We start from the raw sequence: 48,328 nt of genomic DNA on the forward strand, positions 1-48,328 counted from the left end.
GAGAGCCCGGACGACTACGGGCGGATCGGCAACCAGGCGGGCTCGGAGGAGTCCTCCGTCGTCCTGGGCGACTACAAGACGGACCCGGAGGCCGAACTGGAGCGCCCGGAGCAGGTCTCGCTGGTCGACACCGAGACGGGCAGGATGAAGCTCGTCGATCTCGGTACCAGCTACAGCTTCCAGTCCCTCGCGCGCGGGCCGCAGGGCGAGGCCCTGGTACTGGGGACCGACGGCGACATCCACGTCCTCGACCCCGAGAGCGGCAAGGAGACCGACACCATCCCGGCCGTCGGGGACTGGCGCGAGCCGATGGACTGGCAGCAGTCGCGCCCCGAGTTGTGGGTCCGCGAGGACACGGCCTACGTGACGGACCCCGAGAAGAAGAAGATCCACGCGATCGATCTCGCGACGGGGAAGAAGAAGGCGACCGGCACTTTCGACAAGAAGCCCAACGAGGTCAGCGGCGTGACCGCCGGCTGAGCGGCGCCGTACGTGCCGGCCCGGCGTCCACGGCCGCCGGGCCGGCACGCGGCCGAGCGCTCGAGGCCGTCCGAAGCTCCCGCGGCGCACGGCACGTTGGACGCCGTCCCCCGGAGGCGAGGCGCGCGCCGTACGAGCGCCGCACGGCCGCGCGGCGGAAGCCGTCCGACCCGTTGACACGGCCCACCCCCCTCCCTACGGTCTCCGCGCATCCACCGCCGGGTGCGCTGTCGAAACGATTCGACACCGCGGGTACGGCACGGAGGAGAGGGCGATGGTCAAGATCACGGATGTGGCGCGGCGCGCAGGGGTGTCGCCCAGCACCGTCTCCTACGTGCTGAGCGGGAAGCGCACGATCTCGGCGGAAACGCGTCAGCGAGTCGAGGAGAGTATTCGCGAGTTGGGCTACCGCCCGCACGCGGGAGCCCGCGCCCTCGCCAGCAGCCGGTCCAACGTGCTGGCGCTCGTGATGCCGCTCCGCCCCGGCGTCCACGTCCCCGTCCAGATGCAGTTCGCCGCCGCCGTGGCCACGAAGGCGCGCGCCCACGACCACGATGTCCTCCTCGTCACCCAGGAGGAGGGCGAGGAAGGGTTGCGGCGGGTGGCGAACAGCGCACTCGTCGACGGACTCATCGTGATGGACGTCCAGATGCAGGACGCGCGCATTCCGCTGCTGCGTGCGCTCGGGCTGCCCTCCGTGCTCATCGGCTTCCCCGCTCGCGCGGACGAACTCACCTGCATAGACCTCGACTTCACGGCGACAGGCGAGCGCTGCGTCGACCACCTCGCCGAACTCGGGCACCGCTGCGTCGCGTTGCTCGGATCGCCGCCCGAAGTGTACGCACGCGGCACGGGTTTCGCGCAGCGGACAGCGGCCGGCTTCACCTCGGCTGCCCGGCGGCGCGGCATGGCCTCGACGGTGGTGCCCGTCGAGCCCGGCCGGGACGCCGCGCGCCGCACCGTGGAGCGGCTGCTGCGCGAACAGCCGGCGCTGAGCGCGCTGGTCGTGCACAACGAGCCCGCCCTCGGCGCACTTGTGGAGGCGTTCCAGCGCGCGGGGATGGCCGTCCCCGAGGAGCTTTCCGTCGTCGCGGTCTGCCCCGACGAGGTGGCCGAGAACGCTGCCGTGCCGGTGTCGTCCGTCTCGATCCCGGCCGTCGAGGTGGGGGAGGGGGCCGTGGAGCTGCTCATGGCCAAGCTCGCGGACCGGGACGTCCCCGACGCCACGCTGCTGCCGCCCCGTCTCACCCTCCGCGCCAGTACCGCCCCGCACCGGGCGCCCGCGAAACCGCGGTACGCGCCGGCGCACGCACGCGACGGGAGCGAGTGCCTGACGGCTCCCTGACCCCGGCGCGACGACCGCCGGCCCGCTGCTCCCCCGCCCGTGCGTCGAGGGGCTCCGACCCCAACGAGCCCCTGCGGGAGACGTGCGCCGCGTCTCCCCGCACCCGACCGCCCTCGGCCCGTCCACCACCGTCGACGGCCGAGCCGCCGCCCTCCCCGCCCACGGGCTCCCCGCCGAAACGGAGACCCTCCATGCCCCCTCGTCCCTTACTGCCGCTGCTCGCCGCGGTCACGGCGGGAGCGACCTTCGCCCTCGGCCTCGCCGGGTGCGCTCCCGCGCCGGAGTCCGGCACCGTCACCGTGCTGAACTCCGCGACCGACACCGCCGAACACACCAAGAACCAGCGGTTCTTCGACCGCTGCGCACGCCGCCTCGGCCTGCGCGTGGAGCAGCACAGCGTCCCGGCCGACCAGGTCTCCTCCCAGGCCCTGCGGATGGCGTCCGCCAAGTCGCTGCCGGACATCCTCGAACTCGACGGCTCCGAGCTGCCCCAGTTCGCCGAGACCAGCGGCCTGCGGCCGCTCGACCAACTCGGCGTGCACACCGCCGGATTCTCCCGCAGCGCCGTCGCCCTCGGCTCGTTCCGCGGCACTCGGTACGGCATCGCCCGCTCCGTCAACTCGCTGGCGCTCTACTACGATCCTGACCTGCTGCGGGAGGAGCACGTCGAGCCGCCCCGCACCTGGGAAGAACTGCGCGCGACCGCCCGCCGGCTCACCGGAAAGGGCACCTACGGCCTCGCCTTCAGCGCCAGCCCCGACGCCGACGGCGTCTACCAGTTCCTGCCCTTCTTCTGGTCGAACGGCGGCGACGAGGCACGCCTCGACGGCCGCAAGGGCGCCGACGCGCTCCGGCTGTGGAGGCGCATGGTCGACGACGGGTCCGTCTCCAGGTCCGTCGTCAACTGGAACCAGCAGGACGTCAACGACCAGTTCGTCGCCGGCCGTGCCGCCATGATGATCAACGGGCCCTGGCAGGTGCCCGTCCTCGACGGGCAGGAGAAGGTGGACTGGGCCGTCGCCCCGATCCCCGTGCCGCGCGCAGGCGACGAGGCGGTCTCCCCGATCGGCGGCACGGTGATGACGGTGCCCAAGAGCGACGACGCCGACCGGGAGGAGAACGCCGCCAAGATCCTCAACTGCCTCAACACCGCCCGCAACCAGCTCGAATGGGGCGAGGCCGTCAACAACGTCCCCACGCGCACGGCCGTCGCGCGCGACTACGCCGAGCGGCGCCCCAAGCTCGCCGCCTTCGCCGAGCTGGTCTCCACGGCCCGTTCGCGTACCGGCCGGGTCGGTACCCGGTGGCCCGTGGTGAGCGACGCGCTCGCCGGGGCGTTCCAGTCCGTGCTCGCCGACGGCGCCGGCCCCGAGGCTGCGCTGTCGCGCGCGCAGCGCCGGGCGACGGCGGGGGAGTGAGGCTTCCATGAGCACCCTGCCCACGACCGCCGCCGCCCCCGCGGCGACGGCCCCCGGTTCCGGCACCGCGGGCGGGCGCAACCGGCGGACCGCGCTGCTGCGTTGGGCCTTCCTCGCGCCGGCCCTGCTCTACATGGCCGCCTTCTTCGGCTACCCGCTCGTGCGCAACGTGCTGATGAGCTTCGAGCGCTACACGCCCACCACCTACTTCACCGGCGAGGCTCCCTTCACGGGACTCGCCAACTGGCGGGCGGTCCTTGCTGATCCGCTCTTCACCGACGCGCTGTGGCACACGGCCGTCTTCACCGTCGGGTCGCTGCTCGGGCAGTTCACGATCGGGCTCGCGCTCGCGGTCTTCTTCTCCCGCCGCTTCCGGCTCTCCGCGCTGGCGAGGGCCGTGCTGCTGCTGCCGTGGCTCGTCCCGATGGTGGTGGCGGCCGTCGTGTGGCGCCGCATCCTCGACCAGGAACACGGCATCCTCAACGCCGCGTTGCAGGCCGTGGGGCTCACCGACGGCGGTGTCCCGTGGCTCAACAGCCCCGGCGTCGCGCTCTTCTCGGCCGTCCTCGTCAACATCTGGATCGGCATCCCGTTCAACATGGTGATCCTCTACGGCGGTCTCCAGGAGATCCCGAGAGAGCTCTACGAAGCCGGCGCGCTGGACGGCGCAGGGCCCTGGCGGACGTTCCGCTCGCTCACCCTTCCCATGCTGCGCCCCGTGGTCACCGTCGTCCTCGTCCTCGGGTTCATGTCGACGGTCAAGATCCTCGACCTCATCCTCGCCCTCACCTCGGGCGGCCCCGCCGACGCGACCCAGACGCTCGGCACCGTGACGTACGAGATGTCCTTCATGCGCCTCGACTTCGGCCAGGGCGCCGTCGTCGGCACCGTCCTCATGCTGATCAGCGCCGTCTTCGCCGTGCTCTACCTGCGCGCCAACCGAGCCGACACCGGGACCGGGAAGTGACCATGCCCTCGACCACCGGGCGCACCGCCGCCGGACCCCGACCGCCGCGCAGCCGACTGCGCGGCGCGTGGAACACCGCGGCCGCGCTGCTGATCCTCGCCGTCCTGCTCTTCCCGCTGTACTGGATGGTCGCGACGGCGCTGCAACCCGACGCCGGGCTCGACGTCGACTTCCTCCCCACCTCCCCGAGCCTCGACAGCTTCCGCGCCGCGCTGGACAGCCAGGGCGGCTCGCTGCTCACCAGCCTCGCCGTCGCGCTCGGCGCCGTCGTGGTGTGCCTCGCGCTCGCCGCACCCGCCGCCTACGCGCTGGCCCGGTTCGCGCTGCGCGGCGAACGCGTCCTCGTCTTCACGACGCTCATCACGCAGCTGGTGCCGGGCATCGTGATCGCCAACGCCCTCTACAGCGCGTACGCCGAACTGCGGCTGGTCAACTCGTACTTGGGGCTCATCCTCGCCGACGCCTCGCTCGGGCTGCCGTTCTCGATCGTGCTGCTGCGCGCGTTCATGGTCTCGCTGCCCGGCGAGGTGGTGGAGGCGGCGCTCGTCGACGGGGCCAACCGGTTCACCGCGTTCGTGCGGATCGTGCTGCCGATGAGCCGCAACGCCCTGATCACGGCCGGATTGTTCACGTTCCTCTTCGCCTGGTCGGACTTCATCTTCGCGCTGACGCTCAACACGGACGACCACGTGCGCCCCATCACCCTCGGCATCTACCGGTTCGTCGGGGCCCACGTCAGCGACTGGGGCGCCGTCATGGCCACCGCCGTGCTCTCCGCCGTGCCGGCGGCGGTCCTCCTCGTCGTCGCGCAGAAGTACATCGCCGCAGGGGTCACCGGCGGGTCCGTCAAGTGACCGCGGCGCGAGCGGAGTTGGCCGACCCACGCGCGACGGAGCGCGCCCACCGCGAGCAGCCGACCATACCGAGCAACGGAGGGCAGGAGACCCGATGAAGTTCACCGACGGCTACTGGATGATGCGCGAGGGGGTCAGCGCGGCCCACGCCGCCGAAGTCGCCGACACCCGAGTGGAAGCCGACCGCTTCACCCTCTACGCCCCGGTCCGCCACCTCCGGCACCGGGGCGACACCCTCAACGGGCCGCTGCTCACCGTCGAGTGCTTCGCGCCCGCCGAGGGCGTCATCGGCGTCCGCGTCACGCACCTCGCGGGAGGCGTCGACCGCGGCCCGCACTTCGCTCTGGAGACCCCGGCCGGTACGGCCACGGGCGAGGTGACGCACGAGGGCGATCAACTCCGCCTCGTCAGCGGCGGCTTGACGCTGAGCGTCGACACCGCCGCGCCCTACGGGCTGGAGTTCTCCGCCGGCGGCCGCACCCTGACCACGGTCGGGCCGCGGGGCACCGGATACGCCACGACCCCGGACGGCGCCCACCATTCGGTTGCTCAACTCTCCCTGGGGGTAGGCGAGTTGGTCTACGGCCTCGGCGAGCGGTTCACGCCGTTCGTGCGCAACGGGCAGCGCGTCGACCTGTGGCAGGCGGACGGCGGCACCGCGAGCGAACAGGCGTACAAGAACGTGCCGTTCCACCTCACCAACCGCGGCTACGGCGTCTTCGTCAACCATCCGGGGCCCGTCTCCTACGAGGTGGGCTCGGAGGCCGTCGGGCGGCTGCAGTTCAGCGTCGAGGACCAGACGCTTGAGTACTACGTCGTCCACGGCCCCACCCCCAAGGAGGTACTCGACCGCTACACCGCCCTCACCGGCCGCCCCGCCCTGCCGCCCGCCTGGTCGTTCGGCCTGTGGCTCTCCACCTCCTTCACCACCTCCTACGACGAGGAGACCGTCGGCCGCTTCGTCCGCGGCATGGCCGAGCGCGACATCCCGCTCGGCGTCTTCCACTTCGACTGCTTCTGGATGCGCGCCTACCAGTGGTGCGACTTCACCTGGGACCCCGACGTCTTCCCCGACCCGCCGGGCATGCTGCAACGCCTCAAGGAGGAGCACGGGCTGCGCATCTGCGTGTGGATCAACCCGTACATCGCGCAGAAGTCCCCGCTCTTCGACGAGGCGGCCCGGCTGGGGCACCTGGTGCGCCGGCCGGACGGCAGCGTGTGGCAGTGGGACATGTGGCAGGCCGGCATGGGGCTGGTCGACTTCACCAGCCCGCAGGCGCGCGCCTGGTACGCGGGGAAACTCCGTGGGCTGCTCGGCCAGGGCGTCGACTGCTTCAAGACCGACTTCGGGGAACGGATCCCCACCGACGTCGTCTGGCACGACGGTTCCGACCCGGTGCGGATGCACAACTACTACAGCCAGCTCTACAACCGCACCGTCTTCGAGACGCTCACCGAGGAGCGCGGGGCGGGGGAGGCCGTCGTCTTCGCGCGTTCCGCGACCGCCGGCGGCCAGCGCTTCCCCGCGCACTGGGGCGGCGACTGCGAGTCCACCTTCGGTGCGATGGCCGAATCCCTGCGCGGCGGGCTCTCGTTGGGCCTCTCCGGGTTCGGCTTCTGGAGCCACGACATCGGCGGCTTCGAGGGCACCCCCAGCCCTGCGGTCTTCAAGCGCTGGGTCCCCTTCGGCCTCCTCTCCTCCCACAGCCGCCTCCACGGCAGCTCCTCGTACCGCGTCCCGTGGGAGTTCGACGACGAAGCCGTCGCCGTCACACGGGAGTTCACGCGCCTCAAGAACCGGCTCATGCCCTACCTCTTCCAAGCGGCACGCCAAGCCGCCGACGAGGGCACCCCGGTGATGCGGGCGATGCTGCTCGACTTCCCCGACGATCCCGCGTGCCACACGCTCGACCGGCAGTACATGCTGGGCGACGACCTCCTCGTCGCCCCGGTGTTCACCGAGGACGGCGACGTGGAGTACTACCTGCCCCACGGCGTGTGGACCCACCTGCTCACCGGCGAGCGGCTGCAGGGACCCGGCTGGCGACGAGAGCGCCACGGCTTCCGCAGCCTGCCGCTGCTCGCCCGCCCCGGCTCGGTGCTCCCTTTCGGCGCGTACGACGGCGCCGCGGTCTACCCGTGGGCGCACGACGTGACCCTCCGCGTCCACGAGCCGGTCGACGGCGCCACCGTCACCACCAGGGTGCCCGCCCCCGACGGAGCGGGCGAGACCGTCTTCCGCACCCGTCGGGACGGGGACCGCGTCGAGGTCGAGGCGACGGACGCCCCGGGCCCGTGGCACGTCCGGCTCGACGGCGCGGAGCGGCTCACGGCGCCTCCCGGCAGCGGCCGTCTGGTGGGGGTGCTTCCTTCGGAGGGGAGCTAGATGATCAATTCCAAGGGGTCAGTGATCGTATGAGGTGAGCGAGCGGAGGGTGGCTCGTTCGGTGTGCTGATGGCCAGCCGCCGGGTGACCCGGTGGAGCAGCTCGGCGGCCTTGCGCAGCCGCTTGTTGTAGCCGGGCTGCCGCGGCAGATACGGGAAGAGGTGCCGCAGGTGGGTTCGTGCGTGCCGGAGCCACCTGGCCTCGGAGGTGAATCCGAGCACGGCCTGCGCGAGGGTGACCAGCTCGGCTTCCGTGAGCTGCGGCGCGATCCCTACAGCCGGCCGCCCGGGAGCCAACTCCGGTCGCTCCTTCAGTAGATCGTCGGTCGTCGCCTAAAGTGCTGTCGCGAAGGTGTCCAGGTTGTTCGTCATACAACGATCTTGGGCGCCCTCGTCCACGTCTCTGCCGACACCCCTTGATCGTCCGAGAGTGCGCCGCGGGGCGACCGGGGCGGGGGCGAATGTCGCCTTGCCCGAGAGAGAAGTGGTGCGCGATGAGGTTGGTACTGCAGGAGTTCCTGTCGCTGGACGGCGTCTCCCAGGGGCCCGGTTCCCCGGACGAGGACACCAGTGACGGGTTCACCCAGGGCGGCTGGTTCGTGCCGCACTTGGACGAGGCATTCGACCGGGTGGCCACCACCTGGCTCGGTCAGGCGGACGCGTTCCTGTTCGGCCGCCGTACGTACGAGAACTTCGCTCGAGACTGGCCGGAGATGACCGACCACCCGAACGCCCGCATTCTGAACGGCTTGCCGAAATACGTCGCCTCCCGGAGCCTGAGCAAGGCTGGGTGGGAGCCGACCACGATCCTGTCCGGCGACATCCCCGCCCAGGTCGCCGAACTGAAGCGGCAGCCCGGCCGTGAGCTTCAGATCCACGGCAGCGCCCGGCTCGGCCAGTCCCTGCTGGCCGCCGGCCTGATCGACGAGCTGCGGCTCGCGATCGCCCCGGTGGTCGTGGGCAGCGGACGACACCTGTTCCCGGACGGCGGCACCCCGGCCGGCCTGCGCCTGCTGCACAACGAGACGACGCCGAGCGGGATTGTGGTGCACGTCTACGAGTCGACGGGCCTTCCGAAGTACAGGACGTACGGGGCCGACGCGTAGCCGCCGGACCGGACTGATCGAAACGGGTCGCCGGACGCAGCATCTCCCGAGCATCCGCTGACCCCTTGGAATTGATCATCTGGGGGGGTGCCGTGCTGGTCACGGCACCTACCCACCGACCGCTGCCGGCACGATCACCAACTGCTCACCGTGGAGGGGCCGTTCGGCCGTACCGTGCGGAAAACCGGTACGGCCGAACGGCGTCGAGCCGGGGCGTGCGGCGGATCGGCGGCGCACGGCCCCGCGTCATGCCGCGGTGGTGTCCGCGGGCGTCCGCCCGTGCTTGCCGGCCCGATCGACCGTGTGCCGGAGGACGTTGCACGTGTGCTGCGCCTCGTCCATCAGGCGCACGCCCTCGGCGAGGAGGATGCCGTACGGGCGGGAGGGGTCGCCGAGGGCGAGGTCCGTGCTCTCGGCGCGGTCGACGAGGCGGCGGCGCTTCTCCTGCGCGGCGTCGGCCGCTCGGCACAACTCCCGCGACTGGTGGGGGAGTTGTTGTTCGTCGAGTCGGCTGAGCTGCTCGGCGATCGTGCCGAGAGCCGCCAGCAGCTCCGCGTAGTCGTGGAGGAAGGCGTCGCACTCCTGGCCGACCTCGCTCCCGGGCCACTGCTCCAACGTACGGGTGAGCGAGGCGACCTGGTGTGTCACCCGCTCCAGTGCGTCGAGCACCTGCCGGTACCCGGAGAACTCCGGATGGCGGTAACTCGGCAGCATGCGCAGGGGGTTGAGGTGCCGGGCCTCCACGGCGGTGCGCAGCGCGGAGCGTGCCTGGTCCACGAGCCCCTGCAACTGCGCGACTCGGGACCGCCAGTGACGGGTGCGCTCCTCGCTCAGGTCGTGCTCGTGCAGGGCGGGCCGAACGTCGTCCAGCAAGTGGCACAGTGCGTGGGCGAGGGCGCGGACGCCGTGTTCCACGCCTCTGTACCGCATCGGCGGCAGGAGCACCACGTTCACCGCGACGCCGATCGTGCAGCCGATCGCCACGAGCAGGACGATCTCGCCGAGTTGGGCGAGCCGCTCGGTGCTCTCGCCGGCGGCGGCGTACGTGGCGAAGGCGAAGAACGCCCCGGTCACGACCTGGCTCCCCTGCTCGGCCAGGCGCCGCCACCGGCCGATCGCCATCGTGATCAGCGCGACGAGCACGAAGGTGACGAGGTCGGGCCCGGTGAGGAGGGCGAGCACCGCCTGCACGGCGACACCGGAACAGACGGCGCCGACGTACCGCAGGGACTGCAACAACGACTGGTAGACGGTGACCTGGATGACCAGGACGGCCGAGAACGGTGCGAAGGCCGGGGACTCCCCGTCCAGCACGTCGTGCCCCACGAACCAGGAGAGGGTGGCGGCGAGGGAGCTCTTGCCGATCAACTCCAGCGTGTTCCGCTCGTGACCGGGGCTCCGGGCCCGGGCCCACCACTGCCTGAAGCGCGTGCCGCGGGCGGGCTTCGCGGGGGTTCGCCGGTCGCTGCTCAATTCCCTGGCTTTCGCTGCTCGTTCACGGAACGGTCGTCGGTGCGCAGCCCGACGCTCCTCGGACGCGCGGCGTACGGACGGGCCGTGCCCCGCGGCTCGGGACGTACCGGGCCCGGCGGGTGCCCCGCGGACGGCTGTCCATGCACCGCGCTTCGGCACGGCGTCCGCGAACCGGGAAACCGGCCGCGCCGATGTTTGTATACCGGGCGGCACGGTGAGGCGGACGGGCACGTGCTTAGACGGTCAGGCACGCCGCGGAAGCCCGCGTGGCGTCCTGGCGTGTCCTGACCGGAACTTCCGCACTCTCTCGACGAGAAGGACGGAGAAGAGTCGTGGCCAAGACAACCTTTCCCCAGCGTGCCCAGCGCTACCGGCACGACCACGCCGACGCCCCCGACACGTCAGAGGACCTGGCCCGCCTGCCCCACGTCCCCGAGGGGCCCGAGCACACGGAGCTGGCCGGCAGCGTCGTCGAGGAGTGGCTCCCGATGGCCCACCGACTCGCCGGCAAGTACCGCGGAAGGGGCGAGAGCATGGACGACCTCCACCAGGCGGCCGCCCTGGGCCTGGTCAAGGCCGTCGAGCGGTACGACCCCGAACGCGGCACCGCGTTCGCCACGTTCGCGGTGCCCACCATCGTGGGGGAGATACGCCGGCACTTCCGCGACTACAGCTGGCACCTGCACGTGCCGCGCAGGGTCCAGGAACTGCGCAACACGGTGCGTGTCGCGTTGCTGAGCATGGACACCGGAAGCGGGGAGTCCCCCTCGGTGCAGGAGATCGCCGACCGTACCCGGCTGGACGTCGAGGACGTCGTCGCGGGACTGAAGGCGATGGAAGGCTACCGCGCGCTCTCCTTGGACGTGCCGCTGGAGAGCGACGAGGGCGACGGCTTCGCGCTCGCCGACACCCTCGGCGAGCGCGAGCCCGCCTACGAGACGGTCGTGGCGAAGGAGGCCGTCAGGTCGAGCATCGGGGCGCTGCCCGAACGGGAGCGGCGCGCCCTGTACTTGCGGTACTTCCACGACATGTCCCAGTCCCGCATAGCCGAGGACCTGGGGGTCTCGCAGATGCACGTCTCCCGGCTGCTCTCCCGTAGCTGCGACCGGGTGCGCCGGGAGGTCGACGGCGAGCCGTGCGCGGCGGCGAGCCAGGCGGCCTGAGCGCCCGGCGCTGCCGGGCAGGCAGCACGAGCCGGCTACCGCGCTCCGGGGACCCGTCCCGTCCGTGCGAGTTCCCCGACGATCTCCCGGAACGGGACGTGCCCGTCCTGGGGCGCTGGACGCCGCCCGCGCGGAGCTGGTGCGGGGGACAGGGACCGGGCCGGTATCGCGCGGCCGCGACAGCAGCCCGGCCCTCTGTCACCCTTGCCGTGCGACGAAGGCGACGAACTCCGCCCAGACGTCGGGGGAGTGGTTGAGTACAGGCTCCGTTGCGGACTTCGAGTCACGCACATGGATCGCCTCACGGCAGGCTGCGATCTCGACGCACTGACCGCCTTCCCCGCTGCTGTGGCTGCTCTTGATCCATTCCAAGCGGTGTGCGTGTGCATTGCCTACTGCGTTCATCTTTCTCCCAGCAGCTTTTCCGTGAAGTCCAGCGATTCGGTTGGGGTCAGCGCTTGCGCCCGCAGGAGGCCGTACTGCTCCTCAAGCTCTCGCACCGACTTCCGCTCCGTGTAGAGACGACTGTGCCGCTGCACCTCTACGTAGGCGATCCTGCGTCCTTCCTCCGTCTCGATCAAGGTGAAGGGACCGGCCAGGCTGGGGTGTTCGGTACGTTCGTTGGGCATGACCTGGATCTCCACGTTGCGGCGCTGGCCGAACAGAAGGATGTGTTCAAGCTGACCGCGCCACACGTCCCAGCCGCCCGTCGGTCGCCGCAGGACCGCCTCTTCGATCACGAAGCTGATCGTCGGCATGGGCACCCGATCGAAGATTGCTTGACGCTCCAGGCGAGCCGCTACGCGTTGGGCCACGGTGTCGGCATCCAGTAGCGGACGTCGGACCTGGAAGACAGCCTCTGCGTACTCGGGAGTTTGCAGCAGCCCGTTGATCAGCAATGTGTCGTACACATGCAGTTCGACAGCCTTGGCCTCCAGCTTTGCCGCGTCCCGGAAGAACGCCGGGTACTGAGCCCTCGCCACCTCCTCCTTCCCTGCCCTCAACGCCCCGCCCGCATCGAGCAGTTCGTCGGCCAGGTCGATGAATCGAGGCGGCGGGATCCGTTTGCCCTGTTCGAAGGCGGCGATGCTCGACGGCGAGTAGCCCATCCGTGCGCCGAAGTCCGGCCGCTCCACCCCGGCCCTCTCGCGCAGCGCCTTGAGCTGCCGCCCGAAGACGACGAGGAAGCCGCCGCCGACCTCCGGCTCCGGGCCGTGCCGCGGTTCCCCGTCTCCGTACTGTTCCGGTTCGTCCATCCGGTCACCTCCGCCCCTGTCCAACTCGCGCACGCCGCCGCCCGGTTACGGCCGCCCCGCATACAGCCACGGCCACCGCGCGTACAACCGCTGCCGGTCCGCCCGTCGCTCCTGGTCGACGCTACCTGTGCGCGGCCACCATCTCCCCGTGAACGGAACAAACCGCCCTCCCGAATCCGCCGCGCAACACCCCGCCCATGCCGGGGAGTTCGTCATGCGCTTCACCTCCACCCCGCGCGGCGCACGGCTCGCCCGACGCCTCGTCTCCCACCGGCTCAACGCTTGGGGCCATCCCCATACCTCGCGCGTCAACGAGACGCTCACCGCGATCGCCGCCGAGCTGACCGCGAACGCCGTCCGCCACGGCCACGTGCCGGGCCGCTGCTTCCACCTCCGCCTCACCGAGGCGGCCGCCCCCGAGCGTGTCCTCCGCATCGAGGTCACCGATACCCGCTCCGAGGCACTGCCGCGACCGGTGCCCGCACCGGACGGCGAGCACGGCCGCGGCCTGCTCCTCGTCGCCGCTCTCGCCCGCGACTGGGGGACGGTCGCCCTCCCCGCGGGGCTGGGCAAGACGGTCTGGGCCGAAGTGAGTGCTGTTGTGCGCACGCACTGATACCGCGTCGGGACGCAGTGTTGCGCTCACGCGCGGCGCCTCGGCCCGCCAGGCCGGACAGAAGCAGCCGCCGCACCAAGCTCGTTCGCCCGGAGGTATTGACACCTGAGGCCACGTGTCAAATAGTTCTCGCCTCTCAGCGCAACGACGTTGCGTTGAGCGCACCATCCGGTGAACGCGTGCCGGGCACAGCGAGGAGCAGGGGCATGGCCGAGACCGAAGCGCCGAAAGGCGTGCTGCAGAGCGTCGATCGGGCGCTGAGCGTTCTCCTCTCCTTCACCGAGGTACGGCCCGAGTGGGGCGTGAGCGAGCTGGCGAGGGAGCACGGCTGGGACAAGGCCGTCGTCCAGCGCCTGCTCACGACCCTCGCCGCCCGCGGCTTCCTGCTGTGCGACGAGACCACGCGCCGCTACCGGCTCGGCCCTTCGGTCTCCCGCCTGGCGCGCGTCGGCGAGCACAGCGGCGTCCTGCCCTCGCTCGTCCGCCCCGTCCTCGCGCGGCTGCTGCGGGAGACCGGCGAGAGCGTCGTGCTCAACGTCCCCAACGGCAGCGGCTACCGCTGCGCCGCCGCCGTCGACGGCGCGGGGCCCGTGCGCTACACCGCGATCGTCGGCGCGCTGATGCCGGGGCACGCAGGAGCCTCCGGTCACGCGATCTTCGCGCACTATCCGGAGGCCGAACTCGGGCAGCTCTTCGGCGCCAGCCCTCTCCAGCGCTTCAACGAGCAGACGATCACCGATTTCGACGCCCTCATGGAATGTTACGCACAGGTCCGCGAGGACGGCGTCAGCCTCAGCCACGGGGAGTACGACGAGGCGGTGACGGCCGTCGCCTCCCCGGTCTTCCAAGCGGGGACCGTCGCCGCCTCGTTGACCGTCATCGGCCCGGCGCACCGCGTCTCGCGCGCCGCCGGAGACCTCGGAGAACTGGTCAGGGACGCGGCAGCCGAGGCCACCGCCGCCTTCGGAGACTGACCCGGACCGCCTTCCACACCGCACAGCACAGCCGCGCGACGAGCGACGCGTCGGCCGAACCGCCGTACTCCGGCCCGTCCTTGCCGAAAGGGGTGCCCCGTGTCACCTCACTCCCCGTCCGCCGCCGGCCCCGATCCCGCCGCTCCCCAGGAGACCCCGCCGGAATCGGGGGCGGAGGGCACCGCGCACCCGAAGGTGCGCGAGCCGATGCTGTTCGTCCTGCTCGCCGTCCTCTCGGTGGTGGGCGCGGTGATCGGCGTCGACCTCGTCACCAAGCTCGGCATCTCGGCGAACACCTCCGTCGTCGGTGCGCTCGTCGCCATGCTCGTCGGGCGCATCCCGCTCGCCGGGCTGCGGCGGATGCGCTCGGTCCACCGGCAGAACCTCGCCCAGAGCGCCATCTCCGCCGCCACGTTCGCCGCCGCGAACGTGCTGCTGACCTCCATCGCGATCCCGTACGCCTTCGGCCGCAGCGACCTGGTCTGGCCGATGCTGGCCGGCGCGACCGTCGGGCTGCTCATCGACGTCTGGGTGCTCTACCGGTCCTTCGGCTCCCGCCTGCTGCCCGCCGACGCGGCCTGGCCCTCCGGCGTCGCGGCGGCCGAGACGATCAAAGCCGGCGACAAGGGCGGCAAGCGCGCCCTCGTCCTCGGCGCCGGCACCCTCGTGGGGGTGGGCGGCACCCTCTTCAGCCTTCCGCTCTCCGCGGCGGGCGTCGCCTTTCTCGGCAACGTGTGGGCGCTGCTGATGTTCGGCTTCGGCCTGGGCATCGCCGAGTACGTGCCCGGCCTTCTCGACGTCGACCTGACGGGCGAGTTCATACCGCACGGTGTCATGATCGGCGCGGGCGTCGTCGCCCTCGGGCAGGCCGTCCGCCTCCTGGCACGGCGACGGACCAGCACGCCGGCCCCGTCGGCGCCGGCCGACCCCACCACCGTGCCCACCGTCGACGAGACCACTCTGCGCCGGACGCTGATGCGCGGCTACGGCCTCTTCACCGCCGGTGCGGTCGTCATGGCGGTGCTCGGCGGGCTGCTGGGCGAGATGAGCCTGCCCGCCCTCGTCGGATGGGCGCTCTTCGCCGCGTTCGCTGCGATCGTCCACGAGTTGATCGTGGGCCTCGCCGCCATGCAGTCCGGCTGGTTCCCCGCCTTCGCGGTCACCCTAATCTTCCTGATCGCGGGCCTGCTCATGGGCATCCCCTCGGTCCCGCTCGCCCTCCTCGTGGGGTACGTCTCCGCCACCGGGCCCGCCTTCGCCGACATGGGGTACGACCTCAAGGCCGGCTGGCTGCTGCGGAAGGACCACCGCCCGTGGGACGCGTACGAGCGCGCCGGACGGCGGGAGCAGCTCAAGGCTTCGCTCGTCGGCTTCGCCGTCGCGCTCGCCGTCGTCGCGCTGGTGTGGCAGGCGTACTTCGAGCAGGACATGCTCCCGCCGGTCGCCACGATCTACGCCGACACCGTCAAGCACGGGCTCGACTCGCCGGGCGTCCTCACCAACCTGCTGCTCTGGGCGATCCCCGGAGCGCTGATCCAACTGCTGGGCGGGACCAAGCGGCAGATGGGCGTCATGCTCGCCACCGGCCTGCTCGTCGCCACCCCGCACGCCTGCTGGCTCGTCATCGCCGCGCTGGCCGTCCGCGTCGTGTACCGCAGGTGGCGCGGTGCGCAGGCCGACGAGGAGCTCAACCTCGTCGGCGCCGGGCTCATCGCCGGCAGCTCGCTCGGCGACTCGGCGCAGATCGTCAAGGCCGGCTGAGCCCGTGCCTCGCGCCCGCCCTCCACCGTCCCCGCTGCCGCCCCGCTGATCGCAGCACCACCGCACAAGGAGAGAACGCCCCATGGAGATGTTCAGCCGCCTCGAACCGCGCCCCGAGTACCTGGGCTTCGAACTGGCGCTGGCCGCGCGGAAACTCGTCGAGGAGGTCATGCTCGTCAAGCCCGGTGAGCACGTCGTGCTCACCGGCGACACGAGCAGCGACCGACGCGTCGTCGACGCCACGGCGCAGGCCGTAGCCGCTGCCGGCGCGCACCCGGTGGTCGTCTGGTCCGAGACCCTCCCCAGCTCCTCCATGGAGCCGCCCCGCCCGGTCGCCGGTGCCATCGCCGACGCGGACGTGTGGATCGAGTTCGCCGTCTCGTACCTGATGCACTCCGACGCCTTCCGCGCTGCCATGGCCAACGGCTGCCGCTACACCAACCTCACCGCCATGGACGTCCACATGCTGGTCGCCACCGTCGGACGCCCCGACTTCCAGGGCGTGATGAAGCTCGGCAAGGCCCTGGTGCGGCTCCTGGAGCAGGCCGACGAGGTGCGCATCACCTCCCCGAACGGCACCGACATCGTCGGCCGCAACGGCGACCGGCCGATCAACCTCCGCGGCAAGCCGGCCGAGAAGCCGGGCGAGACCGTGATGCTCTCCGGACAGATCTCCTGGAACCCGCTGGAGGAGACCCAGGACGGCGTGCTCGTCTTCGACGGCGCCCTGTGGCCGCCCGACCAGCTCGGCCTGCTGCGCTCGCCGGTCCGGCTCACCGTCGAGAAGGGCGTCGTCACGAACATCGAGGGCGGCCAGGACGCGGACGTCTTCCGCAACTGGATGGCGTCCTGGGACGACCCGAACATGTACCGCGTCGCCCACTGGTCGCTCGGGTTCAACCCCGGGGTGCCCGCGCCGACGGGGCGGATCGTCGAGGACGAGCGGGTCTTCGGGTGCGTCGAGCTCGGCATCGGCACCAAGGGCGCCTGGATCGGCGGCGAACCGTGGGTGGCGGCGGCCCACACCGACGGCTCCGTCGTCGGCCCCTCGATCCACCTCGACGGCGAGTGCATCGAGCGGGACGGCGTCTACGTCCACCCCGAACTCGTCGAGATCTGCGCCGAACTGGGCGTCGAGGGCTACTGAGCCCGCCCGTCAGGGCGCCCCTGCCGTGCCGGGCGGGGGCGTCCCGCCCGGCGCCGGGGCGCGCGCCCCGGCGCACGTCCCGCACATCGCCACGGAGCATCGCATGACCACGACCGCCGAGCGCACGTACCGCCACAGCGGACTCGTCTGCACCGACCACACGCTCGCCGTCCCCCTCGACCACGACCGCGCCGACGGGCCGCGGATCACCCTCTTCGCGCGCGAGGTCGTCGCGGCCGGGAACGAACACCGCGACCTGCCCCGCCTGTTGTGGCTCCAGGGCGGGCCGGGCGGGCGCGCGGAGCGCCCCAACGCGTCCGGCGCCTGGCTGCGCCGGGCGCTCGAGGAGTACCGCGTCGTCCTCCTCGACCAGCGCGGCACCGGCCGCTCCACGCCCGCCGACCGCACCACCCTCGCCGGCCGCGACGACGCGGCCGACTACCTCGCCCACTTCCGCGCCGACGCCGTCGTGCGCGACGCCGAACTCCTGCGGCGCGCGCTCCAGGGCGACCGGCCCTGGACCGTCCTCGGACAGAGCTTCGGCGGCTTCTGCACCCTCACCTACCTCAGCCAAGCCCCCGAGGGGCTCGAACTCGCCCTCATAACAGGCGGGTTGCCCACGCTCACCGGGCACGCCGACGACGTCTACCGCGCCGCCTACCGGCGAACCCTCGCCCACAACGAGCGCTACTTCGCCCGCTACCCGGACGACCAGAAGCTCGCCGACGCGGTCGCCGACCACCTCGCCGAGCACGAGGTCTCCATGCCGTCGGGCGAGCGGCTCTCCGTGCGCCGCTTCCAGACGCTCGGCATCACCTTCGGTACCGCCGCCAACTTCGACAGCCTCCACTACCTGCTGGAGACGGCCTTCGTCGACGGCCCGAACGGACCCTGCCTCTCCGACCCGTTCCTCCGCGGCCTCGACGCCACTCTCTCGTTCGCTCCGCGTCCGCTCTACGCCGTGCTCCACGAGCCGATCTACGCCCAGGGCGGCCGTGCCACGGCCTGGGCGGCGCACCGGGTCCGCGAGGAGTTCCCCGAGTTCGACGGCGGGAGCGGAGGCCCGCTCCGCTTCACCGGCGAGATGATCTACCCCTGGCAGTTCGAGGAGGACCCGGCCCTCGTGCCCCTGCGCGACGCCGCCGAGCAGCTCGCGCACCGCACCGACTGGCCGGCCCTCTACGACCCGGACCGGCTCGCGGCGAACGAGGTACCCGTCGTCGCCGCCGTCTACCACGACGACATGTTCGTCGACCGCGAGCAGGCCCTCGAGACCGCGGAGCGGGTCCGCGGCCTGCGCCCCTGGATCACCAACTCCTATGCCCACGACGGCGTGCGCGCGGATTCGGCCGTCCTCGACCGGCTGCTGGCCATGGCACGCCGGGAGGTGTGACGGGCGGCCGTCCGTGGGCAGCCGACGTCGGACGCCCTGCGCGTTCCTCAGGCGCAGGGCGTCCCGAGGGGGCTGCCGTACGGGCGGAGCCCCGCTGTCGTGCGGCCTGCCTCGGCGGTCACCGGCTCTGGCATCATGAGCAATCGGAACTTCGTTCCGTCGGCAGGCGGCAGAGGAGGAGCGTCGCGGTGAACGGCAGCGGTACGGGCGCGCGTCGCCGTCGTGCGGACGCCCTGCGAAACGAGGAGGCCCTCCTCGACGCGGCCGCCGCGGTCTTCGTCGCCTCGGGGGTGGACGCGCCCGTACGCGACATCGCCACCGAGGCGGGCGTCGGAGTGGGCACGATCTACCGCCACTTCCCGACGCGCTCCGACCTCATCATCGCCGTCTACCGGCACCAGGTCGAGGCGTGCGCGGAGGCGGGCCCGGCACTGCTGGCGAAGAGCTCCACCCCGTACGCGGCGCTCGCTGAGTGGACCGACCTCTTCGTCGACTTCCTCGTCACCAAGCACGGCCTCGCCGCTGTCCTCCACTCGGACAACCCCGGGTTCGAGGCGCTGCACGCCTACTTCCTCGACCGGCTCGTCCCCGTGTGCGCCCGACTCCTCGACGCCGCGGCCGCCGCCGGCGAGGTCCGAGCCGACCTGGAAGCCTACGAACTCCTGCGCGGCATCGGGAACCTGTGCGTCGGCGCGGAGGACGACTCCCGGTACGACGCGCGCCGCGTGGTCGGAGTCCTCGTCGAGGGGCTACGCCGATCGCGGTGATTCCGGGCGGCGTTGGTGCGGGTGCGGGGCCTCCGAACCCTGCGCCGGGAGCCGGCGGCCCGGCGCCGGCGGCCCGCCGGGAGAGGGGCCGACGGCTGCCCCGAGCCGTTCACCCGCCGCCTGAGGTGCCCTGCTCGGGAGCCGAACCCACCACCCTCGCGGCGAAGTCGGCCAGCCGGGCCCGCAACACCTCGCGCGGCATCCCCTGCCCCGCCAGGTGCTCGACGAGGTCGGCCCGGACGGCGGCGAGCAGCGCGTGGGCGGCGAAGTCGCCGTCGGGCACGCAGGGGAGCTGCGCCAGCGCGTTCCTGAGCAGGTCGTGCCAGTGCGCGTAATGCCCTGCCTGGTAGGGGCTGGTGCTCCCGGTCTCCTCCAAGGCCAGTGCCAGGTGGCGGTTGTCGAACTTGAAGCACAGCGCGGCGTCGAGGAGCGCGGGAACCCGCTGGAGCGGCGGGGTGTCGGGCCCCAGGGGCGGCGGCCCCGACTCGACGGCCTCCCGCGTCGGTTCGAGGCGCTCCGCGTACAGGGCCAGGAGCAGTCCGGTCCGATCGCCGAAGGCACGGAAGAGCGTGCCCTTGCCCACCCCGGCCGCTGCTGCGACATCGGCCATCGTCACCTCATCGGGGCTCTCGCAGCGCGCGAAGAGGGTGTCCGCGGCTGCGAGGACGGCCTCCCGGTTGCGGGCGGCGTCCTTGCGTGGCTTGCGTTCGGGCACGGCGTGGGCCTCCATTGCGAAGCGGACCCTGGGTCCGTATCATCGAAGCGGACTCAAGGTCCGCATTCTACGAGACGGAGGCCACCCATGTCCGCACCCGCCTCCGCGGCTGACATCCACCGCCGCGGCCTGCGACTTCAGCTCGACCGGAACATTCCCGACCGCATCGGGAACGGGTCCTCGCCTCGCCACGGGGCCCCTCTCCTCGGCGCCGGCTTCCCCGTGGCCGGCCGGTGAACGCCGTCCTCGTCATCGGTGCCACGGGCACGACCGGCGGCCGTACCGCCGCTCGGTTGGCGGCCGCCGGGCACCGCGTGAAGGCCGCCAGTCGCCGGGGCACCGCGGTCCGGGCCGCCGAGTCGGTGGCCTTCGACTGGTACGACCCGACCACTCACGCCGCAGCCCTCGAAGGAGCCGACCGCGTCTACCTCCTGCCACCACTGGGCGAGACCGACCCCGCGGCGGTCATGCTTCCGTTCCTCGACCGGGCGCGGGACGCGGGGGTGCGCAGAGCGGTGCTGCTCAGCTCGTCGGCGATCCCCGAGGGCGGACCTGCGGTGGGTGCCGTCCACCGCGCCCTTCCCGAACTCTTCCCGGAATGGGCGGTGTTGCGACCCTGCTGGTTCATGCAGAACTTCACGGGCGACCATGCGCACGCGCGGAGCATCCGCGAGAAGGGCGTCGTCCTGAGCGCGACCGGGGACGGCCGGGTGGGCTTCGTCGACGCCGAGGACATCGCGGCCGTCGCGGTCCGCGCCCTGACCGACACGGAGGCACCCGGCACCGATCTCGTCCTCACGGGTCCGGAGACGCTGAGTTACGACGACGTCGCCGCGCTCTTCGCGGAGGTCGCCGGACGGAGCGTCGTCCACCGCCGGGTCTCGTACGAGGAGTTGTCCGCGCGCCTCACCGAACAGGTACCGCCCGAGTTCGCCGCGCTGCTGGCCGGTCTGGACCGCGCCATAGCCGGCGGTGCCGAGGACCGCGTCACCGACACCGTGCTGCGCGTCACCGGTCGGCCGCCGCGTACCTTGCGGGCCCACCTGGAGGACGCGCTCCGAACCGCCTGACGGTGCACGGCCGTTGGCGCCCGCCGGGGCCGACTCCGCGTGCCTGCCGGCTCGTTCACCCGGGTGGGCGGGCGGGCGGCACCAACTGGCGCTGCGTCATCCGTCCGACGAGGCGGCCCTCGTCGTCGGAGGGTCCGGTCTCGACGACGACCGGCGTCGACCCGGTGTGCAGCGGTCGCGACACCGTCCGTACGGAGCCGGCGCGCACGGCGCGGAGGAAGTTCGTCTTCGACTCGACCGTCGAAGTCCCGGCGCCGGGCGGCGTGTTGAGGAAGGCGCAGACGGCGCCGGCCGCGTCCCCGAGCGACATCAGCGCACCGCCGTGCAGCACGCCGCCGACGGTGCACAGGTCGGGGGCCCACTCCGGGGTCGCGGTGGTCTCCTCGGGCGTCGCCGTGTGGAGCTCTACGCCGAGGCGGACGGCGAAGGGCCGGGCGAGCAGGTCGGCAGGGGCCTGTTCCGGCACGGGGCGCTCCGTGGTCGTCGGCTGCGGTGGCCGCCATCCTGGCGGCGGCCGCTCCGTGGGGGGGGGACCCGTCGTGCCGGGCGCTCCACCGCTCAGCGCCAGCCGAGCCCCGGTGCGACATGCGTGAGGACGGCTTCCAGCACGTGCGCGTTGTACTCCACGCCGAGTTGGTTGGGCACCGTGAGGAGCAGGGTGTCGGCGGCCGCGACCGCCTCGTCCCCGGCGAGCTGTTCGACGAGCACGTCGGGCTCGGCGGCGTAGGAGCGCCCGAAGATGCTCCGTGTCTCGGCGTCGATGTGGCCGACGTGGTCCGCGGAGCCGCGCTCGCGCCCGAAGTAGGCGCGGTCGCGGTCGTCGACGAGAGGGAAGACGCTGCGGCTCACCGACACTCTGGGCCTCCGCTCGTGGCCCGCTGTCCGCCACGCCTCCCGGTAGGCGTCGATCTGCTTGCGCTGCTGGACGTGGAAGGGTTCGCCGCTCTCGTCGTCCTTCAGTGTCGAGCTCTGGAGGTTCATGCCGAGCTCGGCGGCCCAGGCCGCGGTTTTGTCGGAGCCGGCGCCCCACCAGATCCGGTCGCGCAACCCTTCGGAGTACGGCTCGACGCGCAGCAGTCCTGGCGGGTTGGAGAACATCGGGTTCGGAGCCGGTTCCGCGAAACCCTCGCCCCCGAGCACGTCGAGGAGCATCCCGGTGCGGGAGCGTGCCATGTCGGCGTCGGTCCCGCCCTCGGGAGGCCGGTAGCCGAAGTACCGCCAGCCGTCGACGACTTGCTCGGGTGCGCCACGGCTGATGCCGAGCTGGAGGCGGCCGCCGGAGATCAGGTCGGCGGCGCCCGCGTCCTCCGCCATGTACAGCGGATTCTCGTAGCGCATGTCGATGACGCCGGTGCCGATCTCGATCCGCTCGGTGCGGGCACCGATCGCGGCGAGCAGAGGGAACGGCGACGAGTGCTGCCGGGCGAAGTGGTGGACGCGGAAGTAGGCGCCGTCGGCCCCGAGCTCCTCGGCGGCGACCGCGAGGTCGATCGCCTGGAGCAGGGAGTCAGCGGCCGAGCGCGTCCGGGAGTGGGGTGAGGGCGTCCAGTGTCCGAAGGACAGAAACCCGATCTTCTTCATACCGGGTTCAACGCTTCCCGGCCCGGTTCATTCCGCGGAGAGCGGGTGCGCTGCGGATCGTGACGGAACGCGACCGCTGCGTGCTCGTGTGCGGGGCCGGGCGGTGGAGTCGGGTGATGCACCGGCAGGCAGCGCCGGTCCGGTCCGCTCGCGACCGGCCGTGCCGGCCTGTCCTTGCGGCGGTGGCGTGAACTAGGCGGCGTTGTAAGGGAGTTGCCGGCGACACGGCAGGGACCGCGCGTGCTTCCGGGCGAGTCGGGCGGCAGCGTCGGGGTTGCGGGGGATCGACGGCTCCGAGCGGTGCGGGGCCGCGGGATGCCGCACGGCGTGCCGGCTCCGGCGGTCCGCAGGCTCTCCCCGCCCCGTCGTCGCACGACAAGGTGCGTCGGACGCGGCAGCGCGCCAGGTCGAGCGCGGACGTTACTGTCCCATCGGTTGAATATGTGGCTACGAGCAACTACTTTCCTACCAGGAAAGTAGTGTGGATGAGCAACTTGTTGGCGGAGGTGGCCATGTCTGATCGTTCGGACCCGAGTGCCGAGGCGGCCCGTGCGCTGCGCGACGTCGACCGGCGTCGTAGCCAGGCCCGTGCGTCGATGCCGATCGAGTCCCGCTGGGTCTCCGTAGTCGCCGGTGTCGTGGTCTTCGTGTTGCTGGCGGCGCCCGACGTCTTCGGCGAGTGGGTGCGACCCTGGATCAACTTCGCGATGTTGGGCCTGCTCGCGGTGTACGAGATAATGCGTCGGACCAGGCGCGGGTCTTCTGCGCTGGGCCGGCCCACCCTGGTGCGCAAAGTGGGACTCGCCTCCCCGGGGTCCGCGTACTTCGTCCGGCTGGGGTTGATCGCCGTCCTCGCAGTCGCCGCCGTCGTGGCGCTGGTGCAGGGATACCGGCTGTTTCCCTACGCCGGGGTCGTGCTGGGGGCGCTGCTCGGCGGCGCCTTGATCGTCTTCGGGCCGGCCTGGCACAGGTACCTGGCCGCGCTGACCATGCGTGGCCGGCGTGGCGAGGCCGGAGCCGTCGATGGACCCCGCTGACTTGGACCCCGTCCTGCTCGACCCGACACGGCTCTCGATCACTTCCCTGCTCGTCGGGGTGAAGTGGGCCGAGTTCGCGTGGGTGCGCGACTCGGTGGGGCTGTCGGCCTCCGCCCTCTCCAAGCAGGTCAGCACGTTGGAGGCCCGCGGTTACGTCGAGGTGGAGAAGGGGTACGTGGGCAAGCGTCCCCGCACCTGGCTCAACCTCAGCGGAGCCGGCCGGGCGGCCCTCAACAGCCACGTCACGGCGCTGCGGCGGATCGTCGAGGAATCCGAGGGAAGAAGCCCCTGAGCCGGGTCCCCGACGCCGCCCGCTCGTCGCGCCCCGATCCCGGTCGGGCGGGCCGCGCTCGTCGCCCTCCTGTACCGCGGGCGTCCGGAGCCCGTCCCCGGAGGCGCCGGATGTGAGGGGGTGCCGATGCGGGCGGAGTTCGGCTGCCGGTTTCGGTGCGTCGGACGAATGTGCCGAGCGTGTGCAAGTCCCGCGCTCGGATCATCGTCGCGAACCCTGGGGATGCCTGCGGGGCGCTTCCGTACGTGTCGATGAACGCGGCAATGTCGCTCTCCGGGCGTCCGAAGCGTCTCCCCTGGATCGTCGGGCGGGATCGACGAAGCGTGGGCCGCGGGCGACTTCGTCCCAGTCCCCCAGAAGGGGTGCGGCCGTCCCGCATGAGGTTGCCGGGGTAGGCGTCCCCGTGGAGGAGTACGTACTCCGAAGAGGCAGCGTGATGGGTTTCGTGCCTTTTCTGCACCCAGCGGGTGGCGTCGAGGAGCCAGACGCGGTCGTCGGCGAGTACCGAGCTGTCGGTGATCGCCTGGGTAAGGGAGGTGAGAGGGCTGAAGGCCGGTATGCCGCCAGGTAGCGGCGACTCAGAGGAGTCATTCGCTCCAAGGCAGCCGGCGCCGGGGTGGTGAACCGGCCTCGGGTACTGCGTAGTTGCGGGCGGCGACGTCGATGTCGTGCGCTTGGAGGTCTGTACGGATCGAGGAGTGCTGCACGGCCTGCCGCACCAGCCGCAGTGGCGTTTCCGTCCGACGGGTGCACCGGGACCGGGGGCAGTACGAAGACCGGGAGGAGTGTGGGAAATGGCTGACGAGACGGTCGCCGTCGTCGGTGCGGGGATCGTGGGGCTGGCCACGGGGCGCGAGATCGCGCTGCGTCGTCCCGGGACCCGCGTGGTGATGCTGGAGAAGGAGCAGCGGCTCGCCGTCCACCAGACGGGGCACAACTCCGGTGTGGTGCACGCCGGGATCTACTACGCGCCCGGGAGTCTCAAGGCGCGCCTGTGCACCAGGGGGAGGGGGCTGCTCCGCGAGTACTGCGAGGAGCGCCGGCTGCCGTACGACGAGTGCGGGAAGCTCGTCGTCGCGGTGTGCGGCGAGGAGGTGCCGCGCATGGAGCGGCTGCACCGCAACGCGCTGGAGAACGGGGTGCCCGGCGTGCGCCGGCTCTCGCCGTCCGCGATGCGGGAGATCGAACCCCACGTCATGGGCGCGGCGGCGCTCCACTCGCCCCGCACCGCGATCACCGACTACACGGCCGTCGCGCGCGCGTTCGCGCAGGACATCACGAACGCGGGCGGCGAGGTGCGGCTCGGCTTCGCCGTCACCGGCATCGGCCGGCCGCGGGGCGGAGGCGTCGAGGTCTCGTCGCGGAGCGGGACCGTGCGCGCCGACCGCCTCGTGCTCTGCGCCGGCCTCCGGAGCGACGAGGTCGCCCGGCTCGCCGGCGGCGGCGAGGAGCCGCGGATCGTCCCCTTCCGCGGCGAGTACATGACGGTGAGCGCAGCCAAGACGCACATGGTGCGCGGCCTCGTCTACCCGGTGCCCGACCCCCGGTACCCCTTCCTCGGCGTGCACTTCACACGCCGTGTCGACGGCACGGTGGAGGTCGGCCCCAACGCCGTCCTCGCCTTCTCGCGCGAGGGCTACCGGCTCTCCGACGTCGACCTGCGCGAGCTGCGGCGGATCGCCCGCTTCCCCGGCACCTGGCGCCTGGCGAGGGCGCACTGGCGCAGGGGGATCACCGAGCTGCGCGGGTCGCTCTCGGTCAGGGCGTACATGAAGGCGGCCGAGCGCTACGTCCCGGGAATCCGCGCTGCGGACGTGGCACGCGGCGGCGCGGGCGTACGCGCCCAGGCGCTCGGCCGCGACGGGGCGCTCGTGGACGACTTCGCCATCCACAGGTCAGGCGCGGTCACCGCCGTCCGCAACGCGCCCTCCCCGGCTGCGACCTCCTCGCTGGCCATCGCCGAACACGTCGTCGACACCGTCTTCGACGGCTGAACTCCCTCGGCCTACAGGGCTCCTGCACGACAACGGCTCGCGCCCCGGGGGCCGTCCGAGCCGGCGTGTACGACGCACCGCCGTCACCCGCGTCCGATCCGATGACCGACCGCAGAGTGACCCGGCACCTCGACTCCGGGCGTTCGTCCCACTGTTCGCGCGTCACCACAAGACCGCCGACACACCTGACGCGCCCCGGAGGCCGCCGCGCCGGCGCGGCGTCAGCCGAGGCGCCCCCGGATGCCGTCGCGGAGGGCCGTCGCCGGGACGTCGTCGTACTCGGCGAGCAGGTCCAGCGCCGTGCGCCAGTGGCGGGCCGCCTGGTCGGGGTCCGTGGCGCGGAGTGCGGAGGCGAGGCCGTCGAGGGCGACCGCCCGGTGCCAGCGGTCGTCGAGGTCCGCGAAGGCGGCGGCAGCGCGGCGGTGGAAGTCCGCGGCGTCCTCGGCGCGGTCGAGGAGCCGGTAGGTCTCGCCCGTGCCGTGCCACGCCTCCGCCTCGTGGCCGCGATCACCGAGCCGGCCGTAGAGGCCGGCCGCGCGGTGGAAGGACTCGAGGGCGGCCTCCGGCATGCCGTTGACGCGCTGGGCCGCGCCGAGCGTCAGCAGCCGGAAGCCCTCGGACATCCAGTGCCGCATCGCGACGGCGATCTCCACCGACTCCCGGGCGGCCTCCAACGCCTCCGCGTACCGGCCGCTCTCGCGGTGCACGTCGCTGAGGGCGCGCAGGGCCGCGCCCTCGCCCCGCCGGTCGCCGAACTCCCGGCAGGTCGCGAGGGCTTGCTCGCCGGCCGCCGAGGCCCCCGCGAGGTCGCCGACCTCGCGGCGGACGGTGGTGAGGAGGGTGAGCGTGTGCGCCAGCCACCGCTCCTCGCCGAGCTCCTCGATCACTTCGCGGGCCCGTTCGAGCGCGGCCAGGGCTGCGGGCAGCTCCCGCTTGCGCAGGCGGACGAGGCCGAGGGCCTCCAGCGAGTTCGCCTCGCCCATGCGGTCGCCGGACCGCCGGTAGAGGGCGAGCGCCTCGGCCGTGTACGCCTCGCCTTCCGACAGCAGGTGGACGTGCGTGTGCGCGTCGCCGAGGCAGCGCAGCGTCCTCGCCTCCGCGGAACCGTCACCGAGACGGCGGGCGGCGGTGAGGCCGAGTAGTCCGGTCTCGATCCAGTCGGTCATGGGGGCCGAGTGCTTCCAGACGGCCAGGTGCGTGAGGGGCAGTTGCCAGGCGAGGGTGTCGAAGCCCTCGGCCGCCGCGGCGCGGGTGGCGGCGAGGAGGTTGGTGTGCTCGGTCTCGGACCACGTCCGCGCCCTGTCGTAGTCGTCGAAGGACGGCAGGGCCGCTGCCTCCGCGGACGGGACGAGCGGGGAGCGGGCCGCGCTCGCGCCGATGCGCACCTGGGCCTCGTCGCACGCTTGCAGGTACCACGTCAGGATGCGCCGCAGGGCCGCCTCGCGCTCCTCTTCCGGCTCGTCCGTGCGGACCTGGTCGGCCGCGTAGGCGCGCAGCAGGTCGTGGAGTTCGTAGCGGTCGGCCTTCTGCGTGACCAGGTGGGCGCCGACGAGGGTGTCGAGGAGCCGACGGGTCTCGTGGAGCGTGGCGGAGGCGAGCGCCGACGCGGCGTGGGCGCTGAAGTCGGGCCCCGGGTGCAGGCCGAGGAGGCGGAAGAGGCGGGCCGCCGGAGCCGGGAGGGCCTGGTAGGACCAGGCGAAGACGGCGCGTACGGCGCCGGCCTCCTCGTCGTCGCCCGTGCTCAGCGCGGACCAGCGCGAGGACTCGTCGCGCAGGTCGGCTATGAGGTCGTCGAGGTCGAGGTGCGGGTTGCCGGCGGCGCGCTCTGCCGCGATGCGCAGAGCGAGGGGCAACCGGGCGCAGAGCGAGGCGAGTTCGGCGAGCTTCGCCTCGTCGGCCGTACGGGAGGGGCCGATGACGGTGCGGAGGAGGGCGATCGCCTCGGTGTCCGCGAGGAGGTCGAGGCGGAGCTCGAAGGCGCCGTCGTGCACCGCCAGGCTCGGGAGGGATCTGCGGCTGGTGACGAGGGTGAGGCACCCCGGCCCTGCCGGGAGCAGCGGGCGGACCTGCTGCGCCGTGGCGGCGTTGTCGAGGACGACGAGGACGCGGCGGTCGGCGAGGCAGGAGCGGTAAAGGGCGGCGGCGACCTCGACGTCGCCGGGGAGCGACGGGACGCCCAGCGCGGTGAGGAACTCGGGGAGGACCTCCTCGGGCTGGCGCGGTGCCCCCGGGTCGTAGCCGCGCAGGTTGGTGTAGAGGCGGCCGTCGGGGAACTGGTCCTCGATCCGCCGTGCCCAACGCAGCGCGAAGGACGTCTTTCCCACTCCGGCGGTTCCGGTGACGACGACGGTGGAGGAGGAGGCGGAATCGCTCTCTTCTTCTTCGAGCAGTTCGTCGAGACGGTTGAATTCCGCCACCCGGTTGACGAAATTCCGCGTGCCACCGGGAAGTTGACGCGGCGGAGGCGGGGAAGGCGCGGAAGAGTTCTGGTGGAAGTGGACACCGCCGCTGACGTCCCGTGCCTGCACCGCGTTTCCGACCGTACCCGAGAGAGCGGAGCGGGTGCTCCCGTCCGCGGAACCTTCTTCCTCCCGTGGGGCGTTGACGGCCGCCTCCTCCCGAGTGCCGGTAATCCGACCGGAGGACCGTGGACACCTCCGCGAAACGCAGGTGTTGCGACATCGGCCCGAAGAGCGCAGCGTACCGCTCGTTACCCGACGGGGAAATGGTTGGTGCCGCGGCGCTTCCCTGTCGTACAGGCGTGTGTATACCCGGGGTTGGGTAGTGTGCTCTGCGACGGATACGGCTGCGCAGGCGGAAGGCTCTCTCCGGGCGGCGCGGACGCGGCGAGGGGGCGTTCCCGAGCGAGCCGCGCGGTGTCCGGGCTCGTGTGCCGGCTGCGACGTCCGGGGCGGACGGAGGCGCGATGCGGACGCAGGGAGTGCCTGTGAGCGAGGAGCTCGGCGCCGATGCAGCGGCGCGGTACGACAGCTTTCTCAGCCGCCGTTTCCACATGGCGGTCCTCCAGCCGACCACGCTCTGCCCCTGGGACTGCGACTACTGCTATCTCGCCGACAGGGAACAGCGCCGGGAGATGTCCCCGCACGTGGCGGAGGCCGTCGCGGCGAGCATCCGCGCCCAGGGCTCCCGGTGGCCGGTCAGGGTCGTGTGGCACGGGGGCGAACCGCTGTCGCTTCCCCTTTCCGGGTTCGAGCGGCTGCTCTCGCCATTCGAAACCCTCCGCAGCGAGGGGCGTGTTCAGCACTGCGTGCAGACCAACGCCGGCCTGATCACGCCCGAATGGTGCGCCCTCTTCGAGCGCTTCGGCTTCTCGGTCGGGGTGAGCGTGGACGGCCCCGAGTGGGCGAACGCGGGACGCCACGACCGTTCGGGGAGGAGCGTCCACGACCGCATCATGCGAGGCGTCCGGACACTCCGCGAGTGCGGCGTCCCCTTCACCACGATCGCGGTGGTCACCCCGGAGACCGTGGGGCGGCCGCACGAGTTGGCCGCGTTCTTCGAGGAGTTGGGGACGGTCCGCGTCGGCTTCAACATCGAGGAGCGAGAGGGCGCGAACACCGGGCGCCCCGTGGTCGACGAGGAGGCCGCCGTCGCCTTCTGGCGGGCGTTGATCGAGCGGCGCTCGGCCGGCTCCCCGCTCCGCGTACGCGAGGTGGAGCGCCTGCTCTCCTCCCTGCGTGCGGCGCGGGACCACCGGGAGGAACCCGCTTCCCCGCTCTGCGATCCGGTGCCCACGGTCGCCTGGAACGGCGAAACCGTCCTGCTCTCCCCGGAGTTCTCCGGGACGCGCGCACCCGAGTACGACGACTTCGTCCTCGGCAACGTGCTCACCGAGCCGCTCACCGCGATGGTGGCGCGAGCCCACGAGGCCGCGTACGTGGACGAGTTCGCGCGGAGTCTCCGCTCCTGCGCGCACACCTGCGAGTTCTACGCCGCCTGCCGGGGCGGCCAGACGAGCAACCGCTACTCCGAGCACGGGACGCTCCTCGCCACCGAGACGGCCTTCTGCAGGGCCACGCGTCAAGCCCCCGTGCGCGCCCTCCACCAGTTCGCCGCGGCCACGACAGAGAGGACCTGATGGGTATCTTCCAGGAGCTCGTCTCCTCGCGCTCCGAAGCCTTGGCGGAGCTCCTCGACGCCGCGGAGTCCCCACTCGGGGAGCAGCCGGCGTCCGAGGCCGACAGCTCCCCGCCGTTCTCCAACTGGAACAGCTGGAGCGACAGCGACTGACCGGGGTCGAACTGCGCGTCGTCACCGGGCGGTTCGGCGACGGTGCGCGGCCGGGACGTTCGGGGCTCGCCTAGCCGAGCGGCACCATCGCCAAGGCCACGACCACCAGCAGCCCGATGTAGGTCCAGGCATGGACGCGGTCCGGTATGCGGGGCGGGCGGCGCCGCACCACCGCGATCACCGGCAACGCGCCGAGCAGCAGCGCCCCCGCCGCGACCGGGTCCACCAGCCCCACCAGGGGCATCTCGCCCGTGGCGCTCCCACGGAGCGGGACGGCGGCCTCGGCCGCGAGGAAGACCGCCGCGGCGGGCAGGGCGATCGCCACCGTCAGCGGGTTGGCCAACGCTGTCGCCACCCCCATCGGATGCCCGGCCCGCCGCATCGTGGGCACCGTCAGGACGCTCCCGCCCACCCCGAGGAACGACGCGACCGCACCGACCGGCGCACCGAGCGCCGCGGGCAGCGGCCGCGCCCCCCGCTCGGCCGCGGCTTCCGGCCGCGGGCGGAGGAAGCCGGGACGCGTCAGCAGGTCTCCGACCGTGAGGCCGACGTATCCGACGAACGCCCACCGGGCGAGGTCCGGCGGCGCCACACGCGCCGCGCACGCGCCCACCGAGGCGCCCAGCACCAGCAGCGCCAGCAGCGGGCCGCTGCCCCGCAGCGCCACGAGTATCCGCCGCGGCGTGACGGCCGTCGCGAACCCCGCGTTGACGACCATCACCACGGCCGAGGTCGCCGTCGCCACCCGCATCGCGTCGTCGCCGAGGGCGGCGTCCGCCCACACCACGACGGGCACGGCGACGAACCCGCCACCGAACCCGAACAACACCGTCGTCGCCCCCGTGAGGAGCCCGATCCCGACCAACGCCACAACGTCCACCCGCCCAACCCCACCAGGTCCGCGGGTGGCGCGCATGCGAAGGTCGGCACGTTTCCTTCGCGTTCCGGCCGCTACCGTGGTCCGGTGAAGAACGTCCCCCTCGCCGAAGTCGACCACCTCGACCGGGCCGTCCTCCCCATCGGCACCGACTACCCGCCCGGCCACCTGCTCGACTGGCACCACCACCGCCGCGCGCAGTTCCTCCACGGCGCCACCGGCGTCATGGTCGTCGACACCGCGGACGGCACCTGGACGGTCCCGCCCGAGCGCGCCGTCCTCATTCCGGCCGGCACCCGGCACCGTGTCCACATGCTGGAGGTGAGCACCCGCAGCCTCTACATCGAACCCGACGCCGTCCCCTGGTGGCCCGCCACCTGCACCGTCGTCGACGTCCCGCCGCTGCTGCGCGAACTCCTCCTCGCCGCGGTCGACTTCGCCCCCGACTACGGGCTCAGCGGGCGCGAGGGCCACATCGCCGCGCTCCTGCTGCACGAGATCGCCGCCCGCACCCCGCTCCCGTACCACCTGCACATGCCGCCCTCCGAGGAGCTCGCCGCTCTCTGCCGCAGCTACCTCTCCGGCCCCGACACCCGTACGAGCAACGCCACTTGGGCGGCCGCGACGGCGATGAGCGAACGCGCCTTCACCCGGCGCTTCCGGGCCGAGACGGGGCACAGCCCTGCGGCGTGGCGCGCCCGTGCCCGGCTCCTCGCGGCCGTCCCGCTCCTGCGCACCGCCACCGTGACCGAGGTCGCGGTCCGACTCGGGTACGCCTCGCCCGCCGCCTTCACCGCGGCCTTCACCCGCGCCTTCGGCGCCCCTCCTTCCCGTTTCGCCGGCCGCCACAGCCCGTACGCGCGCGGGTGCCGCCCTCCGGAGGGGAGGACGGCACCCGAGTGACGTGCGCGGAGCCCGGTTCGACGCGACGGGTGGCTAGCCCGAGTGCACCTCCCGGTAGAGGTCGCTCGTGTAGTAGTCCGACGGATCGGGGTTCTCGTCTAGCTGCTGGTTGCGGACGAAGAAGTCGCCGAGCTTCTTCAGCCAGCGGTCCATCTCGCCGCTCTTCGTCTTCGCGGCGAGGTCGTCGGTGGAGAGCGTCTCCACGTGCGAGGCGTCCGCCTTCGCCTGCGCCTTGCTGACGTTGAGCATCTTCGCGCTGAGGGCGACGGACTCCTCCGGGTGCTTCTTGCGCCAGTCGTTGGCCTGCTGGAGCACCTTGACCACCTTGCGGTTCTTCTCCTCCGGCACCTTGGTCCCTGCGACGAACGCCGTGGGGAAGCGGTCGCCGGTGTCCTTGGTGCTGGCCACCTCCTCCATCCCCGGGACCTTCTCCTTGATGGTGTCGATGGAGGGGTAGAAGATGCCGGCGCCGTCGATCTTTCCCGAGGTGAAGGAGGAGACGACTGTGGACGGGTCCATGGCGACCTTCTTGATGTCCTTCGTCGTCATCCCCGCCTTCTCCAGCGCCATGTTGAGGATCATGTCGCCCGAGGTGCCCTCGGGCACGCCGACCCGCTTGCCCTTGAGGTCCTTCATCGTCTCGATGCCGGGCTGTCCGATGACGCGGTCCGCGAAGGTGAAGGTGTTCACGGAGACGACCTTCGCCTTCCCCGAGGCCGGGAGCCACATGGCGCCCGGCCCTATGTAGCCGTAGTCGAGGTCGCCCGAGCCGAGCGCCTGGACCTGCACGGGGCCGTTGTTGAACACCTTCGCCTTCGCCGTGAGGCCCTGCTTCTTCCACAGCCCCTGCTCCTGTGCGATGGCGAGCAGGCTGGCGCCGTTGTAGTCGCCTATGTAGCCGAAGTTGACCGTGTCGTCGTCCTGACCGGCGCTCCCCGAGCAGGCGTTGAGGCCGAGGCTGAAGACGGTGACGGAGAAGAGCGCCGTGAGGGTGCGGCGTGTCCTGCTTCCGGGCATGGCGGTGGTCCTATCGGGGAGAGTGAGTCGCGGGTACGGGCTGCCGGTTCGCCGTGCGGCGCTATACGGCGGGAGCGGCCTGCTCCTGGTGGTAGACGGAGGTCCACACGGTGTTGCGGATCTGCCGGAACTCGGCGGAGAGGCGGATCTCCTCGGTGCGGGGGTAGGGCAGGTCGACGCCGACGACGCGGTGGATGCGCCCGGGCCGCGCGGCCATCACCACCACGCGGCTCGCCAGGTAGACCGCCTCGTCGACGTCGTGCGTGATGAAGAGGACGGTGCGCTTCTCGCGGCTCCACGTCGCCAGCAGCTGATCCTGCAACTGGACCCGGGTGAGCGCGTCGAGCGCACCGAACGGCTCGTCCATGAGCAGGACCTGCGGGTCGACCGCGTAGGCGCGGGCGATCGCGCACCGCTGCTTCATGCCGCCGGAGAGCGTCTTGGGCAGCGCGTCCGCGAACTCTTCCAGGCCGACGAGGCCGATCGCCAGGTCGGTCCGGCGGCGGCGTTCCTCGGCCGGGACGGAGGCGAGCTTGAGGCCGAACTCGACGTTCTGGCGCACGGTGAGCCAGGGGAAGAGCGCGTACTGCTGGAAGATCACCCCGCGGTCGGGACCCGGCCCCTCCACCTCGGCGCCGTCGACCAACACCCGCCCGCCGGTGGGCTCCTGGAGGCCGGCGGCCATGCTCATCAGGGTGCTCTTCCCGCACCCCGACGGCCCGACGACGGTGACGAACTCCTGGTCCGCGATGTCCAGGGACACCCCGTCCAGGGCGGTGAACTCGGTCCCCTTGAGCGGGAAGGTCTTCACCACGTCCCGAAAGCTGATCTTGCTGTTCATCGCCGCTCCTGCCAGCCGGTGAGCCGTCGTTCGGCGAGCAGCAGCAGCCGGTCCATGAGGAGGCCGAGCACGCCGATGGTGATCAGGGAAACGAAGATGGTGTCCATCTCGAACCAGGTGGACGCCTTCTGCATCTGGTAGCCCAACCCTTCCTGCGCGCCGATGAGTTCGGCCGCGACCACGGTCGCCCAGGAGGCTCCGAGCCCGATCCGCATACCGACGAGGATGAACGGCGTCGAGGCCGGTATGACCACCTTGGTGAAGATGACCCGGTCCGAGGCACCGAGGACCCGCGCCGCGTTGATGAGCGTGCGGTCCACGTCGACGACGCCCTGGAACGAGGAGACGACGCAGGCCATGAACGAGGCGAGGTAGATCACCGCGATCTTCGGCACCTCGCCGATCCCCAGCAGCACCACCGTCAGCGGGATGAGCGCCAGCGGCGGAATGGTGCGGAAGAACTGGATGTACGGCTCCACGACGGCGCGCACCGACGGGTACCAGCCCATGAGGAACCCCACGGGCACGGCGACGACGACACCGAGTGCGTAGCCGAGGAAGACCCTGCGCAGGCTGGCGAGCGTGTCCGCGGCCAGGGTCCCGTCGGCGACCATCTCGCCCGCCTTGCGCGACACGGCGAGCGGCGTCGGCAGGTTCTCGATGAGGCCGAGGGCGGCCACGAGCGCCCAGACGAGGACGCCGGCGACGAGCGCGAGGACGTTGAGGAGAAGCGGCCGCCGCCGCGAGCGGCGGGCGGTGCGCCGCGGAGGACGGTCCACCGCGGTCTTCTCGGGAGGGACGGTCACGGCCATGGGTGCCTCACTGGTTTCACGCGTGCTCCTGGGCGACGGGCGGCGGATAGCGGGAGAGAAGGGGGGATTCGTGGAGGACGAGGGCGATCCCGCCGAGTGCGCTGCCGGCCTCGCCGAGGGTGGCGAGCCGTACGTGCACCCGGTCCCTGACCCTCGGCATCACGTGGGCGTGCAGGGCGCGTTCGACGGGTTCGACCAACGCGGGCCCGGCTTGGGCGAGTTCGCCGCCGACGACGAGGACGCCCGGCCCGATCGCGTTGCAGACGGCGGCGAGTACCCGCCCGACGTCCCTGCCGACCCGCTCCAGCACCGAGCGGGCTGTGCGGTCGCCCGCTGCGGCCGCGTCGAGGAAGGCGGGGACGTCGGGCGCGCTGCCTCCGGCCGAGCGGTACCGGGCGAGGACGGCGTCGAGCGAGGCGACGGTCTCCAGGCAGCCGGTGCCGCCGCACTCGCAGGGCGCACCCCGGGCGTCGACGGTGATGTGCCCGAACTCCCCCGACATGCCGTCGGTTCCCCTGTGCAGCGAACCGCCGACGACCAGGCCGCCGCCCACGCCGTGCGAGAGCCGGAGGTAGACGACGTCCCCTCCGTCGCAGGCCGCACCCCACACGGCCTCGGCGAGGGCGGCGAGCCTGGTGTTGTTGTCGACCAGCACCGGAACCCCGAACCGCTCGCGCAGCAGGGCGGCCAGCGGCTCCGGGCCCGGAGCGCGGGCGCCCTCGGCGATCGGTCCGACGATGCCGACCCCGATCGCGCTGAGCGAGCCGAGCCGGAGCGGGCCGCCCCGGCTTCCCCGTGCGGGGCCGCCGAGGGAGCCGAGGAGTCGTTGCGCGATGTCGGTGCGCTGGGTCCAGGTGAGGTCGGGCGGGTGCGCCTCGCTCGCCGAACCGAGCATCTCGTGGGCGACGTTGACCGCCGAGACGTGGACGGCGCGCCGGGCGAAGTCGATCCCGATCGCCTCTCCCGCTTGCGGGTTGAGGCTGAGCTTCTCCACGGGCCGCCCGCGCCTGCGGACTTCGGCCGGTGGGGTGGAGGCGACCACGGTGCCGCCCTCCACGAGGCCGGCGACTATGTCGTAGAGGGTCGTGCGGGACAGGCCGCTGTGCGCGCCCAACTCGGCCCGGCTGAGCGGGCCGTGCTTGCGGAGGAGGTCGAGGACCGACTGCTCGTGGCTCTTGCGCAGCCGCGTCAGCGGACCGTCGTGTGCCTGCATGCCGCACAGCATGGAGAGCGCCGGCTTTTTTCGTCAATGAGTCGGAACAAAGATTTCCGACGCCCGGTGACGCGAAGAGCTCCCTTCCGGGCGGGAGTTGCGCCTCCTGGCGGCTCTCCTCGCGGGACGAGGAGGTTACGGCGGCTTCGATTTATGTTCGCACTATTGACATAAATCTTCCGCGGGTCAGAGCATTCCTCGCAGGCACCGGACAAGATCACCCACCTTGCGGCGGTGCCGACGGACGCTCCGGCGGGTGCGCTGCACGGAGCGCCGACTCCCGCGACGCCGCCTGCCCCGGTCGCCCCGCTGACCCCAGGCTGACCGAACCGAAAGGGTCACCGTGCGCCCCAACATGCTCTTCCTCATGACCGACCAGCACCGGATCGACACCCTCGGTGCCTACGGCAACCCCCACGTGAGCACCCCCCACCTCGACCGCCTCGCGGCGGAGGGGACGCGGTTCGACAACTGCTACACGCCCACCGCCATCTGCACCCCGGCCCGCGCCAGCCTCCTCACCGGCTCCGCGCCCTTCCGCCACAAGCTGCTCGCCAACTACGAGCGGAACGTGGGCTACCTGGAGGACCTCGCCGACGACCAGTTCACCTTCGCCGAGCAACTGGGCGCCGAGGGCTACCGGTTGGGACTGCTCGGCAAGTGGCACGGCGGAGTGCGGCGCACCGCGGCCGACTACGGCTTCGAGGGCCCCGACCTCGCGGGCTGGCACAACCCCGTCGACCACCCCGACTACCTCGCCTACCTGCGCGAGGCCGGCCTCCCGCCGTACCGGATCACCGAGCCGGTACGCGGTACCACCCCGAACGGCAGCCCGGGGAACCTCCTCGCCGCCCGGCTGGACCAGCCGGTCGAGGCGACCTTCGAGTACTACCTCGCCACCCGCACCATCGAGACGCTCCACCGCTGGGCGGACCAGGACGCCGAGAACGGCACCGAGGAGCACCCGTTCTTCCTCGCCACGCACTTCTTCGGCCCGCACCTGCCCTATATCCTCCCGGACGCGTACTACGACATGTACGACCCCGGACTGGTCGAGCTGCCGGCGTCGGTGAGCGAGACCTTCGCGGCGAAGCCGCCCGTGCAGAGCAACTACAGCAAGCTGTGGGCGTTCGACACCATGCCGCTGGAGGAGAGCCGCAAGCTGATCGCCGTCTACTGGGGCTACGTCACCCTCATCGACGAGCAGATCGGACGCATCCTCGACGCCGTCCGCGCACTCGGCCTCGAGGAGCGCACCGCCGTCTTCTTCACCGCCGACCACGGCGAGTTCACCGGCGCGCACCGCCTGCACGACAAGGGCCCGGCGATGTACGAGGACATCTACCGGATACCGGGACTGCTCAAGGTGCCGGGCTGCCCGCGCGGCCAGGTGCGGGACGAGTTCGTCTCCCTCACCGACTGCACCGCCACCATCCTCGACCTCGCCGGGAGCGACACCGCGCCGGCGGTCGACAGCCGCAGCCTGCTGCCGCTCGCCGCCGGCGAGCATCCCGAGTGGGCCCCGCACCACGTCGCCGAGTTCCACGGCCACCACTTCCCGTACCCCCAGCGGATGCTCCGCACCCGCCGCTACAAGCTCGTCGTCAACCCGGAGTCCCGCAACGAGCTCTACGACCTGCACACCGACCCCGACGAACTGCACAACCGCTACGAGCACCCGGAACTGCGCGAGATACGCACCGAGTTGACGCGTACGCTCTACGACCTGCTGCGTGACCGCGGCGACAACTTCTACCACTGGATGACGCCCATGTACGATGTGGAGACCGACTACGACACCACGCTCTCGGCCTTCGAGACCGGGACCGCGGACGCGTCGTCACCGGCTGCGGGGGAGGGGCGGCCGTGAGCGCGTCCGGCTCCTGCTGCTCCCCCTCCCGCACGGCGGCCGAGGCGAAGGCCGCCGCTCCCGCGTCGGCGCCCTCCGTCCCGCCGGAGGGTGCGGACGCGGCGTACCGGGCCAGGGTCGACCTGCCCGGCGGTACCTTCCGGATGGGGAGCGAGGACCGCGACGCCAACCCCGGCGACGGCGAAGGGCCGGTGCGCGAGGTCGAGGTGGCTCCCTTCGCCGTCGACGCGTACGCGGTGACCAACGCACGGTTCGCCGCCTTCGTCGAGGCGACGGGCCACCGCACGGAGGCCGAACTCTTCGGCTGGAGCTACGTCTTCGCGAAGTTCCTCCCCGCGCGGCTGCGCAAGGTGTCGCCGAGGCCGGACGCCACCCCGTGGTGGTGCGGCGTGGAAGGTGCGCGGTGGGACGTGCCCGAGGGGCCCGGCAGCGGGTTGGAGGGGCGCTGGCACCACCCGGTCGTCCACGTCGGCTGGAGGGACGCGTGCGCCTTCAGCGCCTGGGACGGCGGGCGCCTGCCGTCCGAGGAGGAGTGGGAGTACGCGGCGCGCGGCGGCCTCGACCAGGCCCGCTACGCGTGGGGCGACGAGCTCCTCCCCGGCGGCGTGCACCGGTGCAACATCTGGCAGGGCACCTTTCCCGCCAAGAACACCGCGGAGGACGGGTACACCGGCACCGCCCCCGTGGACGCCTTCGAGCCCAACGGCTTCGGGCTGTACAACGTCTCGGGGAACGTCTGGGAGTGGACGGCCGACACCTGGCGCCCGGGGGAGCCGAGCCTGCGGGCGACGCGCGGCGGCTCGTACCTGTGCCACGCGTCGTACTGCAACCGCTACCGCGTCGCCGCGCGCACCGCCAACACCCCGGACAGCACCGCGGGGAACCTCGGCTTCCGCGTCGTCCGCGCGCCGGCGACCGGGAGTTGAGCCCGCCGCACCGGGCGCCCGCGCGGCGCTGCTGACTGCGCCCGGCGGCTTCCCGCGCGGCCGACCGGCCGCGCGGGGCCTTCCGCGGTCACTCCTCCAGCGCGTGCCCCCTGTCGCGGCGCTGGACGTACAGGCGGTTGCCCCGCGGCCCGGTCCACTCGACGCGTACGACGCCGGGGACGGCCGCGTCGGCCGAGCGTGCGGCGTCGGCCCAGTAGCCGAAGGCGGGGTTGCGGAAGAACGTCGCCCACAGGCGGCCCTTGTGGTCGGCGAAGAAGTTGTTGTGCCCGGCCCCGACGCCCGCCGTCCAGCGGTGCGAGTACGGGCCCTCGAACCTGTCGGAGACGGCGACGACCGCGTCGTACTGGTACTGCACGCGCCCGTCGCCCGGCGGGTCGTACGCGTGCCGCGTGCTGCCGTCGGGGCCGATCGACGCACGGTTCCAAGCGGCGTGCAGCAGGTAGTACTTGCCGCCGTGCTTGAAGACGTAGGCGCCCTCCAGATACGGCTCGGGGGAGTAGGGCGTCTGCTGGAACGCGGGGAGGTCCGTCGTGGTGACGATGTCCTCCATGTCGTCGCGGAACTTCGCGTAGAGGTCGTTGTGGAGGACGAGCCATGCGTCGTCGCCCTCGCTGTAGATGCTCCCGTCGATGTGGTAGTAGGCGCCCGGCTCGATGAAGTCGGGTCCGCCGTCGACGGGTTCGCCGAAGGGCTCGGAGAGGTTGCCCTCGGCGAGGCGGTAGGGCCCCTCGACGCCGCCCTCGCTCACCAGCAGGAAGGAGCCCACCTTCCGGGAGTGGTCGCCGGTGCACGCCACGATGTACCACCGGCCGCGGACGTAGTGCACCTCGGGGGCCCACGCCTGCCCGCGCTTGCCGAACTCCTCGTCGTGCCAGTACTCCTGCCACTCGGCGACGACGGTGCGCCCGGGCCGGTTCTCGCCGACGAACTCGGGCGACCACACCTTGCCCCGCTCGGCGTCCGGCCGGATGCCCTCGGTGTCGGCGAGCTTCCACGGGCCGCGCAGCGACCGGGAGACCCACAGGAAGATTCCGTCGTTCCACGGCGCGGCCGCGTCCAGCCCCGGCACCCGCGTCGTCCCCGTGGCGACGTAGAGCGGACTCCCGTCCACGACGAAGCAGTTGACGTAGGTGTCACGCATCCACACCCGCCCCAGCTCCCTGTCGCGGGGGCGCAGCTCCAGGGGCAGGACGAAGGAGTTGTCCCTGCGCGGCCACAGGTCCCGGCGGGTGTCGGCGAGGCCGTAGGAAGCGGGCTCGGGCCAGTTGGACGGGTGGCGGCCCCGCGGGGGCGTCAGGGGCGCGGCGTGCGCGGGAGCCGCGGGGAGCGCCGCCACCGCGCCGACGGAGCCGGCGAGCAGGGCACGTCTGGCGAGGGCGGGTCGGTTCTCGGAGCTGGTCATCGGTCACTTCCTTCTTCGTCGTGCGCCACCACGCCGACCGGTCGTCGCTGCGCCCGGCGGTCGAGGCAGGTGCAGGGCAGCGGAGTCGGGCGTGCGGCGCGTCGGGCCGGTTGCGGAGGGCGCCGGGAGTCGGGCGGGACGAGGCCGTGGAGGGCCGGCTCTTCGCGGTCGGCGGCCCGGGCGAACGGGCCGTACGGGCGGGGGAGTCGGGGGCAGGAGCCATGGGTGCGCCGTCCCTCGTCGGCCGTCCGGGAGGGCACGAGGCACAGCATGCGAAGGCGCGCCGATTTTCGTCAAGACTGCGGAAAAATAATCCGGGCGGCGGGGCGAAGTCCCCGCAGAGTCCAGGGAATCGACTGTTCGACGCCGGCGAGCAGCGCTCCCACCAGGACGGCTGCCGTCACCGGGAGAACGGGAGGCGCGTCGTTCACGCGCTCCTGCAGGGGTTCTCCTCCAGGCGGATCGCCGACTCGGCGCGGTGGACGAGGGCTTCCGCCTTCTCGGTCACCGCGGCGGCGCCGTGTCCGGCTCTCCGTCCGCCGAGCCTTCGGAATCCGCCAGGGAAGATCCGGAGCCAGTTCCCGTACGGATCGACCACGGTGAAGCCCGCCCTGCTCCCCGTGTTCCTCCGGCGCCGCGGTCGCGTCAGACGGGGGACGCCGGAGAACGGCGACTTGCCGTGCACAGCGCGCATACCGGTCGCGAAGGCGTCGAAGGCGGTGTCCGGCACCAGGACGATGCACGAGCCGTAGGACTCCGTTGGGGCGGACTCCGGCAACCCGAAGAAGTGCAACTCGCCGCGCACCACGGCGACGTAGGGATTCGGACGGTTCGCCGGAAGGTGACCTCGAACCCGAGCACGCGGTGGAAGTCGACGGTCTCGTCCGTGGACCGGCAGGGCAGGAGGAGGATGCTTCTCGCTCCCGGGGGACATCCGTCGATATCGGGCAGCGTGGCGGGATCGTCAGGTGGATTCTGCTCCCTCGAGCCGCCCCGCGGACCAGCGGGAAGGCGTCATCGGTGTGCGTTAATCTGTGCGACCCGGCCCCGGGATCCGTCCCGTGCGGTGAGGTGGGGGCCGCGGTGTGTCGAAGAGCGGGCAGCGCAGGGAGTGCACAGTGGTCGAGACGGAAGGCACCGAGGCCGAGGAGGCATCCGGCGTGGACTCGCCCTGGTGGGCGGGGTTCAAGCCGCTCGGCGGTGTCCTGCTGATAGTCGTCGGCCTGGGCTGGGTGGCGTGGGCGCTGCTCTCCGGTCCGGACAGCTTCATGAGCGCCTACGGCGCGAGCAAGGTCGTGGCCATCGGCTGCGTCGTCATCGGCAGTGCCCTGCTGCCCCGTCGCCGCGGTGCGCGCCGCGACCGCGAGGAGAAGGGCGAGGGCGAGGAGACCTCCTGAGCCGCCGTGCTCCGGCGGTCCGTCCCGGCCCGACGTCCGCGCGCACGCTCGCCTTCCGCTGTGGCATCCTGAGCCCCCGCACGCGCAGGGGAGGAGCGGCGGCGTGGACGTGCCGGTCTCGCGGGAATTCGCGCTGCTCGACGACGAGCCCGTCGCGCGGCAGGACGACGACGCCCTCGGTACCGGGCGCACTGCCCGACTCCTCGCCGAACTGGTGCTCTCCTCGCGGTCCTCGACGCCGTTCACACTGGCCGTCGAATCCGGCTGGGGTACCGGCAAGAGCAGCCTGATGCTGCTGCTGCGGCGCGAGTTGGACAAGGAAGAGGACGTCCGCACGGTCTGGTTCAACGCGTGGAGCTCGCCCGGAGCGGACGCGCTGGAGGGGCTCATCCGCACGGTCCTCGCCGGCTTCGACCGCCGCACGCTCCGGCGCAACCTGCGGAACCTCTCCGAACACTGCGGCACACGGCAGGCGTTGCGGCTGCTCTCCCTCCTCGCGGCCGTACCGCTCGGCGCGACGGCGGCGGTCGAGGAGACCTGGCGGCTCCTCTCCGCCAACCCCGAGTCCCGCAACCGCATGCAGGAGCGGATCAGGGACCTGACCCGCGAGTGGGCCGCGGGCGGGGAGCACGGCGAGCGGCTGCTGGTGGTCTTCGTCGACGACCTGGACCGCTGCTCCGAGGAGACGGTCCTCGCCGTCTGCGAGGCCGTCAAGGTCTACCTCGACGTCCCGCGCGTCGCCTTCGTCGTCGGATGCGACCGCTCGGCGCTCGACGCCAAGGGCCTGCTCCGCGAACTCTCTGCCGCGGGCGCGGCGTTCCTGGAGAAGGTGTTCCAGACGAGCTACCGCATGTCCGTCCCGGAGAAGGAAGAGGTGGAGGAGTTCGTCCGCCGGTGCCTGCGGAGGGCCGGCATCGAGCGGCTGCTCGACGACGAACACGTCTCGCTCATCGCCAACCGCTCCGGACGCAACCCGCGGCGCATCAAACGCCTCGTGAACGGGCTCGTCCTGGAGGCCCGACTCAACCCGCTGTGGCGCGACTTCGGCCCCGGCGCGGTGGGCACCCTGCTGCGCCTCCTGCTCGTCCAGCACCTCTACCCGGAGTTCTACCGCCTGTTCGCCCGGCGCGACGCCGCGTACCCGGGCCCCTTCACGGAGTTCACCGGGTACCGGGCCGTCCGCAACGCCCTCCTGCGCGGCGACGCCGCCGACCCGGCGCAGGTGAACGGCTTCTTCGCGGAACACGGGCTGCCCGAACCGGAGGGCGAACCCGCCACGGTGCTCGGCGAGTTGGAGGAACGGCTGCCGACGGAGTTCCCCTCACTCGTCGAGGACCGCCCCTTCGTCACGCTCGTCGAGGACCTCAACGCCTCGCCGCACTGGGAGAAGGTCCTGGATCGGCTGGAGTGGAGCGACGGGCGGCAGGAGGAGCCCGCGCACCCGGAAGCGGAGCGCCCCGCCGCGACGGTCGAGGAGCCGCTGCTGGGGCGGCGGCTCCTGTGGATCGACGACAACCCGGCGAGCGTCACCCACGAGCGCCGGCACCTGGAGGCGCTCGGCGCCGACGTCGACGTGGTCCCCGACGAGGAGACGGCCAGGGCGCACCTGCGGCGCGGCCACCCGGACCTGCTCCTCTCCGACATCACCCGCGGAGGCGACAGGGCGGCAGGATTCGGAACGGTCCGCCGCCTCAAGGCCGACGGCTACAAGGGCCCCGTGCTCTTCTACACGGGCCGGGTCACGCCCGAGCGGGAGAGCCGGGCGAGGGAGCTCGGGGCACAGGTCACGGCCGACCCTTCCCGACTCCGCAGCGCCGTCCTGTGGTCGGCGGGCCGCGACGCACGCACCTGAGCCGGTCCCGCACGCGTCAGGCGGCGTCCCCGCGGGCCTCCGCGCGGCGCTTCTCCTTCAGGCGCGTGTTCTCCTTGCGCACCTCGGCCTGCGTCGCGCGCTCCGCCTGGAGCCACTCCGGGTTCTCGGCCTTGAGCGCGTCGATCTGCTCCGTGGTGAGCGCCTCGGTGACGCCGCCCCTGGCGAGCCCCGAGATCGAGACGCCGAGCTTCGCGGCGACGACGGGGCGCGGGTGCGGGCCCTTGGCGCGCAGCTCCCGCAGCCACTCGGGCGGATCGGCCTGCAGCGCGTCGAGCTCGCCGCGCGAGACGGGGCCCTCGCGGAACTCGGCGGGGGTGGCCTCGAGGTACACACCCAGCTTCTTCGCCGCGGTCGCGGGCTTCATGGTCTGGGTGTTCTTCTGCGACGTCATGGTCCCAGGGTATCCATCGCGTGCGGTGCTCCTCACCACGGCCGGTAACCTGTACGGCGTGACTGGCTCGGACGCGTCCCCCTCTTTCCGGCTCGCCTACGTCCCCGGCGTCACGCCGACGAAGTGGGTGCGGATCTGGCACGAGCGGCTGCCCGACGTCCCGCTCTCCCTCGTGCCGACCCCGGCCGCCGACGCGGAGGAACTGCTGCGGGAGCGTGCCGCCGACGCCGGCTTCCTGCGGCTGCCGGTCGACCGCGACGTCTTCAGCGCGATCCCGCTCTACACCGAGACGACCGTGGTCGTCGTCCCGAAGGAGCACGTCGTGACGGCCGTGGAGGAGGTCGGTGCCGAGGACCTGGCCGACGAGGTGATCCTCCACCCCCTCGACGACGTGCTCGGCTGGACGCCCGCCGGGCGGCCCGCGAGGGAGCGCCCCGCGACGACGGGCGACGCGGTGGAGCTGGTGGCGGCCGGGATCGGCGTTCTCGTCGTGCCGAAGTCGCTCGCCCGCCTCCACCACCGGCGGGACCTCACCTACCGTCCCGTCCCGGACGCGCCGCAGTCCCGGGTGGCGCTCGCCTGGCCGCAGGAGGCGACGACGGAACTCGTCGAGGACTTCATCGGGATCGTGCGCGGCCGCACACCCAACAGCACCCGCGGCCGCAACCCACCCGCGGCCCAGCCGAAGCCGAAGCCGAAGCCGAAGCCCGGGCCCCGGGGCGAACAGGGCGGCGCCCGGCGGCAGACCTCCGGCCATGCGAAGGGGCGGCGGCGCGGCCCGGCCGGCCGCGGGCGCCCCGGCCGGGGCAGGCCCCGCGGCCGTTCGTGACCCTCAGCGCAGGGTGGCCGTGAAGCTGCGGCCGTAGGCGTGGTGGGTGTCGACGAGCACCCGCGTCCCGCCGCGTCCCCTGCGCACCGTCACGGCCTCGTCGCCCTTCTCGAGGCGCAACGGCCGTCCGCGGACGAGGAGTTCGACGCTGTCCCGGCCCGTCGTCGGGTCGGAGACGGCGACGTCGAGCCGCCCGTCCCGACGGCGCCGGAGAAGGACCGAAGCAGGACCGTCGATGCGCACGCCGGCCGCCTCGTGCGGGCCGCGCGTGAACGTGTTGGCCGCGGCGAGGCGGAGCCCGCGGTGGGTGAGCGCCTGGAGGCGCGGGGTGTTGGCGAGAATCCGCAGCGGGCCCCGCAGGTAGGAGCGGAGGGTGTGCGCGTCCGCGTGGGGCACGAGCGCGTACGCGTGCGCGGTGCGCGCTCCTGGCGGCTGCTCCACTGTGACGTCGAAGACGGACCGGACGGCCGGGGTGTCCGGGTTGGCGGTGCGGACGACCCGGCGGCTGCGTGTCACCACGTCGAGGCCGACCCGCACGGGGGGTGTGTCGAGGAGGACGTAGCCGACGGCGGTGCGCCGGGTGGCGTTGGCGTACCTGAGCAGCCGCAGGTCGCCGGAGCCGGGGCCGGTCCAGCGCCGGCCGTCGCGGAGGGTGCCGGTGACGGTGATCCGGTCGTCGGGGTGTGCGGTGCGCGCGTCGAGCGTCGTCGTGACGGCGCGGCCCGCCGGGTCGCCGATGTCCGCGGCGAGCACCACGATCTCGTCGTCGATTAGGAACCAGGACTTCGTCGCCTGCGCGTTCCGGTAGACGGCGAAGTCGTCGGGCAGCTTCGCGCGGTCACGGAAGGCCACGTCGTCGGAGAGCACGAGGGAGGCGGCCCCGTACGGGCCGAGTACGGCGCCGCCCGAGTGCCGTGCGGTGCCGCGCGGGAAGTAGACGTAGGTGTTCTGCGACTCGGAGGAGGCCGTGAAGCGCAGCGGGTGCTCGGGGTTGTCGTAGTACGGCTTCCCGTAGAGCTCGGGCACGGTCCGGCGCTTCTCGGCGGGGACGGTGGTGCCCGCGAGGCGGTAGGGGGAGACGGTCGTGAAGTGGTCGACTCCGTACGACGCCTCCTGGTCCTCGCCCGAGAGGTAGAGGTGGTGCGCCCCGTCCCCCTGGAACCAGGGCATGAGGTTCTCGCCGCTCATGTACTCGTACTTGCTGATCCGCTCGGAGCTGCGGGCGAGCGCGAAGGCGTAGCCGGGCCTGCGGTGGACGGTGCGGTCCATCGCGTTGAAGGCCGTGCTGCGGGCCGGGGGGTTGAGGTCGGCGGCGGGGACGCCCTCGTCGGAGACGGTGTCGGCGTACCGCACGATGCTGAGCGGTGAGACGAACCCGGAGGGGTCGAGCTCGGCCCGCGCCGTCGTGTGCAGGTGCTTCACGTAGCTCCTCAGCGCGGCGGCCTCCTCGCCCGTCGAGAGCGAGGCGAGGTCGACGGCGGCCTCGGCGACCGGGAGGACGTCGGCGTACCCGCCGCCGGTGCGCGAGACGGCCCTCCCCTTGACGATCTCCATCAGCCAGCCCTCGAAGATCAGCGGCGCGAACCCGTCGCGCAGCCAGCCGTGCACCACGGGGACGAGCTCCTCGTGCCGTGCGTATCCGGTGCCGTCGAGGAACTGGAGCGTCTGCACGACGCGGGTGAGGAGCCCCTTGCCGTAGGAGCCGGTGTAGGCGACGGAGGCGTGCTGGAGGAAGGAGCCGTCAGCGTAGTAGCCGTCGGTGACGCCGTGGACGAGGTGGTACGGGTCGATGGTGGCGAGGACCGTCAACTGGTCGGCGACGGCCTTGCGGATGCGCGGCTCGTCGCCGGTGAGGGCGCCTTGGAGGAGGCGGTTGGTGGTGATGTCGGCGAGGTTGGCGCCGGTGTGGAAGCGCGAGTCGAGGTCGACGTCGCCGTCGACGCCGTTGCGCAGGTACGCGTCCATCGAGTCGACGTAGGCGCCGGTCAACTCGGGCCGGTGCGCGGCCGCCTCGTCCCTGAGCAGCACGAGCGTGCGGGTGGCCTGCTGCGAGATGCCGATCTCCCAGACGAACCAGTTGCCGTAGTAGCCGCGGGACTGGTCGCCGTAGTGGTGCTCGTGGAGCCAGGCGAGGCCGTCGAGCACACGGCGCTGCACGGCGCGGTCGCCGTGCAGGTCCCCGGGGAGGCCGGGGGTGCGGGTCGCGAGGGCGATCTCCTGGAGCCGCCGGTGTGCGGTCTCCAACGCGGCCTCGTCGGAGCCGAGTTCCAGGCCGGCGAAGAGCTCGCCGGGCCCCGCCGCGTCCATCGCCGCCAGGTGCTCGCGTGCGTCCTTCGCGACGGCTGCGCGCTTCTCCGCCGTCTCCGGACGCGCGTTGCTCTCGGACGTGCCGGTGAGGAGCGTGACGGCGTTGGCGAGCAGGCGTTCTCCGTCCGCCTCCGCGGCGCTCGCGGAGCGGACCGGCAGCGCCGCCAGCAGACTCGCCGCCGAGGCGGAGAGCAGCAGACGTCTGCGGGTGATATCCATGCGTCCTCCGGGCGGTGGTGGCTGCTGGCGGCCCGGAGTCAAGCAAAGCCCGCGCCGGCCGACAAGGCTCGCGGCGCACCGAGCCTGCGCAGCGGGGAATGTCGGGCGGGGAGCGGCAGTTGATCGTTGAGGCAACCGTGTCCGGACCGGCCGGCCCGGGGAGAGGAGTGACGATGTCCGCTGACAGTCCGTTCGACGGCGAGTACGTGCCGAGCACCGCGCAGTGGGTGGCAGACCAGGTCGAGGAGTACGAGAGGAGCGGGGGCACCGAAGGCACGCAGATGCACGGCTACCCGACGGTCGTGCTGACGACGCTCGGCGCGAAGTCGGGCGTGGTGCGCAAGTCGCCGGTGATGCGGGTCTCCGACGGCGAACGGTACGCCGTCGTCGCCTCGTTGGGCGGGGCGCCCGACAACCCTTCGTGGTACGGCAACCTGCGTGCCCACCCCCGTGTGCGGCTCCAGGACGGGCCCGCGGTGCGCGAGTACACCGCGCGGGTCGCCGAGGGCGCGGAGCGGTCCGAGTGGTGGCAGCGGGCCGTCGACGCCTTCCCGCCGTACGCCGAGTACCAGGAGAAGACCGACCGGGTCATCCCCGTCGTCGTACTGGAGCCGGTCGGCGGGTGAAACGCGCGGTGCTCACCCGTCCTCGGTGATCCAGGCGTAGGCGCGCTCCGGCTCGAACTCCCGCTGCCCGCCGGGGAAGACGAGCCCGGCCGAGGCGAACCCGTCGCCCGGCACCGAAGGCACGGCCACACACCGCATCCCGGCGGCCCGCGCCGCCGCGACCCCGGTCCCGGCGTCCTCCACGACGACGCAGGAGCCCGGCGCGACGCCCAGCCGTCGCGCCGACTCCAGGAGGACGTCGGGCGCCGGCTTGCCGCGGGCCACCTCCTCCGCCGACACCCGCACGGGGAAGAGCCGCGCCAACCCCGACGACTCCAGCACCGCTTCGATCGCGGAGGGCGAGGACCCGGACGCGACGGCGAGCGGCGACCCGGCGGCGTGCAGCCGTTCGACGAGCCGCCGCATGCCGGCGAACGCCTCGGCGTGCGCGGCCAGTTCCAGATAGCGCCGGTTCTTCTCCGCGACGAGATCCTCGACGGGAGCTGGGAGGCCGTGTTCCTCCCGCAGCGTCTCCAACGTGTCACGTGTGCCGACGCCGAGGAAGCGGGTGTGCTGCTGCCAGGTGAAGCCGGGGACGCCGTGCGCGGCGAGGAGATCACGTCCGGCCGCGTAGTAGAGGGGCTCGGTGTCGACGAGGGTGCCGTCGAGGTCGAAGACGACCGGTACGGGTGTGTGCATGGCTCCAGCATGCCGACCGCCCGAGGGCGGAGGCCGCGGCGGGGCCCGTCGTGCGCCCGCCGGCGGTCGGCCCGTCAGGAC

Annotated in this window: 43 protein-coding genes and 2 pseudogenes; 27 read left to right on the forward strand and 18 right to left on the reverse strand. The window is 72.3% G+C overall.

Annotated elements, in window-relative coordinates:
- The 6 genes and pseudogenes from UWG_RS0103315 to yicI form a co-directional block, all read left to right on the forward strand.
- Positions 1-480: pseudogene (locus UWG_RS0103315) on the forward strand (hypothetical protein); the annotation flags it as partial.
- Positions 481-754: 274 nt separating this feature from the next.
- Positions 755-1,825, forward strand: a complete 1,071-nt coding sequence (locus tag UWG_RS0103320) for a LacI family DNA-binding transcriptional regulator (protein WP_016905784.1) — start codon at positions 755-757, stop codon at positions 1,823-1,825.
- 191 nt (positions 1,826-2,016) lie between these two features.
- Complete coding sequence (locus tag UWG_RS0103325; RefSeq protein ID WP_016905785.1) at positions 2,017-3,243, forward strand: sugar ABC transporter substrate-binding protein; 1,227 nt, start codon at positions 2,017-2,019, stop codon at positions 3,241-3,243.
- A 7-nt stretch (positions 3,244-3,250) separates the two neighbouring features.
- Entirely contained in the window at positions 3,251-4,210 is a 960-nt protein-coding gene (locus tag UWG_RS0103330; RefSeq protein ID WP_016905786.1) for a carbohydrate ABC transporter permease, read from the forward strand.
- A gap of 2 nt (positions 4,211-4,212) precedes the next feature.
- Positions 4,213-5,064 (forward strand): carbohydrate ABC transporter permease, encoded by an 852-nt coding sequence (locus UWG_RS0103335; protein WP_078495579.1) that lies wholly within the window; start codon positions 4,213-4,215, stop codon positions 5,062-5,064.
- A gap of 94 nt (positions 5,065-5,158) precedes the next feature.
- The gene (yicI, locus tag UWG_RS0103340) at positions 5,159-7,450 is read left to right on the forward strand and encodes an alpha-xylosidase (protein ID WP_016905788.1); all 2,292 of its coding nucleotides are present in this window, start codon (positions 5,159-5,161) and stop codon (positions 7,448-7,450) included.
- A 62-nt stretch (positions 7,451-7,512) separates the two neighbouring features.
- Here yicI and UWG_RS0103345 read toward each other — a convergent pair.
- Positions 7,513-7,764: pseudogene (locus tag UWG_RS0103345) on the reverse strand (IS982 family transposase); the annotation flags it as partial.
- A 179-nt stretch (positions 7,765-7,943) separates the two neighbouring features.
- Here UWG_RS0103345 and UWG_RS0103350 point away from each other — a divergent pair.
- Positions 7,944-8,555, forward strand: a complete 612-nt coding sequence (locus UWG_RS0103350; protein ID WP_016905790.1) for a dihydrofolate reductase family protein — start codon at positions 7,944-7,946, stop codon at positions 8,553-8,555.
- 246 nt (positions 8,556-8,801) lie between these two features.
- Here the strand turns inward: UWG_RS0103350 and UWG_RS0103355 are convergent, their stop codons facing one another.
- A complete protein-coding gene (locus UWG_RS0103355) occupies positions 8,802-9,923 on the reverse strand; it encodes an FUSC family protein (RefSeq protein ID WP_237719969.1) in 1,122 nt (373 codons plus the stop codon).
- A gap of 437 nt (positions 9,924-10,360) precedes the next feature.
- Here UWG_RS0103355 and UWG_RS0103360 point away from each other — a divergent pair, with 437 nt between their 5' ends.
- Positions 10,361-11,191 carry a SigB/SigF/SigG family RNA polymerase sigma factor gene (locus tag UWG_RS0103360; RefSeq protein WP_016905792.1) on the forward strand — a complete coding sequence of 277 codons (831 nt, stop codon included), beginning with the start codon at positions 10,361-10,363 and terminating at the stop codon, positions 11,189-11,191.
- A gap of 198 nt (positions 11,192-11,389) precedes the next feature.
- On the opposite strand, the gene UWG_RS29425 is transcribed toward UWG_RS0103360, so the two are convergent.
- Positions 11,390-11,563, reverse strand: coding sequence for a DUF397 domain-containing protein (locus UWG_RS29425; RefSeq protein ID WP_016905793.1), 174 nt, complete (start codon positions 11,561-11,563; stop codon positions 11,390-11,392).
- A 29-nt stretch (positions 11,564-11,592) separates the two neighbouring features.
- The gene (locus UWG_RS0103370; protein ID WP_016905794.1) at positions 11,593-12,447 is read right to left on the reverse strand and encodes a helix-turn-helix domain-containing protein; all 855 of its coding nucleotides are present in this window, start codon (positions 12,445-12,447) and stop codon (positions 11,593-11,595) included.
- 214 nt (positions 12,448-12,661) lie between these two features.
- Between UWG_RS0103370 and UWG_RS0103375 the strand changes: the two genes are divergently transcribed.
- The 6 genes from UWG_RS0103375 (at position 12,662) to UWG_RS0103400 (ending at position 19,105) form a co-directional block, all read left to right on the forward strand.
- A complete protein-coding gene (locus UWG_RS0103375) occupies positions 12,662-13,063 on the forward strand; it encodes an ATP-binding protein (RefSeq protein WP_016905795.1) in 402 nt (133 codons plus the stop codon).
- Positions 13,064-13,269: 206 nt separating this feature from the next.
- Positions 13,270-14,037 carry an IclR family transcriptional regulator gene (locus UWG_RS0103380; RefSeq protein WP_016905796.1) on the forward strand — a complete coding sequence of 256 codons (768 nt, stop codon included), beginning with the start codon at positions 13,270-13,272 and terminating at the stop codon, positions 14,035-14,037.
- A 207-nt stretch (positions 14,038-14,244) separates the two neighbouring features.
- Positions 14,245-15,798: an OPT/YSL family transporter gene (locus UWG_RS0103385; protein WP_016905797.1), complete on the forward strand. Its 1,554-nt coding sequence runs from the start codon at positions 14,245-14,247 to the stop codon at positions 15,796-15,798.
- 82 nt (positions 15,799-15,880) lie between these two features.
- Positions 15,881-16,945 carry a 2,5-dihydroxypyridine 5,6-dioxygenase NicX family protein gene (locus UWG_RS0103390; protein WP_016905798.1) on the forward strand — a complete coding sequence of 355 codons (1,065 nt, stop codon included), beginning with the start codon at positions 15,881-15,883 and terminating at the stop codon, positions 16,943-16,945.
- A gap of 103 nt (positions 16,946-17,048) precedes the next feature.
- Positions 17,049-18,338, forward strand: coding sequence for an alpha/beta fold hydrolase (locus UWG_RS0103395; RefSeq protein WP_016905799.1), 1,290 nt, complete (start codon positions 17,049-17,051; stop codon positions 18,336-18,338).
- Positions 18,339-18,526: 188 nt separating this feature from the next.
- Positions 18,527-19,105 carry a TetR/AcrR family transcriptional regulator gene (locus UWG_RS0103400; protein ID WP_016905800.1) on the forward strand — a complete coding sequence of 193 codons (579 nt, stop codon included), beginning with the start codon at positions 18,527-18,529 and terminating at the stop codon, positions 19,103-19,105.
- 109 nt (positions 19,106-19,214) lie between these two features.
- On the opposite strand, the gene UWG_RS0103405 is transcribed toward UWG_RS0103400, so the two are convergent.
- Positions 19,215-19,820 (reverse strand): TetR/AcrR family transcriptional regulator, encoded by a 606-nt coding sequence (locus UWG_RS0103405; protein ID WP_029391128.1) that lies wholly within the window; start codon positions 19,818-19,820, stop codon positions 19,215-19,217.
- A 233-nt stretch (positions 19,821-20,053) separates the two neighbouring features.
- On the opposite strand from UWG_RS0103405, the gene UWG_RS0103415 reads away from it, so the two are divergent.
- Positions 20,054-20,890 carry an NmrA family NAD(P)-binding protein gene (locus UWG_RS0103415; RefSeq protein ID WP_016905803.1) on the forward strand — a complete coding sequence of 279 codons (837 nt, stop codon included), beginning with the start codon at positions 20,054-20,056 and terminating at the stop codon, positions 20,888-20,890.
- 55 nt (positions 20,891-20,945) lie between these two features.
- Here UWG_RS0103415 and UWG_RS0103420 read toward each other — a convergent pair whose 3' ends face one another.
- Together UWG_RS0103420 and UWG_RS0103425 are read right to left on the reverse strand one after the other, a co-directional pair.
- A complete protein-coding gene (locus UWG_RS0103420) occupies positions 20,946-21,356 on the reverse strand; it encodes a PaaI family thioesterase (protein WP_016905804.1) in 411 nt (136 codons plus the stop codon).
- 92 nt (positions 21,357-21,448) lie between these two features.
- A complete protein-coding gene (locus UWG_RS0103425; protein ID WP_016905805.1) occupies positions 21,449-22,471 on the reverse strand; it encodes an LLM class flavin-dependent oxidoreductase in 1,023 nt (340 codons plus the stop codon).
- Positions 22,472-22,983: 512 nt separating this feature from the next.
- Here UWG_RS0103425 and UWG_RS0103430 point away from each other — a divergent pair.
- From UWG_RS0103430 to lhgO, 3 genes are all read left to right on the forward strand, one after another.
- Positions 22,984-23,508, forward strand: a complete 525-nt coding sequence (locus UWG_RS0103430; RefSeq protein WP_157838528.1) for a hypothetical protein — start codon at positions 22,984-22,986, stop codon at positions 23,506-23,508.
- Positions 23,495-23,800, forward strand: coding sequence for a winged helix-turn-helix domain-containing protein (locus UWG_RS0103435; RefSeq protein ID WP_016905807.1), 306 nt, complete (start codon positions 23,495-23,497; stop codon positions 23,798-23,800). The genes UWG_RS0103430 and UWG_RS0103435 overlap by 14 nt, the downstream gene beginning before the upstream one ends.
- Positions 23,801-24,594: 794 nt before the next feature.
- Complete coding sequence (lhgO, locus tag UWG_RS0103440; protein WP_016905808.1) at positions 24,595-25,794, forward strand: L-2-hydroxyglutarate oxidase; 1,200 nt, start codon at positions 24,595-24,597, stop codon at positions 25,792-25,794.
- Positions 25,795-26,015: 221 nt separating this feature from the next.
- On the opposite strand, the gene UWG_RS0103445 is transcribed toward lhgO, so the two are convergent.
- The gene (locus tag UWG_RS0103445) at positions 26,016-28,211 is read right to left on the reverse strand and encodes an ATP-binding protein (protein ID WP_016905809.1); all 2,196 of its coding nucleotides are present in this window, start codon (positions 28,209-28,211) and stop codon (positions 26,016-26,018) included.
- A 530-nt stretch (positions 28,212-28,741) separates the two neighbouring features.
- Here UWG_RS0103445 and amcB point away from each other — a divergent pair.
- Positions 28,742-29,893: a cyclophane-forming radical SAM peptide maturase AmcB gene (gene amcB, locus UWG_RS0103450; RefSeq protein ID WP_016905810.1), complete on the forward strand. Its 1,152-nt coding sequence runs from the start codon at positions 28,742-28,744 to the stop codon at positions 29,891-29,893.
- Positions 29,893-30,045, forward strand: coding sequence for a hypothetical protein (locus tag UWG_RS32925; RefSeq protein ID WP_016905811.1), 153 nt, complete (start codon positions 29,893-29,895; stop codon positions 30,043-30,045). The genes amcB and UWG_RS32925 overlap by 1 nt, the downstream gene beginning before the upstream one ends.
- A gap of 70 nt (positions 30,046-30,115) precedes the next feature.
- Here UWG_RS32925 and UWG_RS0103460 read toward each other — a convergent pair whose 3' ends face one another.
- Entirely contained in the window at positions 30,116-30,925 is an 810-nt protein-coding gene (locus UWG_RS0103460; RefSeq protein ID WP_029391130.1) for a sulfite exporter TauE/SafE family protein, read from the reverse strand.
- Positions 30,926-31,009: 84 nt separating this feature from the next.
- On the opposite strand from UWG_RS0103460, the gene UWG_RS0103465 reads away from it, so the two are divergent.
- Positions 31,010-31,825, forward strand: coding sequence for an AraC family transcriptional regulator (locus UWG_RS0103465; protein WP_016905813.1), 816 nt, complete (start codon positions 31,010-31,012; stop codon positions 31,823-31,825).
- A gap of 33 nt (positions 31,826-31,858) precedes the next feature.
- Here UWG_RS0103465 and UWG_RS0103470 read toward each other — a convergent pair whose 3' ends face one another.
- The 4 genes from UWG_RS0103470 to UWG_RS0103485 form a co-directional block, all read right to left on the reverse strand.
- Entirely contained in the window at positions 31,859-32,842 is a 984-nt protein-coding gene (locus tag UWG_RS0103470; RefSeq protein ID WP_016905814.1) for an aliphatic sulfonate ABC transporter substrate-binding protein, read from the reverse strand.
- Positions 32,843-32,903: 61 nt separating this feature from the next.
- Entirely contained in the window at positions 32,904-33,683 is a 780-nt protein-coding gene (locus UWG_RS0103475; protein ID WP_016905815.1) for an ABC transporter ATP-binding protein, read from the reverse strand.
- Positions 33,680-34,495: an ABC transporter permease gene (locus UWG_RS0103480; protein WP_016905816.1), complete on the reverse strand. Its 816-nt coding sequence runs from the start codon at positions 34,493-34,495 to the stop codon at positions 33,680-33,682. Before UWG_RS0103480 ends, UWG_RS0103475 begins: the two co-directional genes overlap by 4 nt.
- Before the next feature lie 16 nt (positions 34,496-34,511).
- On the reverse strand, positions 34,512-35,720 hold the full coding sequence (locus UWG_RS0103485) for an ROK family transcriptional regulator (protein WP_016905817.1): 1,209 nt from the start codon (positions 35,718-35,720) through the stop codon (positions 34,512-34,514).
- 343 nt (positions 35,721-36,063) lie between these two features.
- On the opposite strand from UWG_RS0103485, the gene UWG_RS0103490 reads away from it, so the two are divergent.
- Both UWG_RS0103490 and UWG_RS0103495 read left to right on the forward strand, forming a co-directional pair.
- Positions 36,064-37,578 (forward strand): sulfatase family protein, encoded by a 1,515-nt coding sequence (locus tag UWG_RS0103490; RefSeq protein WP_033195948.1) that lies wholly within the window; start codon positions 36,064-36,066, stop codon positions 37,576-37,578.
- Positions 37,575-38,504 (forward strand): formylglycine-generating enzyme family protein, encoded by a 930-nt coding sequence (locus UWG_RS0103495; protein ID WP_016905819.1) that lies wholly within the window; start codon positions 37,575-37,577, stop codon positions 38,502-38,504. Before UWG_RS0103490 ends, UWG_RS0103495 begins: the two co-directional genes overlap by 4 nt.
- Before the next feature lie 88 nt (positions 38,505-38,592).
- Here UWG_RS0103495 and UWG_RS0103500 read toward each other — a convergent pair whose 3' ends face one another.
- Together UWG_RS0103500 and UWG_RS33310 are read right to left on the reverse strand one after the other, a co-directional pair.
- A complete protein-coding gene (locus UWG_RS0103500; RefSeq protein WP_016905820.1) occupies positions 38,593-39,927 on the reverse strand; it encodes a family 43 glycosylhydrolase in 1,335 nt (444 codons plus the stop codon).
- 427 nt (positions 39,928-40,354) lie between these two features.
- Positions 40,355-40,732, reverse strand: coding sequence for a VOC family protein (locus UWG_RS33310; protein WP_193386404.1), 378 nt, complete (start codon positions 40,730-40,732; stop codon positions 40,355-40,357).
- A gap of 313 nt (positions 40,733-41,045) precedes the next feature.
- Here UWG_RS33310 and UWG_RS0103510 point away from each other — a divergent pair, with 313 nt between their 5' ends.
- Positions 41,046-41,324 (forward strand): hypothetical protein, encoded by a 279-nt coding sequence (locus UWG_RS0103510; RefSeq protein WP_016905822.1) that lies wholly within the window; start codon positions 41,046-41,048, stop codon positions 41,322-41,324.
- A gap of 103 nt (positions 41,325-41,427) precedes the next feature.
- Positions 41,428-43,176 (forward strand): P-loop NTPase fold protein, encoded by a 1,749-nt coding sequence (locus UWG_RS0103515; RefSeq protein WP_016905823.1) that lies wholly within the window; start codon positions 41,428-41,430, stop codon positions 43,174-43,176.
- 16 nt (positions 43,177-43,192) lie between these two features.
- Here UWG_RS0103515 and UWG_RS0103520 read toward each other — a convergent pair whose 3' ends face one another.
- The gene (locus UWG_RS0103520) at positions 43,193-43,588 is read right to left on the reverse strand and encodes a DUF5997 family protein (RefSeq protein WP_016905824.1); all 396 of its coding nucleotides are present in this window, start codon (positions 43,586-43,588) and stop codon (positions 43,193-43,195) included.
- 58 nt (positions 43,589-43,646) lie between these two features.
- On the opposite strand from UWG_RS0103520, the gene UWG_RS0103525 reads away from it, so the two are divergent.
- A complete protein-coding gene (locus tag UWG_RS0103525; protein ID WP_029391131.1) occupies positions 43,647-44,417 on the forward strand; it encodes a LysR substrate-binding domain-containing protein in 771 nt (256 codons plus the stop codon).
- 3 nt (positions 44,418-44,420) lie between these two features.
- Here the strand turns inward: UWG_RS0103525 and UWG_RS0103530 are convergent, their stop codons facing one another.
- Positions 44,421-46,943 (reverse strand): polysaccharide lyase family 8 super-sandwich domain-containing protein, encoded by a 2,523-nt coding sequence (locus UWG_RS0103530; protein ID WP_016905826.1) that lies wholly within the window; start codon positions 46,941-46,943, stop codon positions 44,421-44,423.
- Positions 46,944-47,116: 173 nt separating this feature from the next.
- Between UWG_RS0103530 and UWG_RS0103535 the strand changes: the two genes are divergently transcribed.
- Positions 47,117-47,569 carry a nitroreductase family deazaflavin-dependent oxidoreductase gene (locus UWG_RS0103535; protein WP_016905827.1) on the forward strand — a complete coding sequence of 151 codons (453 nt, stop codon included), beginning with the start codon at positions 47,117-47,119 and terminating at the stop codon, positions 47,567-47,569.
- A 12-nt stretch (positions 47,570-47,581) separates the two neighbouring features.
- Here the strand turns inward: UWG_RS0103535 and UWG_RS0103540 are convergent, their stop codons facing one another.
- Entirely contained in the window at positions 47,582-48,247 is a 666-nt protein-coding gene (locus UWG_RS0103540) for an HAD family hydrolase (protein ID WP_016905828.1), read from the reverse strand.
- Between the last annotated feature and the right edge of the window lie 81 nt (positions 48,248-48,328).

It is taken from the genome of Streptomyces xiaopingdaonensis (assembly GCF_000262345.1).
Taxonomy (GTDB): Bacteria; Actinomycetota; Actinomycetes; order Streptomycetales; family Streptomycetaceae; genus Streptomyces; species Streptomyces xiaopingdaonensis.

What these genes read in the sequence shown, in the direction of transcription:
- UWG_RS0103530 (WP_016905826.1), bottom strand. Translation starts at nt 46,943, where the DNA reads ATGGATATCACCCGCAGACGTCTGCTGCTCTCCGCCTCGGCGGCGAGT.
- UWG_RS0103535 (WP_016905827.1), top strand. Translation starts at nt 47,117, where the DNA reads ATGTCCGCTGACAGTCCGTTCGACGGCGAGTACGTGCCGAGCACCGCG.
- UWG_RS0103425 (WP_016905805.1), bottom strand. Translation starts at nt 22,471, where the DNA reads ATGAAGAAGATCGGGTTTCTGTCCTTCGGACACTGGACGCCCTCACCC.
- UWG_RS0103430 (WP_157838528.1), top strand. Translation starts at nt 22,984, where the DNA reads ATGTCTGATCGTTCGGACCCGAGTGCCGAGGCGGCCCGTGCGCTGCGC.
- UWG_RS32925 (WP_016905811.1), top strand. Translation starts at nt 29,893, where the DNA reads ATGGGTATCTTCCAGGAGCTCGTCTCCTCGCGCTCCGAAGCCTTGGCG.
- UWG_RS0103520 (WP_016905824.1), bottom strand. Translation starts at nt 43,588, where the DNA reads ATGACGTCGCAGAAGAACACCCAGACCATGAAGCCCGCGACCGCGGCG.
- UWG_RS0103380 (WP_016905796.1), top strand. Translation starts at nt 13,270, where the DNA reads ATGGCCGAGACCGAAGCGCCGAAAGGCGTGCTGCAGAGCGTCGATCGG.
- UWG_RS0103350 (WP_016905790.1), top strand. Translation starts at nt 7,944, where the DNA reads ATGAGGTTGGTACTGCAGGAGTTCCTGTCGCTGGACGGCGTCTCCCAG.
- UWG_RS0103370 (WP_016905794.1), bottom strand. Translation starts at nt 12,447, where the DNA reads ATGGACGAACCGGAACAGTACGGAGACGGGGAACCGCGGCACGGCCCG.
- lhgO (WP_016905808.1), top strand. Translation starts at nt 24,595, where the DNA reads ATGGCTGACGAGACGGTCGCCGTCGTCGGTGCGGGGATCGTGGGGCTG.
- UWG_RS0103435 (WP_016905807.1), top strand. Translation starts at nt 23,495, where the DNA reads ATGGACCCCGCTGACTTGGACCCCGTCCTGCTCGACCCGACACGGCTC.
- UWG_RS0103330 (WP_016905786.1), top strand. Translation starts at nt 3,251, where the DNA reads ATGAGCACCCTGCCCACGACCGCCGCCGCCCCCGCGGCGACGGCCCCC.
- UWG_RS0103540 (WP_016905828.1), bottom strand. Translation starts at nt 48,247, where the DNA reads ATGCACACACCCGTACCGGTCGTCTTCGACCTCGACGGCACCCTCGTC.
- UWG_RS0103395 (WP_016905799.1), top strand. Translation starts at nt 17,049, where the DNA reads ATGACCACGACCGCCGAGCGCACGTACCGCCACAGCGGACTCGTCTGC.
- UWG_RS0103480 (WP_016905816.1), bottom strand. Translation starts at nt 34,495, where the DNA reads ATGGCCGTGACCGTCCCTCCCGAGAAGACCGCGGTGGACCGTCCTCCG.
- UWG_RS0103335 (WP_078495579.1), top strand. Translation starts at nt 4,213, where the DNA reads ATGCCCTCGACCACCGGGCGCACCGCCGCCGGACCCCGACCGCCGCGC.
- UWG_RS0103375 (WP_016905795.1), top strand. Translation starts at nt 12,662, where the DNA reads ATGCGCTTCACCTCCACCCCGCGCGGCGCACGGCTCGCCCGACGCCTC.
- UWG_RS0103320 (WP_016905784.1), top strand. Translation starts at nt 755, where the DNA reads ATGGTCAAGATCACGGATGTGGCGCGGCGCGCAGGGGTGTCGCCCAGC.
- UWG_RS0103475 (WP_016905815.1), bottom strand. Translation starts at nt 33,683, where the DNA reads ATGAACAGCAAGATCAGCTTTCGGGACGTGGTGAAGACCTTCCCGCTC.
- UWG_RS0103325 (WP_016905785.1), top strand. Translation starts at nt 2,017, where the DNA reads ATGCCCCCTCGTCCCTTACTGCCGCTGCTCGCCGCGGTCACGGCGGGA.
- yicI (WP_016905788.1), top strand. Translation starts at nt 5,159, where the DNA reads ATGAAGTTCACCGACGGCTACTGGATGATGCGCGAGGGGGTCAGCGCG.
- UWG_RS0103385 (WP_016905797.1), top strand. Translation starts at nt 14,245, where the DNA reads ATGCTGTTCGTCCTGCTCGCCGTCCTCTCGGTGGTGGGCGCGGTGATC.
- UWG_RS0103500 (WP_016905820.1), bottom strand. Translation starts at nt 39,927, where the DNA reads ATGACCAGCTCCGAGAACCGACCCGCCCTCGCCAGACGTGCCCTGCTC.
- UWG_RS0103485 (WP_016905817.1), bottom strand. Translation starts at nt 35,720, where the DNA reads ATGCTGTGCGGCATGCAGGCACACGACGGTCCGCTGACGCGGCTGCGC.
- UWG_RS0103470 (WP_016905814.1), bottom strand. Translation starts at nt 32,842, where the DNA reads ATGCCCGGAAGCAGGACACGCCGCACCCTCACGGCGCTCTTCTCCGTC.
- UWG_RS0103390 (WP_016905798.1), top strand. Translation starts at nt 15,881, where the DNA reads ATGGAGATGTTCAGCCGCCTCGAACCGCGCCCCGAGTACCTGGGCTTC.
- UWG_RS0103490 (WP_033195948.1), top strand. Translation starts at nt 36,064, where the DNA reads ATGCTCTTCCTCATGACCGACCAGCACCGGATCGACACCCTCGGTGCC.